At 62.1% G+C, this 57671-nt stretch carries 48 protein-coding genes and 1 pseudogene (1 of these 49 running past the window's edge); 27 read left to right on the top strand and 22 right to left on the bottom strand.

From position 1 onward, the window contains the following. On the top strand, window positions 1–795 hold the 3' portion of the coding sequence (gene fdhA / locus PQQ51_RS24765) for a formaldehyde dehydrogenase, glutathione-independent (protein WP_408499502.1). The gene continues 405 nt to the left of window position 1, outside the view; the window shows 795 of its 1200 coding nt (coding positions 406–1200); its start codon lies beyond the left edge, outside the window; the stop codon is at window positions 793–795. 110 nt (window positions 796–905) lie between these two features. On the opposite strand, the gene PQQ51_RS24760 is transcribed toward fdhA, so the two are convergent. After that, the gene (locus PQQ51_RS24760) at window positions 906–1904 is read right to left on the bottom strand and encodes a GlxA family transcriptional regulator (RefSeq protein WP_408499501.1); all 999 of its coding nucleotides are present in this window, start codon (window positions 1902–1904) and stop codon (window positions 906–908) included. A 435-nt stretch (window positions 1905–2339) separates the two neighbouring features. On the opposite strand from PQQ51_RS24760, the gene glyA reads away from it, so the two are divergent. From glyA to PQQ51_RS24695, 13 genes are all read left to right on the top strand, one after another. After that, on the top strand, window positions 2340–3614 hold the full coding sequence (glyA, locus tag PQQ51_RS24755; protein WP_408499500.1) for a serine hydroxymethyltransferase: 1275 nt from the start codon (window positions 2340–2342) through the stop codon (window positions 3612–3614). A gap of 18 nt (window positions 3615–3632) precedes the next feature. Next, window positions 3633–4604 carry a dipeptidase gene (locus tag PQQ51_RS24750; protein WP_408499499.1) on the top strand — a complete coding sequence of 324 codons (972 nt, stop codon included), beginning with the start codon at window positions 3633–3635 and terminating at the stop codon, window positions 4602–4604. A gap of 54 nt (window positions 4605–4658) precedes the next feature. After that, on the top strand, window positions 4659–5195 hold the full coding sequence (locus tag PQQ51_RS24745; RefSeq protein WP_408499498.1) for a DUF5943 domain-containing protein: 537 nt from the start codon (window positions 4659–4661) through the stop codon (window positions 5193–5195). A 36-nt stretch (window positions 5196–5231) separates the two neighbouring features. Continuing rightward, window positions 5232–7295: an oxidoreductase gene (locus PQQ51_RS24740; RefSeq protein WP_408499497.1), complete on the top strand. Its 2064-nt coding sequence runs from the start codon at window positions 5232–5234 to the stop codon at window positions 7293–7295. A gap of 2 nt (window positions 7296–7297) precedes the next feature. After that, window positions 7298–9211 carry a (Fe-S)-binding protein gene (locus PQQ51_RS24735; protein WP_408499496.1) on the top strand — a complete coding sequence of 638 codons (1914 nt, stop codon included), beginning with the start codon at window positions 7298–7300 and terminating at the stop codon, window positions 9209–9211. Window positions 9212–9215: 4 nt separating this feature from the next. Further along, window positions 9216–10385, top strand: a complete 1170-nt coding sequence (locus PQQ51_RS24730) for an electron transfer flavoprotein subunit alpha/FixB family protein (protein ID WP_408499495.1) — start codon at window positions 9216–9218, stop codon at window positions 10383–10385. Then, on the top strand, window positions 10382–11158 hold the full coding sequence (locus PQQ51_RS24725; RefSeq protein WP_408499494.1) for an electron transfer flavoprotein subunit beta/FixA family protein: 777 nt from the start codon (window positions 10382–10384) through the stop codon (window positions 11156–11158). Before PQQ51_RS24730 ends, PQQ51_RS24725 begins: the two co-directional genes overlap by 4 nt. Before the next feature lie 73 nt (window positions 11159–11231). Further along, complete coding sequence (locus tag PQQ51_RS24720) at window positions 11232–12542, top strand: aromatic ring-hydroxylating oxygenase subunit alpha (protein ID WP_408499493.1); 1311 nt, start codon at window positions 11232–11234, stop codon at window positions 12540–12542. A 32-nt stretch (window positions 12543–12574) separates the two neighbouring features. Further along, window positions 12575–13828, top strand: a complete 1254-nt coding sequence (locus PQQ51_RS24715; RefSeq protein WP_408499492.1) for an FAD-binding oxidoreductase — start codon at window positions 12575–12577, stop codon at window positions 13826–13828. Between the two features lie 130 nt (window positions 13829–13958). Next, window positions 13959–14816 carry a glycine betaine ABC transporter substrate-binding protein gene (locus PQQ51_RS24710; protein WP_408499491.1) on the top strand — a complete coding sequence of 286 codons (858 nt, stop codon included), beginning with the start codon at window positions 13959–13961 and terminating at the stop codon, window positions 14814–14816. Window positions 14817–15133: 317 nt separating this feature from the next. After that, entirely contained in the window at window positions 15134–16282 is a 1149-nt protein-coding gene (locus PQQ51_RS24705) for a porin (RefSeq protein ID WP_408499490.1), read from the top strand. Window positions 16283–16377: 95 nt separating this feature from the next. After that, the gene (locus PQQ51_RS24700; protein ID WP_408499489.1) at window positions 16378–16716 is read left to right on the top strand and encodes a YbjQ family protein; all 339 of its coding nucleotides are present in this window, start codon (window positions 16378–16380) and stop codon (window positions 16714–16716) included. Beyond that, window positions 16713–17222, top strand: a complete 510-nt coding sequence (locus PQQ51_RS24695) for a DUF1697 domain-containing protein (protein WP_408499488.1) — start codon at window positions 16713–16715, stop codon at window positions 17220–17222. The genes PQQ51_RS24700 and PQQ51_RS24695 overlap by 4 nt, the downstream gene beginning before the upstream one ends. Window positions 17223–17245: 23 nt before the next feature. On the opposite strand, the gene PQQ51_RS24690 is transcribed toward PQQ51_RS24695, so the two are convergent. Then, on the bottom strand, window positions 17246–18190 hold the full coding sequence (locus tag PQQ51_RS24690; protein WP_408499487.1) for a LysR family transcriptional regulator: 945 nt from the start codon (window positions 18188–18190) through the stop codon (window positions 17246–17248). A 282-nt stretch (window positions 18191–18472) separates the two neighbouring features. Here PQQ51_RS24690 and PQQ51_RS24685 point away from each other — a divergent pair, with 282 nt between their 5' ends. Further along, window positions 18473–18688: a hypothetical protein gene (locus tag PQQ51_RS24685; RefSeq protein ID WP_408499486.1), complete on the top strand. Its 216-nt coding sequence runs from the start codon at window positions 18473–18475 to the stop codon at window positions 18686–18688. Window positions 18689–18766: 78 nt separating this feature from the next. Here the strand turns inward: PQQ51_RS24685 and PQQ51_RS24680 are convergent, their stop codons facing one another. From PQQ51_RS24680 to PQQ51_RS24655, 6 genes are all read right to left on the bottom strand, one after another. Continuing rightward, window positions 18767–19450, bottom strand: coding sequence for an SDR family NAD(P)-dependent oxidoreductase (locus PQQ51_RS24680; RefSeq protein ID WP_408499485.1), 684 nt, complete (start codon window positions 19448–19450; stop codon window positions 18767–18769). A 9-nt stretch (window positions 19451–19459) separates the two neighbouring features. Beyond that, on the bottom strand, window positions 19460–20797 hold the full coding sequence (locus PQQ51_RS24675; protein WP_408499484.1) for an NAD(P)/FAD-dependent oxidoreductase: 1338 nt from the start codon (window positions 20795–20797) through the stop codon (window positions 19460–19462). Between the two features lie 26 nt (window positions 20798–20823). Then, window positions 20824–21612: an amino acid ABC transporter permease gene (locus PQQ51_RS24670; protein ID WP_408499483.1), complete on the bottom strand. Its 789-nt coding sequence runs from the start codon at window positions 21610–21612 to the stop codon at window positions 20824–20826. A 75-nt stretch (window positions 21613–21687) separates the two neighbouring features. Then, window positions 21688–22506 (bottom strand): substrate-binding periplasmic protein, encoded by an 819-nt coding sequence (locus PQQ51_RS24665; protein ID WP_408499482.1) that lies wholly within the window; start codon window positions 22504–22506, stop codon window positions 21688–21690. A 50-nt stretch (window positions 22507–22556) separates the two neighbouring features. Continuing rightward, window positions 22557–23297, bottom strand: a complete 741-nt coding sequence (locus PQQ51_RS24660) for an amino acid ABC transporter ATP-binding protein (protein ID WP_408499541.1) — start codon at window positions 23295–23297, stop codon at window positions 22557–22559. Window positions 23298–23326: 29 nt separating this feature from the next. Next, complete coding sequence (locus PQQ51_RS24655) at window positions 23327–24649, bottom strand: NAD(P)/FAD-dependent oxidoreductase (protein WP_408499481.1); 1323 nt, start codon at window positions 24647–24649, stop codon at window positions 23327–23329. A 138-nt stretch (window positions 24650–24787) separates the two neighbouring features. Between PQQ51_RS24655 and PQQ51_RS24650 the strand changes: the two genes are divergently transcribed. Further along, entirely contained in the window at window positions 24788–25687 is a 900-nt protein-coding gene (locus tag PQQ51_RS24650; protein ID WP_408499480.1) for a LysR substrate-binding domain-containing protein, read from the top strand. Between the two features lie 53 nt (window positions 25688–25740). On the opposite strand, the gene PQQ51_RS24645 is transcribed toward PQQ51_RS24650, so the two are convergent. From PQQ51_RS24645 to PQQ51_RS24635, 3 genes are read right to left on the bottom strand one after another with little or no spacing between them, the layout of a single operon-like run. Continuing rightward, window positions 25741–28788: an efflux RND transporter permease subunit gene (locus tag PQQ51_RS24645; protein WP_408499479.1), complete on the bottom strand. Its 3048-nt coding sequence runs from the start codon at window positions 28786–28788 to the stop codon at window positions 25741–25743. Further along, the gene (locus tag PQQ51_RS24640) at window positions 28785–29897 is read right to left on the bottom strand and encodes an efflux RND transporter periplasmic adaptor subunit (protein ID WP_408499478.1); all 1113 of its coding nucleotides are present in this window, start codon (window positions 29895–29897) and stop codon (window positions 28785–28787) included. The genes PQQ51_RS24645 and PQQ51_RS24640 overlap by 4 nt, the downstream gene beginning before the upstream one ends. Beyond that, complete coding sequence (locus PQQ51_RS24635) at window positions 29887–31317, bottom strand: TolC family protein (protein WP_408499477.1); 1431 nt, start codon at window positions 31315–31317, stop codon at window positions 29887–29889. The genes PQQ51_RS24640 and PQQ51_RS24635 overlap by 11 nt, the downstream gene beginning before the upstream one ends. Window positions 31318–31512: 195 nt before the next feature. On the opposite strand from PQQ51_RS24635, the gene PQQ51_RS24630 reads away from it, so the two are divergent. The 4 genes from PQQ51_RS24630 to PQQ51_RS24615 all read left to right on the top strand — a co-directional run bounded on the left by PQQ51_RS24630 (window position 31513) and on the right by PQQ51_RS24615 (window position 35830). After that, the gene (locus PQQ51_RS24630) at window positions 31513–32175 is read left to right on the top strand and encodes a response regulator (protein WP_408499476.1); all 663 of its coding nucleotides are present in this window, start codon (window positions 31513–31515) and stop codon (window positions 32173–32175) included. Further along, the gene (locus tag PQQ51_RS24625; RefSeq protein ID WP_408499475.1) at window positions 32172–33524 is read left to right on the top strand and encodes an ATP-binding protein; all 1353 of its coding nucleotides are present in this window, start codon (window positions 32172–32174) and stop codon (window positions 33522–33524) included. The genes PQQ51_RS24630 and PQQ51_RS24625 overlap by 4 nt, the downstream gene beginning before the upstream one ends. Before the next feature lie 75 nt (window positions 33525–33599). After that, window positions 33600–34277: a heavy metal response regulator transcription factor gene (locus tag PQQ51_RS24620; RefSeq protein WP_408499474.1), complete on the top strand. Its 678-nt coding sequence runs from the start codon at window positions 33600–33602 to the stop codon at window positions 34275–34277. Then, window positions 34277–35830: a heavy metal sensor histidine kinase gene (locus PQQ51_RS24615; RefSeq protein ID WP_408499473.1), complete on the top strand. Its 1554-nt coding sequence runs from the start codon at window positions 34277–34279 to the stop codon at window positions 35828–35830. Before PQQ51_RS24620 ends, PQQ51_RS24615 begins: the two co-directional genes overlap by 1 nt. On the opposite strand, the gene PQQ51_RS24610 is transcribed toward PQQ51_RS24615, so the two are convergent. From PQQ51_RS24610 to PQQ51_RS24600, 3 genes are read right to left on the bottom strand one after another with little or no spacing between them, the layout of a single operon-like run. Continuing rightward, entirely contained in the window at window positions 35808–37379 is a 1572-nt protein-coding gene (locus PQQ51_RS24610) for an efflux transporter outer membrane subunit (RefSeq protein ID WP_408499472.1), read from the bottom strand. The genes PQQ51_RS24615 and PQQ51_RS24610 overlap by 23 nt on opposite strands. Window positions 37380–37406: 27 nt before the next feature. Next, on the bottom strand, window positions 37407–38657 hold the full coding sequence (locus PQQ51_RS24605) for an efflux RND transporter periplasmic adaptor subunit (RefSeq protein ID WP_408499471.1): 1251 nt from the start codon (window positions 38655–38657) through the stop codon (window positions 37407–37409). Between the two features lie 19 nt (window positions 38658–38676). After that, window positions 38677–41904: an efflux RND transporter permease subunit gene (locus PQQ51_RS24600; protein WP_408499470.1), complete on the bottom strand. Its 3228-nt coding sequence runs from the start codon at window positions 41902–41904 to the stop codon at window positions 38677–38679. Window positions 41905–42235: 331 nt separating this feature from the next. On the opposite strand from PQQ51_RS24600, the gene PQQ51_RS24595 reads away from it, so the two are divergent. Then, a complete protein-coding gene (locus PQQ51_RS24595) occupies window positions 42236–42715 on the top strand; it encodes a Fur family transcriptional regulator (RefSeq protein WP_408499469.1) in 480 nt (159 codons plus the stop codon). Between the two features lie 44 nt (window positions 42716–42759). Here PQQ51_RS24595 and PQQ51_RS24590 read toward each other — a convergent pair whose 3' ends face one another. The 3 genes from PQQ51_RS24590 to PQQ51_RS24580 form a co-directional block, all read right to left on the bottom strand. Next, window positions 42760–43047: a DUF4148 domain-containing protein gene (locus PQQ51_RS24590; RefSeq protein ID WP_408499468.1), complete on the bottom strand. Its 288-nt coding sequence runs from the start codon at window positions 43045–43047 to the stop codon at window positions 42760–42762. Window positions 43048–43277: 230 nt separating this feature from the next. Beyond that, window positions 43278–45500, bottom strand: a complete 2223-nt coding sequence (locus PQQ51_RS24585) for a TonB-dependent receptor (protein ID WP_408499467.1) — start codon at window positions 45498–45500, stop codon at window positions 43278–43280. Between the two features lie 120 nt (window positions 45501–45620). After that, entirely contained in the window at window positions 45621–45884 is a 264-nt protein-coding gene (locus PQQ51_RS24580; protein ID WP_408499466.1) for a hypothetical protein, read from the bottom strand. Between the two features lie 175 nt (window positions 45885–46059). Here PQQ51_RS24580 and PQQ51_RS24575 point away from each other — a divergent pair, with 175 nt between their 5' ends. Beyond that, complete coding sequence (locus tag PQQ51_RS24575; protein WP_408499465.1) at window positions 46060–46428, top strand: endo alpha-1,4 polygalactosaminidase; 369 nt, start codon at window positions 46060–46062, stop codon at window positions 46426–46428. Window positions 46429–46631: 203 nt separating this feature from the next. Here the strand turns inward: PQQ51_RS24575 and PQQ51_RS24570 are convergent, their stop codons facing one another. Next, window positions 46632–47561, bottom strand: a complete 930-nt coding sequence (locus PQQ51_RS24570) for a LysR family transcriptional regulator (RefSeq protein WP_408499464.1) — start codon at window positions 47559–47561, stop codon at window positions 46632–46634. A gap of 201 nt (window positions 47562–47762) precedes the next feature. Here PQQ51_RS24570 and PQQ51_RS24565 point away from each other — a divergent pair, with 201 nt between their 5' ends. From PQQ51_RS24565 to PQQ51_RS24555, 3 genes are all read left to right on the top strand, one after another. Continuing rightward, the gene (locus PQQ51_RS24565; protein ID WP_408499463.1) at window positions 47763–48500 is read left to right on the top strand and encodes an SDR family oxidoreductase; all 738 of its coding nucleotides are present in this window, start codon (window positions 47763–47765) and stop codon (window positions 48498–48500) included. A gap of 141 nt (window positions 48501–48641) precedes the next feature. Further along, window positions 48642–49535, top strand: a complete 894-nt coding sequence (locus PQQ51_RS24560) for an MBL fold metallo-hydrolase (RefSeq protein ID WP_408499462.1) — start codon at window positions 48642–48644, stop codon at window positions 49533–49535. Window positions 49536–49554: 19 nt separating this feature from the next. Beyond that, window positions 49555–50574 (top strand): alpha/beta hydrolase, encoded by a 1020-nt coding sequence (locus PQQ51_RS24555; RefSeq protein WP_408499461.1) that lies wholly within the window; start codon window positions 49555–49557, stop codon window positions 50572–50574. A gap of 730 nt (window positions 50575–51304) precedes the next feature. Here the strand turns inward: PQQ51_RS24555 and PQQ51_RS24550 are convergent. From PQQ51_RS24550 to PQQ51_RS24540, 3 genes are all read right to left on the bottom strand, one after another. Next, the gene (locus tag PQQ51_RS24550) at window positions 51305–52240 is read right to left on the bottom strand and encodes an electron transfer flavoprotein subunit alpha/FixB family protein (protein WP_408499460.1); all 936 of its coding nucleotides are present in this window, start codon (window positions 52238–52240) and stop codon (window positions 51305–51307) included. Window positions 52241–52253: 13 nt separating this feature from the next. Further along, window positions 52254–53003: an electron transfer flavoprotein subunit beta/FixA family protein gene (locus tag PQQ51_RS24545; RefSeq protein ID WP_408499459.1), complete on the bottom strand. Its 750-nt coding sequence runs from the start codon at window positions 53001–53003 to the stop codon at window positions 52254–52256. 282 nt (window positions 53004–53285) lie between these two features. Continuing rightward, the gene (locus PQQ51_RS24540; RefSeq protein ID WP_408499458.1) at window positions 53286–54494 is read right to left on the bottom strand and encodes a CaiB/BaiF CoA transferase family protein; all 1209 of its coding nucleotides are present in this window, start codon (window positions 54492–54494) and stop codon (window positions 53286–53288) included. Between the two features lie 316 nt (window positions 54495–54810). Between PQQ51_RS24540 and PQQ51_RS24535 the strand changes: the two genes are divergently transcribed. Together PQQ51_RS24535 and PQQ51_RS24530 are read left to right on the top strand one after the other, a co-directional pair. Next, window positions 54811–56268 (top strand): MmgE/PrpD family protein, encoded by a 1458-nt coding sequence (locus PQQ51_RS24535; RefSeq protein ID WP_408499457.1) that lies wholly within the window; start codon window positions 54811–54813, stop codon window positions 56266–56268. A 39-nt stretch (window positions 56269–56307) separates the two neighbouring features. Beyond that, window positions 56308–57117: pseudogene (locus tag PQQ51_RS24530) on the top strand (MFS transporter); the annotation flags it as partial. 160 nt (window positions 57118–57277) lie between these two features. On the opposite strand, the gene PQQ51_RS24525 reads toward PQQ51_RS24530, so the two are convergent. After that, window positions 57278–57671, bottom strand: a 394-nt coding sequence (locus tag PQQ51_RS24525; RefSeq protein ID WP_408499456.1) for a BON domain-containing protein, incomplete at its 5' end; no start/stop codon positions are given.

Genomic DNA, 57671 nt, shown 5'->3' with positions numbered 1-57671 from the left:
CAGGCCGAATACGTGCTGGTGCCGTACGCCGACTTCAATCTGCTGAAATTCCCGGACCGCGCGCAGGCGATGTCGAAGATCCGCGATCTGACCTGCCTGTCCGACATTCTGCCGACCGGTTATCACGGTGCGGTGATGGCCGGCGTCAAACCGGGCGCGACCGTGTATATCGCCGGTGCGGGACCGGTCGGGATGGCGGCGGCCGCGTCGGCGCGCTTGCTGGGCGCGGCGTGCACGATCGTCGGCGATATGAACGAGGCGCGTCTTGCGCATGCGCGCAAGATGGGTTTCCAGACTATCGATCTGTCGAAAGACGCGACGCTCGGCGAACAGATCGAACAGATTCTCGGCAAACCGGAAGTGGATTGCGCGGTGGACTGCGTCGGCTTCGAAGCACACGGCCACGGCAGCAGCGGCGCGCAAGAGGAGGCGCCCGCCACCGTGCTCAATTCGCTGATGGAAATCACGCGGGCCGCGGGCGCAATCGGCATTCCGGGACTCTACGTGACCGACGATCCGGGTTCGACGGATGCGGCGGCGCGCAAGGGCAGTTTGAGCATCCGCTTCGGTCTCGGCTGGGCCAAGTCGCATTCGTTCCACACCGGGCAAACGCCGGTGATGAAGTACAACCACAACCTGATGCAGGCGATCTTGTGGGATCGTTTGCCGATCGCGGATATCGTCAATGTGACGGTGGTGTCGCTCGATGAAGCGCCCGAAGGTTATCGGCAATTCGATGGCGGCGCGCCGAAGAAGTTCGTGCTCGATCCGCATGGGTTGTTGAAGGCGGCTTGAGTAGGCGTGAAGTGACCTGACGCGGCTTGAAGTAAAACGACGGGACCGATTGGCTGATTGCCATCGGATCCCGCTGCTACTTGCGCTGTCAGACCACCACTAAGCCAGTATTACGCCGCCATCACCGGCGCGACCGCCGCGAGCGAAGGCGCCTGCTTGCGGCGTTCTCGCGTCGGCGCGGTGCCGAACGCGTCGCGATAACTCTTCGAGAAATGACAGGCCGACTGGAAGCCGCAGGCCATCGTGATATGCATGATCGACATATCGGTTTGCAGCAGCAACTCACGCGCACGGCGCAGACGCAGCGTCAGATAGTAGTGCGTCGGCGTCATCCCGAGATGCTCGCGGAACAGACGTTGCAATTGCCGCTGCGACATGCCGGCGAGTCGCGAAAGTTCTTCGCGCGACAACGGCTCCTCGATGTTGTTCTCCATCAGCGAGATCACTTCGAACAGCGACTTGTTGGCTGAACCGAGCCGCGCGACCAGCGGCATTTTCTGTTGCGCGCTCGTATCGCGCACATGTTCGACGATGAACTGCTCGGCGATCTGCGTAACCCGCGCGGTGCCGACGCGCGGTGCGATCAGGTTCAGCATCATGTCGAGCGGCGCGACGCCGCCCGTGCATGTAACGCGGTCGCGATCGATCACGAACAGTTCTTTCAGAAAACGCGTGTCGGGAAACTCTTCTTTCAGCGCCGACATGTTCTCCCAGTGAATCGCACACGCGTAGCCGGCCAGCAGACCGGCGCGCGCCAGCGCGTAGGTGCCGGTGCACAGGCTGCCGAGCACGCTGCCCATGCGGGCGAAGCGGCGTAGCGCGGAAAGATGGGCGGCGCTGGTAGCGCGTTGCACGTCGATGCCGCCGACCACGAACACGATATCCGGTTGGCCCACGCATTCGACCGGTCCGGTGTCGACGGAGAGTCCGTTGCTCGCTGTTACCGGTCCGCCTTCGGGACTCACGATCGACCAGCGGTAAAGCGTTTGTCCTGTCAGGTAGTTCGCCATCCGGAGGACTTCGATTGCGTTGGTGAACGCGATCATCGTGAAGTTCGGAACCGGCATGAATGCGAAGTGCGACAGCGACGCAGTGCGATCGGTGGACATGGGAGGAATGATTCCTTCGAATCTGTAATGTCGCGTCGCCGTGGGGAGCGGCGACTCCTGCAATTTTGAGGACTAGCGCAACTACCGTGCCATCAGGCTAAACCCTCGGTTGCGTGTCGAACGCGTTGGATAGCTAAACAAAAAGGCACCAGAACGGCGCTCCGAAGCGAAGCGACACGCACCCGAACAGCGCACGAAGTTCAGCCGCAGTGCAGCAAATCGCCAAAGGGCAAAGCGGTCGCCATCCGCCGACTTGTGGAAAAAGGTCGTGCATGGCGGAAAAGGTAAAGAACGCGTCTGAATTCGTAAATTGGCGTACGGGCCGAGAGTCAAGAATAGAACGCAATGCAGACGGTAGCGGCAAAGCCTCAGCGCCGCTCCTGGCCTTACCGGCAGCCCATGCAAAAGCCTCTTTCCTGAACTCACGGACCTTCCATGTCGAACCCGAATCCTTTCTTCGAAGAACCGCTGGCGAGTCGCGACGCGGCGGTGCGCAGCGCAATTTTGAAAGAGCTCGAGCGTCAGCAATCGCAAGTCGAGTTGATCGCGTCGGAAAACATCGTGTCGCGCGCAGTGCTCGAAGCGCAGGGCTCGGTGCTGACCAACAAATATGCGGAAGGATATCCGGGCAAGCGCTATTACGGCGGCTGCGAATATGCGGACGTGATCGAAACGCTCGCACTGGATCGCATCAAGCAACTATTCAACGCGAAATTTGCAAATGTGCAACCGCATTCCGGCGCGCAGGCCAATGGCGCAGTGATGCTCGCGCTGCTGAAGCCGGGCGATACGGTGCTCGGCATGTCGCTCGACGCGGGCGGCCATCTGACCCACGGCGCGAAGCCGGCGCTCTCCGGCAAATGGTTCAACGCGGTGCAATACGGGGTGAATCGCGACACGCTGCTGATCGATTACGAGCAGATCGAGGAACTTGCGCAGCAGCACAAGCCGGCTCTGCTGATTGCCGGTTTCTCGGCTTATCCGCGGGCGTTGGATTTCGCCCGGCTGCGCGCGATCGCCGATGGCGTGGGCGCGAAACTGATGGTGGACATGGCGCATATCGCCGGCGTGATTGCGGCGGGCCGTCACCAGAATCCTGTCGAGTATGCGCATGTGGTGACGTCCACTACTCATAAAACTTTGCGCGGCCCACGCGGCGGTTTTGTACTGACGAATGACGAAGACATCGCGAAGAAAATCAATTCGGCGGTATTTCCGGGCTTGCAAGGCGGTCCGCTGATGCATGTGATCGCCGGCAAGGCGGTTGCGTTCGGTGAGGCGCTGCAACCCGGTTTCAAGACTTATATCGACAATGTGCTCGCGAATGCAAAAGCACTGGGAGAAGTACTGAAAGCGGGCGGCGTCGACCTGGTGACGGGCGGCACCGACAACCATCTGCTGCTGGTCGATTTGCGTCCGAAAGGTCTCAAGGGCAATCAGGTCGAGCAGGCGCTGGAACGCGCCGGCATCACCTGCAACAAGAACGGCATTCCGTTCGACACCGAAAAGCCGACGGTCACTTCCGGCATTCGCCTCGGCACACCCGCCGGCACGACGCGCGGTTTCGGCCTCGGTGAATTCCGCGAAGTGGGCCGGTTGATCGTCGAGGTATTCGATGCGTTGCGCGATCACCCGGAAGGCGATCCCGCTACCGAACAACGCGTGCGCCGCGAGATTTTCGCGCTGTGCGAACGCTTTCCCATCTACTAGGCACGCCTGGAGCACACGATGAGTACTCTGCACGACAACAGCATCATCATCGACGGTTTGAACATTTCGAAGTTCGAGCGCTCGGTGTTCGAAGACATGAGGAAGGGCGGCGTGACCGCGGTGAACTGCACGGTGTCGGTGTGGGAAAGCTTCCAGAAGACCGTCGACAACATTGCCGAAATGAAGCAGCAGATCCGCGAATACGGCGAGATTCTGACGCTCGTGCGCACCACCGACGATATCTTCCGCGCGAAGAAAGAGAACAAGACCGGCATCATTTTCGGCTTCCAGAACGCGCATGCATTCGAGGACAACCTCGGCTATATCGAGGCATTCAAAGACCTCGGCGTGAACGTGGTGCAGCTTTGCTACAACACGCAGAACCTGGTCGGCACCGGTTGTTATGAACGCGACGGCGGCCTGTCCGGTTACGGCCGCGAAGTGATTCAGGAAATGAATCGCGTCGGCATCATGGTCGATCTGTCGCATGTGGGCGGCAAGACTTCATCGGAAGCAATTGCGGCATCAAAAAAGCCAGTGTGCTATTCGCATTGCTGCCCGTCGGGTCTGAAAGAGCATCCGCGCAACAAGAGCGACGAGCAACTGAAAGAGATCGCCGATGCGGGCGGTTTCGTCGGCGTGACGATGTTCGCGCCGTTCCTGAAGCGCGGTCCGGACGCCACCGTTGAAGACTATATCGAGGCGATCGAATACGTCGTGAATCTGATCGGCGAAGACCAGGTCGGCATCGGTACGGACTTCACGCAGGGCTACAGCACCGAGTTCTTCGACTGGATCACGCATGACAAGGGCCGTTATCGTCAGTTGACGAACTTCGGCAAGGTGGTGAATCCGGAAGGCATTCGCACGATCGGCGAGTTTCCGAATCTGACGGCCGCGATGGAACGTGCCGGCTGGAGCGAGACGCGTATCAGGAAGATCATGGGCGAAAACTGGGTACGGGTGTTCGGCGAAGTGTGGAAGGTTTGAGCCGCGTGCCTGAAGTCTGAAAAGAAACACCCTCATAAAAAACGGAGTCTCCCCATGCAACCCCAACTGCCGATCGACGTCGATCCGAACACTGGCGTCTGGACCACCGACGCGCTGCCGATGCTGTACGTGCCGCGCCACTTCTTCACCAACAACCACACGGCGGTCGAAGAAGCGCTCGGCATCGACACGTACGCCGAGATTCTCTACAAAGCCGGCTACAAGTCCGCGTATTTCTGGTGCGACAAGGAAGCGAAGCAGCACGGCATTGCTGGCATGGCCGTGTTCGAGCATTACCTGAACCGCCTGTCGCAACGCGGCTGGGGCCTCTTCACGATCACTGAAGCCGATCCCGCCAGTTCGCGCGCGCGCATCGAATTGCACAACTCGTCGTTTGTACTCGCGCAGCCGGGCAAGGAAGGCAAGCTTTGCTACATGTTCGCCGGCTGGTTCGCGGGCGCGATGGACTGGGTCAACGATACCGCTCCCGATGCGACTCGCAAGGGGCCGCCGTCGCAATCGAAGGAAGCGCGTTGCGCGGCGGAAGGCCACGACCACTGCGTATTCGAAGTGTCGCCGCTCGCGTCGTAACACAGCACACAGCAATCCATTCCGAGGTCGATCGCGATGCGTTACCCGAACCTGTTCAAGCCTCTCACGCTCAACAAGCTGACTCTGCGCAACCGTATCGTCAGTACCGCGCATGCGGAGGTCTATGCGGAACCGGGCGGCTTGCCCGGCGACCGTTATATCCGCTATTACGAGGAGAAGGCGAAGGGCGGCGTCGGCCTTGCGGTGTGCGGCGGGTCGAGCCCGGTGTCGATCGATAGTCCGCAAGGCTGGTGGAAGTCGGTGAATCTGTCGACCGACAGGATCATCGATCCGCTCGCGCGGCTTGCCGAAGCGATGCATCGGCACGGCGCGAAGATCATGATTCAGGCCACTCACATGGGCCGCCGTTCGGCGTTTCATGGCGAGCACTGGCCGCATCTGATGTCGCCCTCCGGTGTGCGAGAACCGGTGCATCGTGGCAATGCGAAGATCATCGAAGTAGAAGAGATTCGCCGGATCATTACCGATTTCGCCGCGGCGGCAAAGCGTGTGAAAGATGCGGGTATGGACGGGGTCGAAATCTCGGCCGCACACCAGCATCTGATCGATCAGTTCTGGAGCCCGCGCACCAACTTCCGGACCGACGAATGGGGCGGTTCACTGGAAAACCGCCTGCGTTTCGGCACAGAAGTGTTGAAAGCGGTGCGCGAAGCAGTAGGTCCGGACTTCTGCGTCGGGCTGCGCATGTGCGGCGACGAGTTCCATGAAGATGGTCTCGATCACGAGCAGTTGAAAGAAATCGCTCAGGCAATGAGCGAAACCGGTTTGATCGACTACCTCGGCGTGATCGGTTCGGGTGCGGATACGCACAACACGCTCGCCAACTGCATGCCGCCGATGGCGCTGCCGCCCGAGCCGTTCGTGCATCTCGCGGCCGGCATCAGGTCGGTGGTGAAGCTGCCGGTGATGCACGCGCAAAGCATTCGCGATGCAGGTCAGGCCGAACGTTTGCTCGCCAGCGGGATGGTCGATCTGGTCGGTATGACGCGTGCGCAGATCGCCGACCCGCATATGGTGGTCAAGATTCGCGACGGTCGCGAAGACGAGATCAAGCAATGCGTCGGCGCGAATTATTGTATCGACCGCCAGTACAACGGACTGGACGTGTTGTGCGTGCAGAACGCGGCGACCTCGCGTGAAGAAACCATGCCGCACGTGATCGCGAAAACGCGCGGGCCGAAGCGCAAAGTGGTCGTGGTCGGCGCGGGTCCCGCCGGACTCGAAGCGGCGCGCGTCGCGAAATCGCGTGGCCATGACGTCGTGCTGTTCGAGAAGAACGACCACGTGGGCGGCCAGATCATGATTGCCGCGAAGGCGCCGCAACGCGAACAGATGGCGGGCATCGTGCGCTGGTTCGACATGGAGACGAAGCGGCTCGGCGTGGATCGCCGCCTTGGCGTCGCCGCCGACGACAAAACGATCATGGCCGAGAAGCCGGACATCGTCGTGCTCGCGACCGGCGGTTCGTCGTTCACGTCGCAAGTGGCCGCGTGGGGTGTCGAAGAAGGGCTCGCGGTCAGTTCGTGGGACGTGCTGTCGGGCAAGGTCGAGCCGGGCAAGAACGTGCTGGTGTACGACGGCGTCAGCACGCATGCCGGTGCGGGTGTCGCCGATTTCATGTCGAGCCGCGGCTCGAACGTCGAGATCGTGACGCCCGACGTGAAAGTGGCCGACGACGTCGGCGGCACCACGTTCCCGATTTTCTATCGACGCCTGTACGCGCAAGGCGTGATCCACACGCCGAATTACTGGCTCGACAAGGTATACGAAGAAGACGGCAAGAAGATCGCCGTGATCCGCAACGAGTACACCGAAGAACAGGAAGAGCGTGCGGTCGATCAGGTGGTGATCGAGAACGGCAGCACGCCGAACGACGAACTGTACTGGAAGCTCAAGCCGGAGTCGCTGAATCGCGGGCAAGTGGACGTGCACAAGCTGTTCGCTTCGGAACCGCAGCCTTCATTGAGCGAAGAACTGGGCAACGGCCGCTTCCTGCTGTTTCGCGTCGGCGATTGCATTTCGATGCACAACATCCATGGCGCGATCTACGACGCGCTGCGCCTTTGCAAGGATTTCTGACGATGAGCCCCGTGTTTGTCATCACCGTCCTGCTGTGGTTGTCGGTGGCCGGCCTCGCGTTCGCGCTCGCCCGACGCGCCGCGTATTGGCGCGAAGGGCGCGCGACGGCTGCGGGCGCATACGGCTGGACCAATCTGCTCGCCATTCCCAAGCGCTATTTCGTGGATCTGCATCACGTGGTGGCGCGCGATCCGTACATCGCGAAGACCCATGTCGCGACTGCCGGCGGAGCGATCCTCGCGATGGCGCTGGTGTTCGTCAACTATGGTCTTGCGATCTACTCGCCGTGGCTCGACAAGCTGATCTTTCTGGCCGCACTCGTGATGCTGGTGGGCGCGGTGTTCGTATGGCGCCGCCGGCATGGCGCGAAAGCGGTGCCGGCACGGCTCTCGCGCGGCCCGTGGGATCATCTGCCGTTGCTGCTCGGATCGTTCGCGTTGGGTCTCGCGCTGTTCATCGCACTGCCTGCCGCGGCTATGTCCGGCGCACTCGCGATCATCGTCGCGTTGCTGATCGCCGCGGGCGCTTTCACGATGACGTTCGGCGCGGCGCGTGGCGGTCCGATGAAGCATGCGCTCGCCGGCTTGCTGCATCTCGCGTTTCATCCGCGTCAGGAGCGTTTTGCCGAGCGTCACGACAATGACGTTGTGCCGCCGACCGCGCTGAAAACACCGGTGCTCGACGCGAAAGAATACGGCGTCGGCAAGCCGGTGGAGTTTCGCTGGAACCAGTTGCTCAGTTTCGACGCCTGCGTGCAGTGCGGCAAGTGCGAAGCGGCATGCCCCGCGTTCGCGGCCGGTCAGCCGCTCAATCCGAAGAAACTGATTCAGGACCTCGTCACGGGGATGGTCGGCGGTACGGATGAAGCTTACGCGGGCAGTCCGACGCCTGGCATTCCGCTCGGCCAACACGGCGGCGCGCCGGGCAAGCCGCTGATCTCCAGTCTGATCGAAGCGGACACGCTGTGGTCCTGCACCACGTGCCGCGCGTGCGTGCAGGAGTGTCCGATGCTGATCGAGCACGTCGACGCGATTGTCGATATGCGGCGCAATCAGACGTTGGTCGAAGGCAGCGTGCCGGGTAAAGGCCCGATCACGCTCGCGAATCTCCGCGAGACCGGCAGCGTGAACGGTTATGACGTCGGCGCGCGTTACGACTGGGCCGTCGATCTGCAGGTGCAGGTCGCGCAGCCGGGACGTCCGGTAGACGTGCTGCTGATCGCCGGCGAAGGCGCGTTCGACATGCGCTATCAACGCACGTTGCGTGCTCTGGTCAAGGTGCTCAACCGCGCGGGTATCGATTACGCGGTGCTCGGCGGCGTTGAGACCGATACCGGCGACACGGCCCGGCGTCTCGGCGACGAAGCCACCTTCCAGCAGCTCGCGGGCAAACTGATCGGCACGCTTTCGCAGTACGCGTTCCGCAAGATCGTGACTGCCGATCCCCATGTGCTGCACAGCCTGCGCAACGAGTACCGCGCGCTCGGCGGCTTCTACGAAGTGCAGCATCACACGGCGCTGATCGAAGAACTGGTGGCGGGCGGCAAGCTCTCGCCGAAAGCGGTGGCCGCGTTTGCGGACCGCAAGATCACGTATCACGACCCGTGCTATCTGGGCCGCTATAACGGTGAAACGGAAGCGCCGCGACGTCTGTTGAAAAGCATCGGTATCAAGGTGGTGGAAATGGAGCGCAACGGCATGCGCGGACGTTGTTGCGGTGGCGGCGGCGGTGCGCCGCTGACCGATATCCCCGGCAAGACGCGCATTCCGGATATCCGTATCGACGACGCCCGCGGGATCGGCGCCGAGATCGTCGCGGTGGGTTGCCCGAATTGCACGGCGATGCTCGAAGGCGTGGTCGGTCCGCGTCCGGAAGTGCTCGACGTTGCCGAACTGGTTGCGGCGGCGCTGGAGTAATGCGATGAACACGTTCAAACGAATCGAACCGCGCCGGCCGTTCACGATCACGGCGGATGGATTGAAGCGCATCACGCTCGGCGTGACGGACTCGACCGGCGCGATGTCAATGTCGACGCACGGCGTGTCGCACCGCGAGCAGCCGAAGCCGCGCCGCACGACGGTTGCCGCTCAGCGCGCTTTACTGGTGGCCGCGCATGCGGACCGTGGCGCATTAGACGACCACGCGCGTCAGACGCTCGCCGCGGCAGCGCTGATCGCGGATGCACAAACCGAAGTCGTGCTGGTGGTGTTCGGCGAATTCACGGACAACGCTGCGCTTCTCGGTGCCGACAAGCTGATCGAACTGCCGATGTTCGATCGCCGCGCCTTTGCGCCGCTCGATGAACTCAACGCGCTCGCCGCCTGCGTCGCGGCTTATGCGCCTGTCCATGTCTTCCTGCCCGATAACGCGACGGGCGACGGCGATCTCGGCCGACGCTATGCGGCGGCTGTGAACGCGAGCGTCGCAACGCATGTGGTCGAGCTCGATGCGGCGCATGTAGCGTCTTATGTGAAGGCCAATAGCGTATTCGCAGTGCGTGCATTGCCGGAAGTCGTATTGCTCGCGCCGAATGCCGTCGATCCGACATTGCCGTTTGTCGGCGCGGGCGAGCAAGTGGTGTGGCGCTTCGACGGTGCGCCGGTCTCGTCACAAGGGGTCGTGCGTGATCTCGGCATCGAAGAGATCGACGCGGCTCAAGTCGCGCTGGAAGAGGCGGACTTCATCGTATCGGCGGGCAATGGCGTGAGCGACGTCGCTGCGTTCGAGCGTCTCGCGAGTACTTTGGGCGCAGCAATCGGCGCGAGCCGCGTTGCCGTCGACGACGGCAAGTTCGCTCGCGACAAGCAGATCGGCGCGACCGGCAAAACCGTCGAGGCGAGCGTGTATATCGCGTTCGGCATTTCCGGCGCGGTTCAGCATTTGCAAGGGATCAAGGATTGCCGCCACGTGATCGCGGTGAACCTGGATGCCAGCGCGCCGATCGCGAAGCGCGCGAACCTGACCGTGATCGCCGACACGCAGGAAACTATCGCGGCGCTGAACGAAGCGGCGGCCGCGGCGCGTAGCGCGCGCGGCACCGGCGCGGCGTTGCTGAATTCCGCGGCTCTTGCCGAAGGAGCGCTCGTATGAAGATAGCCGTTCTGGTTTCCGTCGGACGCCATCCGGTGAGCGGCACGGCGCGCTACAGCCGCAACGATGCCGCCGCGTTGACGATAGCGCTCGCGCTTGCGAAAACGCACAGCGCGACGCTCGACGTGCTGCACGCGGGCGATCCGTCGAACCCCGCGCTCAACGAATATCTCGCACTCGGCGCGCGCAGCGTGGAAGTGCTTCATATCCCGTCGACGCCCGAATTACAGGCCGATGCAGCCGCGCCGCTCGCCGCTCGTCTGAAGGGCTACGACCTGGTGTTGACCGGCACGCGCGCGGAAGGCGCGTTTGACAGCGGCATGTTGCCGTACCGCGTGGCGAATGCGTTGAACGTGCCGCTGGTGGGCGCGGCGGTGGATCTGACGCTACGCGACGGCTGCGCGGAAGTCCGGCAATTCATGCCGAAGGGTCTGCGCCGCCGCGTCGAGGTCAAGTTGCCCGCGCTGATCGCGGTGCATCCGCTCGCGAACACCACGCCGAGCTATGCGTACGCAAGATTGCGCGAAGGCACGATCCGCGCGGTCGTCACGCAGGCCGCGGGCAATCCCGACGACCTCGCGTGGACGAGCCGCCCGGCGAGCGCGAAACCCGTGCGCCTTGCGGCCGCCGAGAAGCGCTCTGGCCACGCTCGCATGCTGTCTGCGACCACGACTGAGAGCCGCGGTGGCAGCGTCGTAATTGAAGGGAGTTCCGTCGAAAAAGCACAAGTGATTCTGGCGTATTTGCGCGAGCATCAACTCGTGGATTACTGATTTCCGGTTCGGGCCAGCACGCGACCAGGAGGGCCTGGCGCGACGCCAGACGTGACATGCAACGGAGCACACCATGAAAGTTTCGGCAGACGTTCGCGCGATGATCGAACGCCGCAAAAAGAATTACACACTGGAAGCGCCGTTCTATACGAGCGAGGATATTTTCGCGCTCGATATGGAGGCGATTTTCCGCAAGCACTGGATTCAGGTCGCCGTCGAGCCGGACGTGCCCGAACCGGGCGATTACATCACCGTCGAACTCGGCCACGATTCGATCCTGATCGTGCGCGACGACGACATGCAGGTACGGGCGTTTCATAACGTCTGCCGCCATCGCGGCGCGCGTCTGTGCAATACGGACAAAGGCTCGCTCGGCAATATCGTCTGCCCGTATCACAGCTGGACGTACAACCTGAACGGCGATCTGATGTTCGCCGAACATATGGGCGATCAGTTCGACCGCTGCAAACACAGTCTGAAATCCGTGCATGTGGAGAATCTGGCGGGCCTCATTTTCATCTGTCTGGCTGAAACGCCGCCTGCCGATTTCGCGGTGGTGCGAGAAGCGATGGAGCCGTATCTGCTGCCGCATGCTCTGACCAACTGCAAGATCGCGGCCTCGATCGACATCATCGAGGAAGGCAACTGGAAGCTGACGATGGAGAACAATCGCGAGTGCTATCACTGCGTCGCGAACCATCCCGAGCTGACGATTTCGCTGTATGAATACGGCTTCGGCTATCAACGCACGCCGGCCAACGAAGAAGGGATGGCTGCGTTCGAATCGACCGTTGCACGCCGTACCGCGCAGTGGGAAGCGATGAAGTTGCCGTCCGCGGAGATCGAGCGTCTGGCCGATCTGGTGACGGGTTTTCGCACGCAGCGCTTACCGCTCGATCGCGACGGCGAATCGCAAACGCTCGATGCGAAGGTGGCGTCGAAAAAATTGCTCGGCGGCTTCGAGCAGGCCGATCTCGGCGGTTTGTCGTTCTGGACGCAGCCGAATTCGTGGCATCACTTCATGAGCGACCATATCGTCAGTTTCTCGGTGATTCCGCTGTCGGCCGGTAAAACGCTGGTCCGCACGAAATGGCTGGTACATCAAGACGCTCGCGAAGGGATCGATTACGACGTCAATAATCTGACGGCCGTCTGGCGCGCAACGAATGATCAGGACCGCGCGCTCGTCGAATACTCGCAACGCGGCGCGAACAGCAGCGCTTATGAGCCGGGCCCGTATTCGCCGTTCACCGAAGGGCTCGTCGAGAAGTTCTGCGAATGGTACATCGGCCGTATTGCCGACTATGGCAATGCGCCTCAAATCAACGATGCCGATGACACGCCGGTTTCGCACGGCGAGAAAGTCGTGTCATTCAAGCGCTGAGCGCGATACCGCAACCAGGAGCGGAGAAAACAATGATGCGCGATCAGGCGACGTTTGAAGTCAGCCCCGAGTCGGATTCACATCGCGCTTCAAGCCGCGTGACGCGGCCGCGATTCTGGGAAGCGTTGCCGGCACGCTGGGACAGCGACGCCGACGAAACGCTGGTGTGCTGCCAGGTTCGTCAGGAAACGCACGATGTGAAGAGCTTTTTCTTTCGTGCGCCGTCCGAGCGGGCTTTCGTGTTCGAGCCGGGGCAGTTCATTACGCTCGAACTCGAGATCGACGGCGAATCGGTGAATCGCTGCTATACGATCTCGTCGCCGCCGACGCGTCCGCATACGATTGCCATTACGGTGAAGCGCGTGCCGGGCGGCAAGGTGTCGAACTGGCTGCACGACAATCTGCACGCGGGCATGCAGGTGCGCGTGCTTGGACCGTCCGGCGAGTTCACGTGCGCGCGGCATCCGGCGCGCAAGTTTCTGTTTCTGTCGGCAGGGTCGGGTATTACGCCGCTGATGTCGATGAGCCGCGCGCATCATGAACTCGGCGAAGATAGCGACATCGTATTCGTGCATAGCGCGCGAACGCCTGACGACATTATCTTTGCGCGTGAACTCGATCTGATCGCTTCGAACCAGTCCCATTTCCGCACCGCGTTTGTGTGCGAACGGGTCGGCGCGCGCACCAATTGGCCGGGCGTCACGGGTTTTCTGACGCTGCCTTTGCTGAAGCTGATTGCACCGGATTTTCTCGACCGGGAAATTTTCACGTGCGGGCCGGGGCCTTATATGCAGGCCGTACGCAATCTGCTGGAGGAAGGCGGCTTCGACCGCAGCCATTATCACGAGGAAAGCTTCTCGTTCGAAACGGTCAGCGAAGTGCATGCGCAATTGACTACTGCGCATGTGGCGCAGGCGTTGCAGCGCTCGGAGAGCTTTGTCGAAGCGCGCGAGCAGGCAATCGGATTCGCACCTGAACCTGTAGCGGATAAGATTCCAGTTCCGCTTCCTGTCGATACGGAAACGAAGTTCAAAGTCAGTTTCGCGCGCAGCAATCGCGAGATCGAATGCGGCGGCGGCCAGCATGTACTCGACGCGGCGAAGAAAGCCGGGGTACGTCTGCCGGCTTCCTGCACGCAGGGCATGTGCGGTACCTGCAAGGTCAAGCTCGTGTCCGGCGAGGTCGCGATGAAACACGCGGGCGGGATTCGTCAACGCGAAATCGATCAGGGGATGGTCTTGTTGTGTTGCAGCAAGCCGCTCTCGGATCTTGTCGTCGATAAGTAAGACGAGAGCCACGCGCGCGAGGTCGCGCTCGGACAATTGCATGTCGTAAAACAACGCTACCCGGCATTTCTGGCTGGCGATTCTAAATGCTCAATGGGTTGTTTCTTGACGGCGAACGGGAGAACTGGCGATGAGACTGATCAAAAAGATACTGGTATTGAGCGCGATGAGCGCAGCGCTCACGGCAGGCAGCGTGGGAGTATCGGCCGATACGAAACCGACCATCAAGATCGGCTACGTGGAAGGCTGGGACGATAGCGTCGCGACTTCGAATGTGGCCGCGCGCGTGATCGAAAAGCGCCTTGGGTATCAGGTCCAGCTCGTGCCGGTGGCGGCGGGCGTGATGTGGCAGGGCGTGGCGCGCGGCGATCTCGACGCGACGCTGTCCGCGTGGCTGCCGGTTACGCACGGCGCGTACTGGAACAACTTCAAGGAGAAGGTGGTCGACCTCGGCCCGAACTTCAATGACGCCAAGATCGGCCTGATCGTGCCGGAAAACTCGGATGTCACCACCGTCGGCGATCTCGAAGCGAAGAAAGCGGAATTCGGTTCGCGCATCGTCGGGATCGATGCCGGCGCGGGCGTGATGCAGAAGACCGGCGAGGCGATCAAAGCCTACGGTCTCGACTATCAACTGATGCCGAGTTCAGGTAGCGCGATGACAGCGGAGCTGGCGCGTTCGGAAGCGGCGAGCAAGCCGATCATCGTGACGGGCTGGAAACCGCACTGGATGTTTGCAAAGTACAAACTCAAATTTCTCGACGATCCGAAGAAAGTGTTCGGCGAATCGGAGCACGTGGATAGCGTCGTGAATCCGGATCTGGCGAAGAAGGCGCCGCCGGTCGTTGCGTTCCTGAAGAGGTTTCAGTGGAAGCCAGGCGAGATCGACAGCGTGATGCTGGCGACGCAAAACGGCGAAAAGCCGACAGCCGCAGCCGACGCGTGGATCAGTGCGCATGGCGACCGGGTGGATAGCTGGGTGAAGTAATGTGCCTTTGTGGTTGATCGGGTTGCGAAAATGAATAAAACCGGCAATCCTAACTATGAGGTCGCACCGCGACAGATTCATGTCGCTTCCGGTCGAATCCCCGTAAATCTGGACCCTTATTCTTGACCCGTCGATGCAGGCACGCCTAAGGGTTTGCCGGCATCGAAGCGAGCGTCAGTCTGTTGCAGTCGGTTTCAATCAGTCCCAACCGGTTTCGAACTGCCCGTCATGCGAGAAGCGCTGTGCATTGCAAAACAAGCACGGCAGGGACCGCTTTATCCAACGAAATAAGCAGGCAAAGAGCAGGGGAAAAGCAGATGAAGAAGAGCAATGCCGTCAGCCTTTCGGGACTCGCCCTCGCGGCAAGCGCAGCATTCGCGCCGGCGGCGGTCCACGCGCAAAGCAGTGTCACCCTGTACGGGATACTCGACGCCGGCATCACCTATGTGAATAACGCAGGCGGCGCACATCAATTCAAGTTCGACGACGGTATTTCATACGGCAACCGGATCGGCTTCAAGGGCGTCGAGGATCTCGGCGGCGGCTTGCAGACGGTGTTCGTACTCGAGTCGGGCTTTCACCTGGGTAATGGTCAGTATGCGTTCGGTGGCGCCGAGTTCGGCCGCCAGGCTTACGTCGGTATCAAGAATTCGTGGGGGACGCTCTCGCTCGGCAACCAGCTCGACATGACCGAAGAGTTCGTCTTTCTGTACAACATCTCCGCGTGGGCGAGCGGTTATGCGATTCACCAGGGCGACTTCGACCGTATGAACGGCGACCGTTTGCCGAACTCGATCAAGTTCCTCTCCAGCGATTTTGCCGGCTTCACGTTCGGCGGTATGTACTCGTTCGGCAATACGGCCGGCGACTTCCATCAGAAAAGCGCATGGAGCGTGGGCGCGCATTACGATCACGGTCCGTTCAATATGGGCGCGGCGTATACGCAGTTGAACAACCCGTTTGGGATCTATGCTTTCGATCCGTACGCGATGATCGGCACGCATACTTTCCTCGGTCAGCCGACGGTTTCGGTCAATCCGACCACCGGCGCGGTGACCGATCTGTACAGTTCGTCGTCGTTTCCGGTCGACAAGCAGGGCGCTTTCGCGGTCGGCGCCGCGTACACGATCGGCAAGCTGATGCTGACCGGCGATTTCACGTATACGACGATCAAGGGCTTCGGCCAGACTTCCCATATGCAGGTGTATGAAGGCGGAGCGTCGTACAACTTCACGCCGGCACTCGCACTGTATGGCGGCTATCAGCACACGAGCTTCGAGGGCAATCACTGGAATCAGGGATCGCTCGGGCTGCATTATCTTTTGTCGAAGCGCACGGATGTTTATATTTCCGGCGACTATCTGCGGGCCTCGGACGGTGTGAATGCGGTGATTGGCTATAGCTTCACGCCTTCGTCGTCGAATACGCAGACGGACGTGCGGATTGGGATGAAGCACGCGTTCTAGCGTTCGACGCCGGGGGTTCGGCGCTCGCGATATCATCGGTGTCTGCGTCAGGGGCGGTTTGGCCCCTGACGCGCTTACACAATGCCGAGGTATCGATGATAGATCGCAGCATGGTAACGACCGCGTTCGACATTCCGGGCTATCGCACAGAGCGTTCGCTGGGTGTGGCGCGGGGCATTATCGTTCGATCCCGATCGGTCGTGGGATCGATTGGTGCGTCCTTGCAAACCTTGTTCGGCGGCAATATCACGCTGTATACGTCGCTTTGCGAAAGGGCTCGGGAAGACGCGTTCGAGCGCATGATGCGCGAGGCCGATACGCTGGGCGCGAACGCGATTGTCGGCATGCGTTACGACGCGACTGAAATTGCCGCGGGGATCACCGAGGTACTGTGCTACGGCACCGCCGTGCGTGCAGTGAGAGAGGCGGTATGAGCGCTTATGCTGCTTTCTTGAGGGCCGTCAACGTCGGCGGCACCGGCAAGCTGCCGATGGCCGAACTTCGCGCCATGTGCGAATCGATTGGCTTTTCCAATGTGCGCACCTATATCGCGAGCGGCAATGTCGTGTTCGACAGCAAACTGGCTGAAGCGAAGGTCAAGGCAAAACTCGAGCGCAGTCTCGAAGCGTATGCCGGCAAGCGCGTCGGCGTTCTTGTCCGTACCGGTGCCGAATTGGCTGCGGTACTGAGCGCAAATCCCTTCAAGGACGCTGCGCCGAATCGAACGGTGGCGATTTTTCTCGATGCGCCGCCGGCGGCTGATGTCCTGTCGGACGTGAGCGGTCAGCAGGCGGAGGAACTTGCTGTAGGTAAACGCGAGATTTATGTGCACTACAGGCAAGGGATCGCGCACTCGAAGCTCAAGATTCCCGGCGCGACTGAGGGAACGGCACGCAATATGAATACCATCGCGAAACTGGTGGAGTGGACGAAAGGGTAGTTGTGCGGCTCGACACCAAAAAATTAATGACCACCATGCGTATTTCGCGCGGCATGTGTCTGTTTCGCTTCGTCGAGTGCGAGATCGACACAGAACTGCCGAACCGTTTCCAGCATCGGAGACTCCGTGCGTCCTTCCAGCGTGATGAATGCATACTGCGCGTCGGCTTCGAGCGGCAGATCGAGCCGCACGATCGAGATATCGCCGCTGTCCAACCATGCGCGCGCCGTTGCAAGCACACCGAGGAAGACTGCATCGGTTGTCAGCACGGCCTCGATCAAGGCCGCCACGGAGTCCGACGATGCGCGCAGGAAGCGCGCCGGATAGGCGACCGGCCCGAAGCGTTCGATCAGCGCGCGCGAGACTTCGTCGCTCAACATGGTTGAAAGAACCGGATACCGCGCGATTTCGGCGAATTCCACGCGACGGCGTTTCGACAACGGGTGACCGCGCCGGCACATGAAACCGGACTGTACGCCGCCGAGCAACTGGATGTGCAGATCCTCCTGCGGATGAATGGCGCGTGAATGCACGAGCAGCGCGTCGAACGTGCGTTCCCGTAAAGCCGCCAGTTGTGCGTCGGGGCTGCCTGTCGACAGATGAACGCCGACGCCTGGATACTGACGCAGCATGTACGACAGCAACGGTCCTGCGAACATCGCGTTGGGCGCTGATCCCAGGCCGAGGCGGATCGTGCCGCCGTCGCCCTGCATGAGCAACTGCGCGGTGTGTTTCAGATCCGCCGCCTCCGACACGATCCTGCGCGCACGCTCCGCCACCACCACGCCGAATGGCGTGAGCTCATTGCGCTTGCCGATGCGATCGATCAAGCGCGTGCCGAGTTCCTGTTCGAGCATCTGAATGCTACGGCTCAACGCCGGCTGCGTGAGATGAAGCGCTTCCGACGCCCGGCTGAAAGAGCCCGTTTCGACCAGGGCGAGAAAATGTTCGAGGTGATGCAGGTTCATCGTGAATTCCTGTCCCGGGAGTGAATTCCGCGCAGTATTGCCGCAATTGTTATATCAGCAAATGTAATGCTGATCAAAAAAACAATGCGTTGGACATATGAATTCCGAATTTCCTCGTGGCAGTCAGCCCGTCAAGGGGAGGGGGCGGCCGGCCCGCGTGCCGTGAAATTTATTACGTTTTTTATATCATCACGGGCAATCGTTTCGCGGTCGTAATGCTGTCCTCCGTATAGTTTGTGGCTGGCATTAGCCACAAAAATCATCGGAATGGCTGGAGGATGTATGGCATTCAAACAAACGAAGGGAAGCGTGACTGTCGAGGCTTGTGTGTTTCCCGCGCCGGGCGGCATGTTCAAAGGCGCGCTACGCGTGACGACGACACGTCGCGGCAAGGAGATTCAGCAAGTCACCGGACGTGGCTGCGGCCGGCCGATGTCGATTTCCGCGCAAGCGCTGGAGCTGGCCGAAATCGAAGCTCGCCGCGTGCTTGGCGTCTGATCTGTCAGGACGCCTTCCTGCATCCGATATCCGCTCAGGCGTAGTCGCGCATCGGTAGTAGCACCTCTGTTTGGGTTGCTAGAAGAGATCCTCGTGCCGGCAATTGACGAGGATTTCCGCGACGCTCGCCGAGTTCGGCAGTTCGATCGTGTTCGCGACAATGCGTGCGAGGTCTTCCGGTTGGGTCATGTCGTCGGGCGCCAGGTCGGCGATTCCCACGGCCATGTCCGTGTTCACGAACCCAGGGCAGATCGCGGTTGCACGAATGCCGTCGTCCCAGCCCGCGCGCCTGACCGCGTGATTGAGCGCGATCACCGCATGCTTCGACATCTGATAGCCGGCGTTGAGATTCTTCACGCGCTTGCCCGACAACGACGCGATCTGCACCACGCGCGCGTCGCCGGCGCGGCGCAAATGAGGCAACGCCGCTTGAATCAGCCGGAACGGCGCCTTCACGTTGATGTCGAGCGTTTCTTCGAGCATCTCGTCGGTGCCGTCTTCGAGACCGATGAATTTGCAGATGCCCGCATTGCTGATCAACACATCGATGCGGCCGAACGCCTCGACAGTCGCCGCCACCCAGCGGCGTCCCGCCTGCGGATCACGCGCTTCGTAAGCGCAGACGAACGCGTCGAACGGGTTCGCGAGCAATGCCGGATCGCGTACCCCCAACGACAAACGATAGCCGCGCCGCGCCAGTTCTCTCGCGATCGCAAGGCCGATGCCGCGACTCGCGCCGGAAATCATCGCCACCTTTTGCATGGCTGCTCCCTAGAAGCCCGCGTCGATCACGATTTTCGTGCCGTCGCTGAAGCGGTTCAGACGAAATGCGTGCGGATTCACGAGCGGCGTGTCGTTGGTGACGAGGTCCGCCATCAGTTGGCCGGCCGCCGGGCCGATGCCGAAACCGTGGCCCGAAAAACCCGTGCCGATAAAGAGTCCCGGCACGGTGTCCACGCCGGAGATCACGGGAATGGCGTCCGGCGTGACATCCATATAGCCTGCCCAACGCTGCGCGATACGCGCGCCGGCCAGGTGCGGAAACACCTTGATGAACTCGTGCAGGCCGCCGTCTACATAGGCGGCGATCGGCTCGGGATCGAGCGTGCGGGCCTGTTCGAAAACGGTGGGCCGATCGAGTGCCCAATGACGCGGACGACGCAATTCATCGAAAAAGCGCGCGCCGATGCCGATCCGCAGCGAACCCAACTGGCTCTTCAACGCCTCGATGTATTTGAAGAACAGGCGGAAACTGTCGGGCGTCAGATCGCTGTAGGTGCGAAAACCGTATGCCACGGTATAACCACCGTCCGCGCGCTTACGAAACGCGAAACGCTTATTGCTGGCGCTGCATGTGGGACCGCCCGCGATCGGTTCCGTACGCAGGACCGATGCACGCACAAGCAGTTGCGGCAGATCGACATCGAGATTGCCGCAGAACAGCCGCGACCACGCGCCGCCCGCCACCACCACGCTCTGACAACGAATCGTGCCATGCTCGGTGACGACCGCGCTGACCCGTCCGCCGCTGGTTTCGATGCCGCGCGCGGCACAGGGCGTGAGAATCTTGACGCCGCGTTTGCGCAACGCATTGGCGATGGCAGGCGCAGCCTTTTGCGGCTCGGCGCGGCCGTCGCCGGGCGTATATAAACCGCCCTTGAATGCTCGGGTCGCGCCGGGCAGCAACGCGGCGACCTCTTTCGAATCCACCAGACGCGTATCGAACGCATGGCCCGCCACGCCCCGAGCGTTTTCCAGCCAGGTGCGATGATCTTCCATGACCTTGTCGTCTTCGGTCATGTACAGGATGCCGCACTGGTTGAAGCCGGTTTCGATGCCGAGCGTTGCATCGATCTTGCGCCACAGCTTCAGGCTTTCGATGCTCAGTTCGAACTCGCGCATGTCGCGGTGCGTGACGCGAACCCATCCCCAGTTGCGGCTGGACTGCTCGCCCGCGATATGGCCTTTCTCGCAGAGCGCCACGCGCAAGCCCTTATTGCTGAGAGACAGCGCCGTGCTTACGCCGATAATCCCGCCGCCGATCACGACGACATCCACTTCTGCGGGTACGCTCGTGTCGTCGGCGACGGTGTCGACTAGTGGTCCCATATTGTCTGGTGCTCTGCGGATAGCGGTTATTGAGGTTGTTTGGCAATGCTTGCGTTAGCTGTTTCGGCATCGGCTGCCTGCGCCTTTCGCTGTTTGCGGCCCGTGCCGCCTTGACGGGGATTCGCGAAGCGATTGGTCCAGCGGTCGATGTGATTGATCGTGTGCGTCAACGGCACGGTAATCAGCAGATAGACTGCGCCGGCAGCCACCAGCGGCGACAGATTGGCGACGTTCACCGAGGTGTTCTGCCCGATCGTGAACAGATCGCGCTGCGACGTGAGCAGCCCGAGAAAGTAGACGAGGCTCGAATCCTTCACGATCGAAATGAACTGATTGGCGAGCGCCGGCAGAATGCGCCGGATGCCCTGCGGCACGATGACGTGACGCATGCTGCTCCAATACGTCATCCCTAAGGCCTGACACGCGGAGAGTTGGCCGCGCCCGACGCTTTGAATCCCCGAGCGGAAAATCTCCGCGATATAGGCCGACGAAATCAGGCCCAGCGCGACGATGGCGAGCGGGTAGGGATTGGGCCCGAAGATCGCCAGACCCACCGGCGCCAGACCCTGGCCCACCAGCAGAATGACCAGCGCGGCGGGCAGCCCGCGAAACACGTCGATGAACACCTGCGCGGGCAGCATCAGCCAACGCGTATGCGACACCGCCATCAACGCGAGCACCATGCCCGCGACAATTCCGAACAGCGTCGAGAACACCGACAGCACCAGCGTATTGACGAGGCCGGTACACAGCAACGACGGCAGCGAGCCGATCAGCAAGGGCCAGTCGAGAAAGTTCTGCAGGAATGCATTCATGACGCGCTCCAGTCTATGCGTCGGCGGCAAACGCGTTGCCGCCTCGTCCACTCAACGTCCGGTTGAATCGTACGCTCAACTGCCGCTCTTCATGGTGTACGGCGGCAGGCTGGTCGGCGTCGGATAGCCCGGATGGAATTTCTGGTAGAGCTTGAGCCACGTACCGTCGGCGACCAGTTCGTTGAGCGTCCTGTTCAACGCGGCTTCGAGCTTCGTGTTGCCTTTGCGGACCGGAAAGCCGGCCGGCAGATTCACCGCGGAAATATCCAGCTTGTCGGCAATGTTCATTTGTGGGTATTTGCTCTGCAGACCCGCCACGAGGGTTTTGTCGACGAAATAGCCGTCGATGTACTTCGAGCGTAGCGACAGGAAGCCCGCGTTCAGATTCGGAAAGCGCACGATCTGCGCGCCGGGCAGATAGCTGTCCGAGTACGTGTCTTCGATGGTGCCCTGTATCACGCCGATCCGTTTGCCCTTCACCGACGCCAGATCGCTCGAGATCGGGCTGTCGGGCAAGGTCGCGACGCTGAGCAGGCCGGTCAGGTAGCCCTCGGAGAAGTCGACCATCTTCAGGCGGTCCTTGGTGATCGAGATCGATCCGGCGGCCAGATCGATCTGCTGATTCGCCACGCTCGGCAGCAGGCCGCTAAAGTCTTGCGCGCGGAAATCGGTGCTCAGGCCGAGTTTGCCGGCAATCGCGCGCAGCAGTTCGACGTCGAAGCCGGTCATCGTGCCGTTGTCGATGTACGAATACGGCTTGTTGTTCGCATCCACGCCGGCAACCAGTTTGCCGGGAGTCAAGGTGCCCACGTCTTCGGCAAACGCGGGGGCGGCGGCTGCGAGCGATAGCGGAACGACTATCGCAACGAGACTCAGGAATTGGCGAAAGCGCATGATGTTTGCTCCGACGAAGAGACCACGGGTGAAAGAGGAGGGCGGGGAAATCAGTGCAAGATCCTGGAGAGAAAATCGCGTGCACGCGCCGAGCGCGGACGGTCGAAGAATGCGTCCTTCGTGCCGTCCTCGACGATGACGCCTTGATCCATGAACACCACGCGATCGGCCACGCGCCTCGCGAAACCCATTTCGTGGGTGACGCAAAGCATCGTCATGCCTTCCTGCGCGAGTTCGGTCATCACGTCGAGCACTTCGTTCACCATTTCCGGATCGAGCGCGGAAGTGGGCTCGTCGAACAGCATCGCGACCGGGTCCATCGAAAGCGCTCGCGCAATGGCGACGCGTTGTTGCTGGCCGCCCGAAAGTTGCGACGGAAACTTGTCCTCGTGAGCGCGCATGCCCACGCGTTGTAAAAGCATGCGTGCCTTGTCGGCGGCTTCATCACGGCTTCTCCTCAACACGCGGGTTTGCGCGAGCATCAGGTTCTGGCGGACGGTGAGATGTGGAAACAGTTCGAACTGCTGGAACACCATGCCGACGCGCGTTCTCAGCTCGGCGAGCGCGGTCTTTTTCAGCGTGGACGATTGACCGGCCACGGCGATGCCCGCCGCCACGATCGCGCCTTGCTGAACGGGTTCGAGTCCATTGACGGTCTTGATCAGCGTCGATTTGCCGGAGCCGGACGGTCCGCAGATCACCACGACTTCCCCCGCCTCGATGCGTGCCGAGCAATCGCTCAGCACCTGATGGTTGCCATACCATTTCGACACGTTCTGCAGCGAAATCATCAGCGGCTCCGGGTTGACAGTGACGTGCTTCATGACAGCGCGGCACGTGCGCGGCCGTCCCACAGATCGTCGAGTTGATAAAGTGCGGTGCCGACCGGCACGGCCCAGCGGCTCGCGATGCCCGCCGCGCTGACTGGGAATGCGCCTTCGCCGAATGCGCCCGGCGCGGCGTCGACGCCGAGCAGATGCCGCGCGACGCGCTGCCCGAGATAGCTCATCAGCGCGACGCCATTGCCATTGCAACCCAGCGCGTGGTAAATGCCGTCGTGCACGCCGATATGCGCAAGCCGGTCGCCGGTCATCGCCACGTAGCCCTTCCATGCGTGCGTGATGCGCACGTCGCGCAGGGCAGGCCAAAGCTCGATCATCTTCGCGTACAGAATGCGCGCGGCTTCGCGTTCGCTCACTTCGCGAATGGCCGGCCGCGAGCCGAAGATCATGCGCGTGCCGTCCGGCGAGGGCCGCGTGTAAAACAGATTGCGTTTCGAGTCGCTGATCATTCTGCGGCCAGGGTTGAGCGCGGCCATCAGTCCGGCGGGTAGCGGCTCGGTCGCGATCTGGTAACTCGCCACCGGCAGCACGCGGCGCGCGAGGAACGGCAGCAGCGGACCGGTGTAACCGTTGGTGGCGATCAGCACCTGTTTCGCGTCGATGCGGCCGCGAGCAGTGTGCACATGAAAGCCCGCAGCGTGCCGCTCGATTCGCTCCACTGCGGCGTGCGAATGCAGACTCGCGCCGCGTCGCCGTGCAAGCTGTCGCAGCGCGCGATGATATTTGGCCGTATGCAGGCCGCCGTATTCGTCGACAAGAATGCCGCCGTAGTAATAATCCGAGCCGATCAGCGCACGCTGGTCTGCACGAGGAATCACGTGCACCGTGACGCCGGTTTTTTCGTGCAGCAGATCGCCCTGTTTGCGCAGATGCTCGAAATGCCCTTGCGTGAAGGCGCCGAAGAAGCGGCCGGTGATCTGCAGATCGGCGTCGAGCGCTTCGTCGGCGATGATCTGTTGCAGGTACTCGAAACTCGCCATCGATTCGCGCATCAGGCGGCTCAGCCGGTCAGGGGAGACGCCGCGAATCGCGTTGGTCAGCGCGAGCTTTTGCCCGCTCGACACCATCCCGCCGCTACGCGTGCTGCCGCCCGCGCCGATTTCCGCGGCATCGAGCACGGCGGCGCTCGCGCCTTGGCGGGCAGCTTCCGCGGCCGCCGACAGACCGCAGTAACCGCTGCCGACGATCGCCAGATCGACCCGCTCGGGCAACGGCTCGCGCGCCGTTTCGGGCGGCGCCGCGTCCCACCAGTAGGGGGCGAGCTTGAAATCGTCGTGAAAAAGGAGTGCGTCGGGTCGCATGGAATCTCGCGGGTGACTGTTGCGACCCAGTGTAGATTTGCGTCGTTTATCCGGTCAAATACGGACAAAAACGCCTGCCATTCATTTTTGATATGGCATGCTGAACGGCATGTTGTCGTAACCGGCAGGGTGGACAAGGTGAATCAGCGGCAAATCGAGGCATTCAGGCTGGTGATGTTGCGCGGATCGATGACGGCTGCGGCCGAGGAACTCGGCACGTCGCAGCCCAGCATTAGCCGTCTGATTGCCGAGCTGGAGGAGTCGACCGGCCTCGCGTTGTTCACCCGTAACGGCGGCCGGATACAGGCCACGGATTCGGGCAGCGCGTTCTATCGCGAGGTGGATCGGAGCTTCGTCGGGCTGGAGAAACTCGTGCACTCGGCCCGCGAGATTCGCCAGCTCGGCACCGGACGTTTGCGGCTCGTGGCTGCGCCGGTGCTCGCGTTGTCGTTCGTGCCGACGGTGCTCGAGCGCTTTCTCGCGGCGTATCCGCGCACTGCGGTGTCGCTGGAAATGCGCAGTGAAGGGACGATCCAGCGCTGGGCGTCGGCGGCCTCCTGCGATATCGGTTTCGCCACCACCACGCCGGATGCGTTCGGCGTCACCAGCGCCGAGCTCTATCGGCTACCGGGCGTCTGCGCGCTGCCCGCCGCGCATCCGCTTGCCGCGCGCAAGCAGATCCGCGCGCGCGATTTGCGCGATCAGAGTTTGATCCTGCCGTCCTATGCCGACGACACGCGTTCGTCGCTCGACCGTGTACTGCGCCAGGCAGAAGCGAATCAGGTGCCGACGATCGAAACGCCCTATGGTGCGACGATTTGCGCGATGGTGTCGCGCGGCTTGGGGATCGGCATTGTCAACCCGCTTGCCACGCTGGACGCGAACCCGGAGCGAATCGTGTTCCGGCCGTTTTCACCCGATGTGATGTTTCGCGGGTTTACCGTTTGCCCGCAATTGCAGCACACCAATCCGATTATCGAGGCTTTTCTGGCATTGGCGACCGAAACGATGCGAGAGGTAATCGAACGATGTCGCTAGCCGGGTGAGGCGGACTTTCGGCAGACATGAAAGTCCGCTGCGGATTGTTCGGGTTAAATAGCCCGCTTCATCAACAGTTTAAGCAGAACCGGCAGCAGAACGAGCACCAACGGCAACTGCACGACCAGACCGGAAATGATGGCCACCGCAAGCGGCTGCTGCATCGCAGACCCTTGTCCAAGCGCAAAAGCCAACGGCAACAACGCTAGGATCGCTGCAATCGTAGTCATCGCGATGGGCCTCAACCGGTTACGTCCGGCGGCAAGCAGCGCTTCTTCGAACGCCATCCCGTCATCCCGCACGAGCCCCTGTAGCTCCGACACGTAGAAAATCGCCACCTCGGTCACGATGCCGATAATCATCGTCATCCCCATCATCGCGGAGATGTTCAGTTCGATCCCGGTGATCCACAAGCCGATGAATACTGCGCCGGCAGCGAGCAAAGGCATCGCCATCACCGCCAATGCGACGCGAAAGCGCTCGTAGAGAAACAGCAGCAAGCCGAACACCAACGCAATCGCCGCACCGAACACCGTCAGCAATCCCTTGAAGGCGATCTGCTGCTGTTGATACAAGCCGCCCAGTTCGTAGTACACGCCGGTAGGCAACAGGCTCCTGTCGCTCATGGCCTTCTGCACGTCGGCGATCGTCGAGCCTAGATCGCGGCCGTCGATGCGTGCGGTCACGGCCACCATGCGCTTGAGATTGTCGCGGCTGATTTCGGGCTGGCCGGTCACCGCCACCCGATCGGCGACGCGGTTCAATGCGAACAGATGCCCGTCCGGCGCGCGAATCTGCAATTGCCCCAGTTGCGTATCGGTCAGTTGCGCCGCGCCCGCCACCCGCACACGCACGCCGACCGTTTTCGGCCCGCTCTGGAATTGCGTGGCGACGCTGCCTTCCACCATGTCGGTCACGGCCTGCGCGATCGATTGAGGGTCCATGCCTTCGGCCGCTGCAGCCTCGGGGCGGATAGGCAATTCGAGCGCGTCGCCGGCCGGATTGATGCCGTCGTTGACGTCCACTACGCCCTGAATCTTGCCGATTCGCGCGGCGACCTTGCGGGCGGTGGTGTCGAGCGTGTTCTGGTCGTCGGAATAGATCTTGATCTGCACGGGCTGCGGCACGGCGGTCAGGTCGCCGATCAGGTCCTCCATCAATTGCGCGAGTTCGATGCTCACGCCCGGTACCTGCGTTTCGACCTTCGAGCGGATTTCCTCCATCACGGTGTCGATCGGTTCGCGCTTACCCCATTTCAGGCGCACGAAGAAGTCGCCTTTGTTGGGTTCGTTCAGGTCGCCGCCAAGGCCGGCGCCGGTGCGGCGCGAGTAGGTCGCGACGTTCGGATTCGCGCGTACGATCGCCTCGATCTGTTTCATCAGCCGGTTGGTTTCCGTCACCGAGGTACCCGGTTCGGTGTGATAGTCGAGTACGAAGCCGCCTTCGTCCATCCCCGGCATGAAGCCGCTGCCCACCCGCGTGAAGGCAAATGCGGCAACCAGGATCAGCGGCACGATGCCCAGCAATACGAGCACGGGGCGCGCCGCAACGCGCTCCACCAGCACGCGGTAGCGCCGGTTCATCCACGCGGCGAAACGGGTTTCCTTGTGTTCCTCGGCATCTGCCGGCTTCAGCCAGCGGTCGCACAGAATCGGCACCGCGAGCCACGTCACGAGAAACGAAATGAACAACGCGCTAGCCATCGTGACCGACAGCGCCTTGAAGAACGCGCCGGTGACGCCGGACAGAAACGCGAGCGGCACGAAAATGATCAGCGTCGCCGCCGACGAACCCGCGAGCGGCCGTGTGAATTCGAGCGCTGCGGCCATCACGCGGCCATGAAACGCGCGTGCGCCGCCTTCGCGCATGCGCCGCACGATGTGCTCGATCATCACGATGGCGTCGTCGATCACGAGGCCGACAGCAGCCGCCATGCCGCCGAGCGTCATGATGTTGAAGCCCATGCCGAACACGTCGAGCAGCAGGATGGTCGCGGCCATCACCACCGGCACCAGCGCGACGGCGATGGCAGTGATCTTCCAGTTGCGCAGAAAAGCGAACAGCGTGAAAGCGGCCAGCACTATGCCGATCATGATCGCGTCACGCACGCTGGTGGCGGACGCGATCACCAGTTCGCTCTGGTCGTACCAGTTCGACAATTGGACGCCGGCCGGCATTTGCGGCTGGAATTCGGCGAGCTTCGTGCGAATCGCGTTGGCCATCGCCACGCTGTTCGCGCCCGGCTGCTGATAGACGTTGAGCAGCACGGCGTCCTGACCGTCGGCGGTCACGCGCATCCATTGCGGCACGACGCCCGCGCGCACTGTCGCAATCTCGCCGAGACGGATTTGCGCCGCGCCGCTCGCCGACACCACGACGTTGCGCAATTCGTCGAGCCGTGTGATGGGGGTGTTGGCGATCACGAGATACAGCTTGTCGTGGTCCTCGATGCGGCCGTTAGCCATCAGCACGTTGCTCGCGCCGATCGCCTTCGACACGTCCGCGAGCGAGAGCTTGTACGCGGCGAGACGCTGCGGATCGATCGCGACCTCGAGCTCGTCCTGAGCGCCGCCCGTCACGTCGACGCGCGCCACGCCTTCCACCGACGAAAGCAGCGGCCGCATCTGGAATTGCGCGAGATCGCGCAGTGCCGACAGCGATTGCCGCTTCGACGTGAGACTGTAGGCCAGCACCGGAAACACGGTGGGGTCCATGCGCCGCACCTGCATCGACGTGCTTTGCGGCAGCGTCGCGAGAATCTCGCTGATCGCGGATTGCGCCTGCAACGTGGCTTGCGCCATGTCGGTGCCCCAGTCGAAATTGATCGAGATTTCCGCGGCGCCCCGGCTCGTTTTCGATTCGACGTCGCGCACGTTCGGCACGCGCCGCAACGCTTCCTCGACCGGCATCGTAACGAGCGTGGCCATCTGTTCGGCGGGGCGGTCGCCTGCATCGAGCGAGACCACCGCGCGCGGAAACGCGACGTTCGGGAACAGCGAGATCGGCAGACGGAACGCGGTCAGCGCGCCCGCGATCGCCAGCAGCGCGATCACGAACAGCAGCGAACGGCGATGCTTCTGCATCCATTGACCGAAATTCATCGCGGCGCGCCTCCGCTGACCTGCACCGCCATGCCGTCCTTCAATTCGTAGTTGCCGCTGACGACGAGCCCTTGCGCGGCATCGATCGGGCCTTCTACGCCATAGCGGTCGCCGTTTTCGACCTGCATGACCACGGCGATGCGACGCGCCTTGTTCTGCCGCGTGATCTGGAATACATAGGCGCCTTGGTCGTCTTTCAGAACAGCGGCGCGCGGCACGATCCAATGCATGCCGTCGCGCGTTGCGATGTCGGCCGCCACGCGTGTGCCGGGAATAAACGCGCTCTGGCCGAGCGGCACGTTCGCGCCGACGTTCACCAACTGGCTCTGCTGATCGACCGCTGCGCCGACCAGCACCACGCGGCCTTCCACCGCCGCCTTCGCGAGCGAAGTGGACAGGCCGCGCAGCGTGACGGTGTCTCCGGCGTGAATCGCGACGGCCTCGGACGGCTCGACACCGAGCACGACATTGGCGCGGGCGTCACGCCCATTGCCGCCCGCCAGTTGCAGGATCGGGGCGCCCGGCTGCACCTGATCGCCCTGAGCCGCCGACACTTGCAGCACGACGCCGTCGAGCGGCGCGACGATGGTCTTGTTGCCGTTCGTCACGCCGTCCTCGTTTTGCGCGGCCAGCGCCTGCCGGGCGTCGTCGACGGCTTTCTTCGCGGTGGCGAGTTGCGATTGTGTGGCGAGCCCTTGGTCGAATAGCGATTGCGTGCGCGCCAGTTCGCCTTGCGCGAGCGTGAGCGCGCTCTTCGCCTGCGTCGCCGCGAGCACGGCGGCGGGATCGGCCTGCACGACGAAGAGCGGTGTGCCGCGCGTCACGCTTTGGCCGGCCTGCACACGCATCTGCACGATTCGCGCGACGTACCGCAGATTCACGGTAGTGAGATTCGACGCGGACGCCGCGACGATACCGTACGTCCGCACCGGCTGCGCGATCGAGCCGCGCTGCACGCGCACGGTTTGCACGGCGACGACGGTTTTGTCGGCGGTATCGGTGGCCGCCGGTGCGGCGTGTATCGGCGCGGCGCACATCGCCGCCAGCGAAAACGCAACAACAAGGGCCGTGACGCGGGGTTGCCGCGCCGCAATGTGATCATTTCGCATGAGTGTCGATGAAGTTCTGAGCGGGAGAGAAGGCGTCGGGAATCGCACTGCCGAGCAGCGCCTGCAAACCGACGCGTTGTTCGGCAAGCGACTCGCGCAGTGTGGCGACGTCGATGCGTTTGACGAGCGATGCGCTTTGCGCGTCGGTATACGCGCCGAGTGCGAGGTTATGTTCAGCGTAAGCCGAGGCCGCATGTTGCGCGGCGACGTCGACATCGGGCAGCGCAGCCTCGGCCTGCTGCAATTGCCGCGCGAGGATCGCATTGTCCGCGCGCAAATGCGCGACGTCCGCATAAGCCTGATTGACGCGCGACTGGTATTCGTCGCGCAGCCGTTGACGGGTCGCTTTTTCGATCGCGACGTTGCCCTGGTTGCGGTTGAAAATCGGCAGGCTGAGATTGACCTGGAAGCCGCTGGTGTAGATATTCGACGTGTCTCGCGCGCGTACGAAGCCGACGGAAAGACTCGGAAACTGACTGAGAATCGCGGCACGGTACTTCTGCTCCTGCGCTTCGTAGCCGGCTTGCAACGCGATCAGATCGGGGCGGCGTTGGGCGAGCTTTGCCAGTGCCGAGTCGAGGATGGCGTCGCTGGGTTCGGGCGAATCGGCTTCGTCGGCGGCAGGCGCTTGCAGTGGCAATTGCACGTCCGGAGACAAACCCAGTAGCGCATTCAGATCATGATGGGTCTGTTCGGCGGCGCGTTGAGCGTCGGTGTACTGCTTGCGCGCGTCGCTATATGCGGTGAGCGCGGCGCTCAGCGTATCGTCGGTCAGATTGCCGTCGCGGCGCGCTTCGGCCATCCGCTCGTAACGCGTGCGCGAAAGTTCGAGTTGATCTTGCAGCAGCGGCAGCGTGTCCTGCTGGAAACGCGTCTTGATGAACAGTTGGCGCGCCTGCGCGACGGTCTGCCATTCCTGCCAGAGCAAGCCGAGATCGGTCTTCGCGACGGTGGCGTCGGCGGACTGCTGGTTGGCGCTGCGCAGCACGATCGCCATCACGTCGATACTCAAACCATAATTAAATGCGCGCGTGGTGCCCGATTGGCCTGGATAATCGCTCGATACGCTGAGTTGCGGGTCGGGCAGCAAGCCCGCGGAGTATGCCTGGGCGCGCGCGATACCGAGGTCGTCGCGCGTCAGCTTGAGCTCGGGATTGTTCGCCACCGCGAGCATCGCGACCTCGTCGATGTCGAGGCCGTCGGCGGGGTCGAAGCGGTGTGCGGCCAGTTCGGGCAGCGGCATGCTCGCCGTATCGATACGGATGCGTTCGAGCGAGCGCGCCGAGGTCGAGGTATCCTGCGGCGCGAGCGGCTCGCGGTGATACCACGTGCAGCCGGCGAGCAGCACCGCGCAGACCGGTACGAGCAGGCGCTGGCGCAGCGCGATAGGGGCCGCAACAGCGGCGTGAAAAGCGGGCAAAATCCGGCTCCTGAGCGAAGAGGGTGCGCGAGCCGCGAAGGGCGGACGCGAATCAGGTGCCGATTCTGCTAAGCGGATGCTTAGGGAATGCTTAACTTCCAATTAAGCATTCCCTCGGCGTCGCTTCAGCTTTGCCTAAGGAAACGTTAAGCTTGCCCGGCGGACAATGCCGGCAAACTGAACAGAGGAGGCGCCATGCGGTTGTTGCTGGTCGAAGACGACGACATGATCGCGGAGACCGTGCTCGGCGCGATGCGTCGCGCCGGCTATGCTGTCGACTGGGCCGAGGACGGCCGTGCCGCGGAGTTGTCGCTCGATAACGGCGTCTATGATCTCGTGCTGCTCGATCTGGGCTTGCCGAAGAAAGACGGCATCGCCGTGCTCAACGCGTACCGCAAGAACGGCGGCGCGGCGCCCGTCATCATCCTGACCGCGCGCGACGCCATTGACGAGCGCATTCGCGGCCTCGACACGGGCGCTGACGATTATCTGATCAAACCCTTCGACCTCGACGAACTGGCCGCGCGCGTGCGCGCATTGTTGCGGCGGCGCACCGGCCAGAAGCAGCCGGTGTACGCGCACGGCGAACTCACGCTCGACCCGGCGGCGCACGAAGTCACCAAAGACGGCGTGCCGCTGCCGCTGGTGCCGCGCGAATTCGCGTTGCTACAGGCGCTGATCGAAGAGCCCACGCGTGTGTTCACCAAGGCCGAACTCGAAGAGAAGCTGTACGGTTGGGGCGAGGAAGTCGGCAGCAACACGATCGAAGTGCACGTTCACAGCCTGCGCCGCAAGATCGGCGCGGAGCAGGTGGTGACCGTTCGTGGCGTGGGGTACCGGTTGAAGAGGTGTGGATGACGTCGATTCGCCGCTGGCTGCTCGGCTGGCTGATTTTCGGCCTGGCGGCCGCCTCGATCGTCGCCGCGTACGGCATTTTTCACACGGCTCGCCTCGAAGCGAGCGAACTGTTCGACTATGAATTGCGCACTGTCGCGCTCTCGTTGCCGTCGAATCTCGCGGGCGCCGGCGAGGGTGAACATCGGAGTCCCGATCTCGGCGATCTGGCCGACGACCGCATCGTCATCGAAATCTGGGACCATGCCGGCAAGCTGATCTATCACTCGATGCAGGCACCGCTGTTGTCGCGCCAGTCGCCGGGCTTCAGTACGGTGGAACGCGGCGAACTGCATTGGCGCGCGTTCGGGCTGCAGAAGCCCGAACGCTATATCCAGGTCGCGCAGCCTGTTTCCGTCAGAGAAGACCTTGCGCTGCACCTGGCCGTGCATACGCTATGGCCGCTCGCCGTACTGGTGCCAGTGACGATCATCCTCGTGCTGCTGGTGGTCGCGCGCGGGCTCGCGCCGATCGGCGGCATTTCGCGGGCGCTGTCCACGCGCTCGATCCACTCGCTCGAACCCTTGCGGCTGGACGGCGACGTACCGGTCGAACTCAAGCCGCTCGTCGAAGCACTCAACGATCTGCTGCATCGTCTCGGCGAAGCCTCGCAGACGCAGCGCGTCTTTATCGCCGACGCCGCGCATGAACTGCGCTCGCCGCTCGCGGCGCTGAAATTGCAGTTGCAGGCGGCCTCCCGCGACGGCTCGCTGAAGGGGGAAGGGCAAACGCTGGAGCGGGTCGAGGGGCGCGTGAACCGTATCATCCACCTCGTACAGCAATTGTTGACGCTGGCACATGAGGACGCGCATCCGATGACGTCGATGGCGCCGACGAGCTTGCGGCGGATCGGCGAGCAGGTGGTGGGAGACCTTTCGCTGCTCGCGGAAACGAAGGCGATCGATCTCGGGCTCGAATGCGAAGGCGCGCGCGGCGACCCGGATGCCTACACGGTGCTGGCCGAACCGCATGCGATGAGCGTCCTGCTCGGCAATCTGGTCGACAACGCGATTCGCCATACACCGCACGGCGGGCGTGTCGACGTTATTCTGCGGCGTTCAGGCGAGCATGTCGGCTTCGACGTGGTGGACACCGGCGCGGGCATTCCGGAAGCCGAGATCGCGCGGGTTTTCGACCGTTTCTATCGCGGCGAGGACGCGCAGGGTGAGGGCAGTGGGCTGGGGCTCGCAATCGTCGCGCGCATTGCCGAGCGGCATCAGCTCGAACTGTCGCTGTGCAATAACGAAGGCCGTCCGGGCTTGAGGGCTTCGGTGTTCGGGCTCTCCGCCTGCGAGAGCGCCGTTCACGTGTGACATTACCGGATCGTAATCACGACGCACCGCGCTTGCCGGTATGATTTGCAGGTCAATGCAACGCGGAGCGTCAAAATGCGGATCCTGGTGATCGAGGACGAGCTGAAAACATCGGCCTACCTGAGAAAAGGCCTCGAAGAATCGGGCTACGCGGTCGACGTTGCGAACGATGGTCCGCAAGGGTTGATTCTCGCGCAGGAGGAAGAGTACGACGTGATCGTGCTCGACGTGATGCTGCCGGGCATGGACGGCTGGACGATCCTCAAGACGCTGCGCGGCAGCCGTACCACACCCGTGCTGTTTCTCACCGCGCGCGACGACATCGACGACCGGGTTCGCGGTCTCGAACTCGGCGCGGACGACTACCTTGTCAAGCCCTTCGCGTTCGTCGAGCTGCTCGCGCGGGTGCGCACGCTGGCGCGCCGTGGGCCGCCGCGCGAAAGCGAACTCATCAAGGTCGGCGATCTGGAAATGGACGTCAATCGCCGGCGCGTGAAGCGTGCCGGTACGCGCATCGATCTCACGCCGCGCGAGTTCTCGTTGCTGCAACTGCTGGCGCGCCGCCAGGGCGAAGTGCTGAGCCGCACGCAGATCGCATCCTATGTGTGGGACATGAATTTCGACAGCGACACCAATGTCGTCGAAGTGGCGATCCGCCGGCTGCGCACCAAGATCGACGACAACTTTCCGGTCAAACTGATTCACACCGTGCGCGGCGTCGGCTACGTGCTCGAAGTGAAGGACGCGGGTTGATGCGCGGCCGCTCGCTCGCCGCGACGCTCGCCGTCGCGTTCGGCGTGACCACGCTGGCGGTGTTCGTGATGGTCGGCAGTTATCTCTATCTCGCGCTCGAGCGGCAGATCAAGACCCAGGATAACCTGGACATCGTGCTGGCCGCTCGCCATGCGCGTCGGCTCGGCCAGGAACTGGACGCGGCGCCGGGCATCCGCGAGCACGGCGACCGGCTCATCAGCACCGTGCTCGGCAACGAGGCGATGTCGATGGAAGTGTTTGGCCCGGACGGCAAACGGGTGATCGAACACAATGCCGCCGAAGTGTTCGCGTCGTCGTCCGCTGTAGTCGAGAGCGCCGAACGCGCGGAACCCGTGGAGAACATTGCTTCAGGCAACGCCGCCGACGAGGCGAGCGAAGCCCGCGAAAGCAGCGCGCCGGCCGGCGTCGCCGCGCTTTCGGAACTGCCGCGGCTGGGACGCGTTCCGGAGGCGGCGCGCATCACCGAAACGGCGATCGGCGAATGGACTGGCCGCAACGGCGCGCCCATTCGCGGCATTCTGGCCGACGTGCGGTTGCGCGACGGCACCACGGCCAGCGTACTGATCGCGCGCAACATGAGCGACCGCTGGCGCCTGCTGGACCGTTACCGCGACGAACTCAACCTCGCGGGCGCGGCCGGCGTGCTGCTTGCGATTCTGCTGAGTTACCTGCTGATCCGCGCGGCGCTCAAACCTTTGCGCGATATCGCCGCGAGCGCGAGCCTGGTCACGGTCAACCGCCTGAATACGCGCATCTCAGTGACGCGCGTGCCGAGCGAACTCACCGCGTTGGTGAGCGCATTGAACGCGATGCTGGAGCGCGTCGAATCGGGATTTCAGCGGCTATCGCGTTTCACCGCCGATCTGGCGCACGATATGCGCACGCCGCTCGGCAACATGCGCGGCGCGGCCGAAGTGGCGCTCGCCCGGCCGCGTGCGGTGGACGAATACGAGGCGCTGATCGAGTCGAATCTGGAAGAGTGCGATCGCCTGTCGCGCATGATCGAAAACGTGCTATTTCTCGCACGCGCCGAACATCCACAGTTCGTCAAACACATGCGTGAATTCGATGCCGCTCAGGAATTGACGCATATCGCGGACTACTTCGAAGGCATCGCCGAAGACGCGCAGGTCGCGATCCGCGTGAGCGGCGCCGCGTCGCTCACCGCCGACCTGGAATTGTTCAGGCGCGCCGTGAGCAATCTGCTCGCCAACGCGATCCGCTACACGTCGCGCGGCGGCGAGATCTCGCTGGATGCCGGCGCGAGCGGCGATGAAGTGAGGGTCACGGTGTCGAACGAGGGGCAGCCGATCGCCGCCGAACATCTCGAACGCATCTTCGACCGTTTCTACCGCATCGACCCGTCGCGCAGCGCGTTGCCCTCGGCGGGTTTGTCGCAAGGTTCGACCGGTTCGACGGGGCTCGGCCTCGCCATCGTGCGCACGATCATGGATTTGCACGGCGGCGCGGTGCGCGCCGAAAGCGACGCGCAGAGCACGCGCTTTATTCTCACGTTCCGGCGCGCCGCGTAACAGGTGCGGCGGCGTCCGGCTGTGTTGCTTCCCGCCCTTGTGTTGCGGCCGCGGTTGTGGCGTCAGTTCCGGCGTCATGCCATGTGCCCCCCAGCGCCTTCATCAACAACACGCTCGCTTCCAGTCTGCGCGCCGCGATCTGCTCCGCCGTGCGCTCGTTCGTCAGCGCGATGGTCTGCGCGGTCACTACATCGAGATAGCTGACCGCGCCCGCGTTGAAGCGGTTCGTCGTGAGGCGCAGCGCCAGTTCGGCGGCGCGGCTTGCGCGCTGCTGGCTGACGGCTTCGTCGGCGAGCGAGTTCAGCGCGGACAGGTTGTCCTCGACCTGCTGGAACGCCACTAGCACCGACTGCCGATAATCCGCAACCGCGCCGTCGTATTGCGCGGTCGCGCCGTGCAGCGTTGCGGTGCGCTTGCCGCCGTCGAACAGGGTGCCGACGAGTTGCGGCCCAATCGACCAGAACAGGCTCGGCGCGGTGAGCCACGGCGCGAAGAAGCTACTTTCCAGCCCGGCGCTCGCGGACAGCACGAGGTCCGGGAAAAACGCCGCGTGCGCGACGCCGATTTGCGCGTTGGCAGCCGCCACGCGCCGTTCGGCGGCGGCGATATCGGGCCGCCGCTCGAGCAATTGCGACGGCAGGCCGACGGGAATAGCCGGTGGCGCAATTGCCGGGCCGTCCGGCGGCAGACTGAAGCTCGACGCCGGTTCGCCCACCAGCGTCGCGATGGCGTGCTGCATCTGCGCTCGGCTCACGTCGATGTCGGTGTCCTGCGTGCGCGTCGCTTCGAGTTGCGTGGTGGCCTGCGCGACTGCCGAGGCGTCGATCGCGCCGTCCTTCAGTTGCTGTTGCAGCAGCTTCAGCGCAGCGGCGTAGGCGTTCACGCTGTCGTCGAGCAGCTTTTTCTGCGTGTCGAGTGAACGCAGAGAGAAGTAGTCGACGGCGAGATCGGCGCTCATCGACAGACGTACCGCTTCGAGATCCGCGGCGCTCGCGTCGGCATCGGCCTGCGCGCCCGTCGCGCTGTCGCGCACGCGGCCGAACAGATCGGGCTCCCAGCTCGCCGAGACGCCTGCCGAATAGTCGGGCACGGTCTTGCCCGCGAGCGACTTGCCTTCGACGTTCTGCGAGGTCCGTGAGCGGTTCTGCGCGGCGCCGACGCTGATGGTCGGGAAGAATCCGGCGCGCTGATAGTCGACTAGCGAACGCGCCGCTTGCACTTGCGCAACGGCCTTGCGCACGGTCTGGTTCGACACGTCGATGCGCGTTTCGAGCTGGTCGAGCACAGGATCGCCGAAGACGGTCCACCACGGGCCGCGCGGCGCGGCATCGGCGGGCGCGGCCTGCGCCCAGCCCGGCGTCGCGCCCGCGAACCGGCTGGGCACGGCGGCCGTGGGGCGCTGGTAGGCGGGCAGGGTCGAGCAGGCGGCGAGCGCGCCGACCAGGGCGGCAACCGATGAGCGGCGCAAAAGCTGGCGCAAAAGCGGACCCAAAAGCGAACAGATGATTGGAAGCCGGCGCGAGAGCAACGGCGAACGAAAACGGGACATGGGCAAGTTCCTCACGATCACGGGCATTCAGCCACGAGCGGCCGGCACGATCTGCACGGCCTGTCCGGCGGTGAGCGAATCGCCGGGGGTATCGATCACGCGATCGGTGGCGGCGAGCCCGGTGGTGATCTCGACGTGCGTGCCGAAATCGCGGCCGATCTGCACGGTCTTCAGCGCCGTGCGGCCGTTGCCGTCCACCACCGCGACCGTCACGCCGCTGGCACGGAACAGCAGCGCACTGACCGGCAGATCGAGTGCCGGCGTCGCTGATTGCAAAGCCAGATGCACCTGCGTATAGGCGCCGGGCAGCAGCGCGCCGTCGCCGTTGTCCACATCGACTTCGACACGCATCGTACGGCTCGCCGGATCGATCGAGCCCGTGCTGCGCGCGACCCGCGCGGCAATGTGCCGGCCGGGATATTGCTGCGCCGTGAGATACACGCCGGTGTCCGGCATCACGTACGGCGCGTCGTTCTGCGGCACGTCGACGAACACGCGCAGCACGCCGGTCTGCTGGATATGAAACAACTCGCCCGACATGCCGCCGGTGCCGGGCGTGCCGCCCGCCGTCACCAGCGCGCCGACGTCGACGTTGCGCGCGGTGATCACGCCGTCGAACGGCGCAGTGATCTTTTCGTACGACACGAGTTCGGCCAGATGGGCGACGTTTGCCTGCGCCGACGCCAGCATCGCGCGGCGCGCTTCCATGTCGTTGGTCTTTGCGTCGGCGTCCTGTTGTGCAACCGACTGCGTTTTCAGCATCTCCTGCCAGCGCTGCGCGGTGGTTTTCGCATAGTCGTAATTGGCCTGGGCGGTGGCTTCGTCGGCGCGGGCCTGGCGCAGTTGCGCGTCGAGTTCCGGCGCGTCGATGATGGCGAGCGTCTGGCCGCTTTTGACGTGCGCGCCGATATCGCTCGTCCAGTGCGCCAGATAGCCGCTCGTGCGTGCGTAGATCGAGGCTTCCGCGAACGGCGTCACCGCGCCCGGCAGCAGCAGTTCGTTCACCGCCGGCGCGGCGCGCGGCGTAATCACGGCGACGCTCAGCGCGCTTTGCGCCTGAGTCTGCTGCGTGAGCGCGGCGCTCGCGTAGAGACGCGGCACGATGCCCGCGAGCAACAGCGCGGCGGCCACGCCGGCCAGCGCCAGCGGCCAGCGGTGTCGGCGCGGCATTGGAGTTTGGCCGGCAGCGGGCTCGGCCTGTTGCGCGGCGGTTTCCGCAGCGCGCGTGGACTGCCCGGTGCGTTCGTCGAGTTCGGGCGGCAAAGTGGAGTCGTTCATCGGAAGGCTCTCGTCGGAATCAGTGGGTGCGGGCGGCAACGCCGGCTTCCTGTTGGCTTTGGCGGGCGGCGCGACGCTTGTCGAGCCGCGCATGCACCATGCCGTAGACAACCGGCACGAACAGCAGCGTGGAGACGGTGCCGATTGCAAGACCGCCGATCACCGCGCGGCCGAGCGGCGCATTCTGTTCGCCGCCGTCGCCGAGACCGAGCGCCATCGGCAGCATGCCGATCAGCATTGCGAGCGCGGTCATCAGAACCGGACGGAAGCGGCTGAAACCTGCTTCGAGCGCGGCCTGCAAGGGCGGCTGGCCGGCGTGATGAAGCTCGCGCGCGGTGTTGATCACGAGAATGCTGTTGGCGGTGGCAATGCCGATGCACAGAATGGTGCCGGTCAGAGCCGGTACGCTCAGCCGGGTGCCGGTGCTGAACAGCATCCACGCGATGCCCGCGAGCGATCCGGGCAAGCCGCTGATGATAATCATCGGGTCGAGCCACGACTGAAAATTGACGACCATGAGTAGATAGACGAGGGCGATCGCGAACACCATGCCGCTCGCGAGGCCGGTGAACGAGTCGTTCATCGCCTGCACCTGGCCGCGCACGACGATTGACGCGCCCGGCGGCAACTGTGGCCGTATCTGATCGACGAGATGATTCACGTCGGCGGCAACGCCACCGAGATCGCGGCCCTGCGCCGACGCGAAAATATCGAGCACCGGCTGCACGTTGTAGTGCGATACGACGGCCTGCTGCGTGCCGCGCGACAGCGTGCCGAGCGCGCCGAGCAGGTTTTGCGGCGCGGGACGGTCGCCATTGGCCGCGGCCGTGGTCGCGTTGCCGCTCGACGCCACCGGAATATTCGCGAGCGATTGCAGCGAGTCGATGTCGTACTGCGGCGTCATGGCGACGAGCGGATAGCTAACGCCGTTCTTAGGATCGAGCCAGAAATTCGGCGTGGTCTGCGAACTGCCGGAGAGCGCGATCAGCAGATTCTGCGACACCTCGCGTTGCTGCAAGCCGGCCTGGATCGCGCGAGTGCGGTCCACGTTCACGTTGATCGCGGGTGCGTCTCCCGGCTGCTGGATGCGCGCGTCGACGAGACCGCGCACGCTGCGCAGTTGCGCGAGCAGTTTGTCGGCGACCACGCGGTTGGCGTCGAGCTTGTTGCCGACAATCTGGATATCGATCGGCGCGGGCAGGCCGAAGTTCAGAATCTGACTGACGATATCGGCGGGCAGGAACGCGAAACTCACGTTCGGAAAATCCTTGGTGAGCGTGTTGCGCAGCGTCGCGACGTACGCAGCCGTAGGCTTGTGTTTCGAGGCAAGCGTGATCATCACGTCGGCGTCTTCGGGGCCGATCGGGTCCGAGGAATCGTAGGTCAGGTTGATGCCGCTTACCGGCACGCCGATGTTGTCGAGCATCGCCGCCAGTTCCTGTTGCGGGATCACACTGCGCACGCGGGCCTCGACTTCGTCGGTGAGGCGCGCGGTGTCTTCGATTCGCGTGCCGGTGGGCGCACGCAGATGCAGGCGGATTTCGCCCGTGTCGACCGCAGGGAAGAAATCGCGGCCGGCGAACGGCACCAGCGCGAGCGAGCCGACGCACAACAGCAGGAAAATCGCGACGAAGCGGCGCGGACTCGCGATCGCCGCGGCCAGCACACCGCGATAACTTTCGCGCAGCCGTTCGAAGCGTTGTTCGAAGGCCGCCTGAAACCGCACGAGTCGCGCGATCGGTCCGTTGCCCATGACTGGCGCTTTGCTGCGCGCGCGCATCAGATACATGGCGAGTGTCGGGACCAGCGTGCGAGAGAAGAAGTACGAGGCGATCATCGCGAACACCACCGCTTCGGCGAGCGGCACGAACAGATAGCGCGCCACGCCCGAGAGCAGAAACATCGGCACGAACACGATGCAGATGGAGAGCGTCGACACGAAAGTCGGCACCGCGATCTCGCCCGAACCGTTCAGGATCGCATCGTGCAAAGGCTCGCCGTTCTCCAGGTGATGCGTGATGTTTTCGATCGCGACGGTGGCGTCGTCGACGAGAATGCCCACGGCGAGCGCGAGTCCGCCGAGCGTCATGATGTTGATGGTCTGGCCGAGCGCCGCGAGCGCGATCAGCGAAGTCAATACCGCGAGCGGAATCGACACCGCGATGATGAGCGTCGCGCGCCAGCTGCCGAGAAACAACAGGATCATCAGCGCGGTCAGGCAGGCGGCGATCAGCGCTTCGCGCGCCACACCCACCACCGCCGATTTGACGAACACCGACTGATCGGACAGCGCCGTAATGTGCAGCGCGTCCGGCAAACCAGCGGCGATATGCGGCAGCATCGCCTTGACCTGCTGGATGATGGTGAGTGTCGAGGTGCTGCCGGATTTTTCGATGGTGAGGAGCGCCGCGCGCTTGCCGTCGCTGCGCACGATGTTGGTTTGCGGTGCATAGCCGTCGCGCACGTGGGCCACGTCGCGCACGTACACCACGCCGCCGGCCACGGTTTTGACCGGCAGATCGTTCAGCGCGGCGACGGTGTCGGTACTGCCGTTCATCTGCACGTTGTATTCCTTTGTGCCGATCTTCGCGGTGCCGCCCGGCAGGATCAGATTCTGCGCGTTGACGGCGTTGACCACGTCGAGCGGCGCGAGGCCTTTTGCCTGCAACGCGCGCGGATCGATATCGATCATGATCTGACGGACCTTGCCGCCGAACGGCAGCGGCACGGACGCGCCTTGCACCGTCGCCAGTTGCGTGCGGATCTGGCTGTTGCCGAGGTCGTAGAGTTGCTGTTCGGATAGCGTGTTGCTGGAGAGCCCCAGTTGCAGGATCGGTACCGTCGACGCGTTGTACGTGATGATGTTCGGCGGCAGCGTGCCCGGCGGCAACACGCGCAGAATCGACGCGGAGTTTGACGCGGCTTCGGCGATCGCGCGGTTGATGTCGGCGCCCGGATGGAAAAAGATTTTCACCACGGATACGCCGTTCAGCGATTGCGACTCGATGTGCTCGATATCGTCCACGTCGGAGGTCAGCGCGCGCTCGTAGTTCGACGTGATGCGGCTCGCCATGTCCTGCGCGGAAAAACCGTTATACGACCAGACGATGCTGACCACCGGAATGTCGATGTTCGGAAAGATGTCGGTCGGCGTGCGCAGTATCGCTAGCGGGCCGACGATGAGGATCAGCACGGCGAGAACCACGAATGTGTAAGGCCGGCGCAGCGCGAGCTTAACGATCCACATGGCGGATTCCTGAAAAGAGGCAGACGGAAGCGCCCGTCGAGTTCATGGCGACGGACGGCGCATGGCATGCGCTTCGTATGTCAGGAGTGTGATGGGAGAGGGCTTACCGTCCCCGGTCCGGTAGATTACAAGTCTGTTATCTGCGCAAGCGGGGGAGGCGAACGTCAGGCAGCGCTCGCAGCCGGTTTTCGCCGCCGGCCGCGCCCGGCACACGGCGTGCGCGGCCGGCGCTAAAACGGCGAACTTCCTTAAGGTTCTCTTAAGGAGCCATCGCCGATAGTGCCCGATTGCCGTCCGACTCCCTCGCAGCCGATCACCGGATCAAAACCGCGTGCGCGCGGCCGATGCGAGGTGGCCGGATCATCGATTCTCTGCCGCGACACAGCCTATGCATACTCACACGATCCTGGAGCGGGTCGGCTTGCGACCGACTTATCCCCGCATACTGGCGCTCGATTTCTTCCGTGCGAATCCTCACGACCACTTCAGTGCTGAGCAGATCTACCGGCTTCTCAATGGGGACGAGCGCAATATCAGTCTGGCCACGGTATATCGTCTACTCGCACAACTCGTAGACGTGACGCTGCTGTCGAGTGCGGTATTCGGCGAAAGTCGCATGGTCTACGAATTGAATAAAGGCAAGCCGCACGATCACATCGTCTGCACCGAATGCGGCCAGATCGAAGAGTTCTTCGATCCCGAGATCGAGGCGCGCCAGAAAGCAATTGCGGAGACGCATGATTTCGCGCTGACGGCACGGCAATTCGTTCTGTTCGGCGTTTGCCCCGCATGCAGAAAAGCGGGCGCGTAATTGAAGATTGTCCAATCGCGCGGTGCGTTCATGCGTTCACGAGATCAGTGCGACGCCGGCGGTACGCCACTTTGCGCGGCTTGCGCAGTGTTCGTGCTGCCATCGCTAGCCCCCGCGTGCTGGATCGCATAAATTTCGCGATTACGCGCGATCGCTTGTGCGGACGGCGGATAGTCGGCCTTCGGCGTCGGCACAAGGCCGTCGGCGAGCGCTTCGGCGAGTTGCGCCCGCACGTCGGCGCGCGTGAGCGCCTGCGACGAAGACTGGGCGAAAGCATTCGCTCCGAACGACAGACTCAGGACGGTACAAGCAAAAGCAGCGAGCAGTTTCATGATGATTCTCCGACGGGTTGGAATGAATGACAGGTGCCACAGTCACCATTCTTGTCATTCCGGTTGTCGGCGTGCTGACTCTGCAATTACGGTTCTGTTAACTGCGCATGGCTCGAAGAGCGACGGTATTCTTCACGAAAAAAACGCTCGCGGCATTCCTGCCCCGCGACTGCCCAGCGAGCGTTTTTCAGTCGTCGAAAATCAGCTTCAATCAGTCAGCTCGCGGAGCTTCACTCATAGAAATTGAGCGTCAGCATCGCCGAGCGGCCCGGTGCCCACGTCGCGTAGATCGGGTAGGCCGACGAGAAATACTTCTTGTCGAAGATGTTCTGCACGTTCAATTGCAGATCGACGGTCTTCGATACGCGGTAGGTTGCCATCGCGTCGAAGCGCGCATAGCCCGGCGTCCATTTGCGCGTCGTGGCCGAGACCGACGCATAGGTCAGACTCGAAATCGTCGCACCGCCGCCGATCGACAGCTTCGGCAATACGTTGTAGTAGGTCCACAGCGTGAAGTTGTGCTTGGGCACCATCACCATCGGCAGGCCGGATGCCGTCGGGTTCGCGGCACCCGCGTCGATCGTGATCGCGTCGAGGTACGAGTAGCCCGCGAACACGCTCCACTTGCTGGTCAGATTCCCGGCCGCGCCGAGTTCGACGCCGCGCACGCGCTGTTCGCCGGCGTTGACGGTGCCGCCCAGACCGTTGCTCACGCGCGCATTGGTTTTGTCGGTCTGGAACAGCGCCGACGTCAGCGAGAGCCGTTGATCCAGCACGTCCCACTTGGCGCCGACTTCGATGTTGCGCGCGCGCTCCGGCGAGAGATCCTGATTGGTCGCGGTGAGCTGGTCGTTGCCGCCGCCGATGCCCGCGTTGGCGCCCGGCGGATTCGCCGACGTGCCGTACGACGCATACAGGCTGACCGTCTGCACCGGCTTGAAAACGAGGCCGAACTGGTAGCTGAACAGATTCGAGTTATTGGTCAGGTCGCGCGCGCCAGCCTGGATCGCGGTCACGTCGTAGCGATCGAAACGCAGCCCCGCGTTGAAGATCCATTGCTCGGCGAGCTTTACGCTATCGAACAGGTAGGCCGACGCGATGTTCGTCTGCGTGTGCGTGGCCGCACCGGGGAAGCTCTTGTCGCCGTTCAGCAGCACGCTGCCGGTCCACGGGTTGTCTGGATTCCAGCCGCCGTACAGCGTCGTACAGTTGTACGCGACGGAGCAGGGGCCGCCCGAGCGGATATTGTTGCCCGCGCTGTCGCTCACCAGATAGCCTTCGTACAGGCTCTTTTCGTGATTGAATTCGACGCCGCCGGTCAGCGTGTGCTGCATGCCGAGCAGCGTGGCCTTGCCGGTGAGTTCGGTCTGATTGGCGACGCTGTTGGTCGCGTATTTGCCGCTCTTCGCCTGCAGGCTGATGACGTTCGTGTTGGCGTTCTGGAACTGCGGATTGGTGGCGATGTAGTCGAGCGTGGAGCGGCCGAACATGGTGGTGTTCTTCAGCTTCCAGTCGTTCGCGAAACGATGCTCGATGCGCACTTCGCCGGTGTCGGTCTGACCGCGCCGGTAGTCACGATTGTTCAGGCCGAAGAACTGGCCGCGATCGGCATTGGCGGGCGTGCCACCTGTCGAACGGAACGGCACGCTGAAGTCCGGCATGTCGTAGCTATTCAGGTGGTAGTAGCTCAGCGTGACCGTGGTCGGGCTGTTCAGCCCAAACGCCACCGACGGCGCGACACCCCAGCGCTTGCTGTAGATGTCCGTGCGACCCGCCTGGTCCGCGTCGTGGCCGAGCACGTTCAAACGTACGGCGGCGTCGTCGCCGAACTTGTGATTCGCGTCCAGTGTGATGCGTTTGTAGCTGTCCGTGCCGACGCCCACGCTGCCGTTCACGAAATTTTCGTTCTTCGGCGTCTTGGTGACGATGTCGATACTGCCGCCCACCGCGCCGCGGCCCGCGTAGACCGAATCCGGGCCCTTGATCACGTTGATCTGTTCGATATCGAAGGTCTCGCGGTTCTGCACGCCGTCGTCGCGCATGCCGTCGACGAAAATCGAGTTGCGCGATTCGAAGCCGCGAATCACCGGGCGATCCGCCGACGGATTGGCTGCCGCGTCGCCGCCGAGAAAGGTGATGCCGGGGACTGTCTTCAAGGCGTCGGCGAAAGTCGTCGCATTGGTCTGCTTGATCAGTTCTGCGGGGATCACGGTCACGGAGCGGGGAGTATCGAGCAACGGCGCCGTGAATTTATACGAAGGGACCGTTTTGGCTTGCATGTCGGAAGACGATGTCACGACCACGGCGGGGAGGGTAGCGGAGCTCGAGGTCTGAGCTGCGTTGGTGTTTGCGTCCGTTTGGGCGAAGGCGGTGGCCGGAATCAGGAAACTCGAGCAATACACGGCTGCTACGGACGCGAGCGAACGCGGCCGCGTCTTAAAGAGGGCGGACATAAGGTGTCAGGGCGAAGTACGAAAATGCGGATCCCGTATCCCGGAAGACCGTTAGAGGGAGGCCTTTCCGCGATTCCGAGCTGGGAGTTACAGATGCTTAAATGTAAATGCGTACCGTTCTCATTTGCGTTGTTGTGGATTGTAATGAGTAGAAATGGAGATGTAAACAAATATTGAAAATCGGGAGTCGGTGATAGATCGAGGCGCGTGGTTGAGGCGATCTGGCAAGCGGTGTCGTGTCATCAGTTGGTTGATCTGATGCACGCTTAGCTGCAGCCGTTCGGCCGCCAGGACGGTCGTCAGGCGATGCTGGACGACCGATTCGATGATCTTCACGCGCTCAAGCTCGTGCATGCTGATCGTGATGAATCCACGTCCGTTCATGGTGCGGCTCCAGGCTGGCTGTGATGCCGCAGCATGCGCTACAGCCGCCGGCCCGGAGCCGGGAACCGGACATTTCTAATGAGCCAGAGAGGATCAACGCAAAGTTGATATGAAATCGCCTACCGCCAAAGCCTTATGCCAGCGCGATCGAGACGGAATTACATGCAAACTTTAGGTGCAGATTGGCGCGGCGTTTGAGCTACGTCCGTGGGCAACCCACCTAAAGTTTGACAACGTCCGCTCGATCATGAGAGCGCGCCTGCATCTTGCTGTGTCGAAAAAATGCGACGGCGTTGAGCCGGACAACGTTGACGGCTATGCGAACCACACCGGCTTTCCGCTTATGAATCAGGACCAGTACAACTACAACACGTTTCTGGCCAGCGAAGCACACCTTCGGAATCTCGCGGTTGCTCTGAAGAACGATGTGGACCAGCTAAGTCTGCTTCAGCCGTCGTTCGATTTTGCCGTCAATGAACAATGCCACGAGTTGGGCGAGTTGGGGGGGATACGGTATTTACGTCAAACAACAAGCCCGTGTTGAATGCGGAATACGCGACGGAATATCGTACGGCGGCCGGGCAGAGTACGCTCTGCACCGCGGCACGCACAGCCAACATCCGCAGCCTCGTGCTGGCGCAGGAACTCGACGACAGTTATCGGTTCAGTTGCGACTGATTCCGAATCGCAACCGACGGTTTCTCACTCATACGTGCTTCCCTGGAGCCATAGCATAGGCGTGGCATCTTACGCGTAGCTACTTCGCTCGGTTACCTGCTTTCTCGTTCTTAGAAAACAATTGCGAAACCACGCCGCTGCTTTGTCCTCCTGGGCTCTGGGATGCCAGGCCATCGCGAGACGAAACGGCGGCATGTCGAACGGCAATTCGACCAGATCTACCAAAGCGCTATATCGCTGTAGCAACTGCCTCGGCAACGTGGCTACGCCGTCCGTCTGCGACAGGATTAGAGCCACCTGGTTGTAGTTCGGGACCGTAGCTACCACATTTCGGCGCCGCTCAAGTGTCGCAAGCAAATCGTCGACTGGGGTGCAGAAATCAGCTCGCGCAGACACCACGACGTGCGACAGACTGCAATATTCTTCGAGGTCAGGCGCATGCAGGCCTCGTGGATGCGAACGCCGCTGCGCCAGAGCGAAGTCGTCGCTGAGCAGAAATCTGGACTTGAGGGTCGGTGGCATCTTCGTGATGTCACCCAGGACAAGGTCAACTTCACCTTTGGCCATGCGCTCTACCAGATTGCCATCGGAAGCCGGAATGACCGCCATGCGTAAACCGGGGTTTCGCTGTCGCATCACTTCCACCATGACATCCAGACCGAGAATGGTGAAGACGCTGTCGTTAGCAGCCGCGACGAACGTTCTGGACGATAAGGTCGGGCTGAACTCGCGCACCTCCGCCACGGCCTCACGCAGTTGCGAAAGCGCCTGTGCCAGCCGAGGCCGTAGTTCCAGCGCGCGCTCTGTCGGAGCCATACCGCGCCCGGTTTCGGAGGGAACTAACAACGGATCCTGGAACAATTCTCTCAATCGCGACAGATGACCGGACACGGTCGACTGGCTGACGTGCATCCTGCGCGCCGCCCTGGTCACATTCAGATCGGTGAGCAACGCATCCAGCGATATCAGCAACGGCAGGTCCGACCGCTTTATGTCCATATTTTCGATACCTCCTATCGGAACAAACGACTCACAGTTGGGGCAGTTCGCCCTTTACTCTTCAAGCAGGGAACCGACGAAGAAACCCGCTCGAATCTCTTTCTCCATGGATTGTCCGCGGTCTGAGCCGGCACCTGCCGATACAGCCTGTCGGCAGGCCAGGCCATAGCGCATTTTTTAACGATTAAATACAGAACCACTATGACGAATATCACGAAGAAAATTGCCGTGATCACCGGCGCTAACAAAGGCATCGGCTTTGAAACCGCACGACAGCTCGCTCGCGAAGGATTTCATGTCATTGTCACCGGTCGCAACCTGCAGGCTGCGCAACAAGCTGCGGGTGAGCTTACGGAAAACGGCTTGAGTGCGGAAGCGCTTTCTCTGGATGTCACGAACGAAGCGTCGATTGTCGCCGCGGTTGCCGCGGTAGAACGACGCCATTCTAGACTCGACGTACTGGTCAACAACGCGGGCGTCATGCTCGACGCGTTCGACAAGACCCCATCGCAGCAGCCGCATGAAGTCTGGCACAAAACCTTCGACACCAACCTGTTCGGCGTGGTTGAAGTCACGAATGCGTTCCTGCCACTTCTGAAGCAGTCGAGCGCCGGTCGCATCGTAAATGTATCGAGCATTCTCGGTTCAATGGCTGCCAATGTCGATCCCTCGTCGACGTTCTACAGCTTCAAGATCCCCGCGTACAACGTCTCAAAGACTGCGCTCAACGCGTGGACGGTCCATCTCGCCTACGAACTGCGCGACACCGCTATCAAGGTGAATGCCGCCCATCCTGGCTTCGTCAAGACCGACCTGCACGGCGTCGACGCACCGTTGTCACCTGCAGAAGGTGCGCGCACGAGTGTTCAGCTCGCCATGTTGCCGGATGACGGCCCCACGGGATCTTTTTTTCATGAAGGAACCGTTCAGCCCTGGTAATCAATGTCGTCAAAAACCTCCTGCAAAGACGGGAGTCTGTCATCGGAATCTGGACGGACGAACGTAGCAGGATGGATTTTTCGACGAGCATTCCCGCCTCATCCGTTTCATCAGCTTTGGCGCTCCAAATTAAACGCGACGATGCTTCATACAAACAAAACCTATCAGATAGGTGACGTGACCGTCACCAAAATCGAAGAAATGCGGTTGAACGTGGCGCCACCGTCCTTTCTTTACCCCGATTGGGAGGCGGAAGAATTGGATCCCAATCTGCATTGGCTTACGCCGAGCAACATGGATGCCGCAACGGGCAACCTGATTCAGAGTGTCCACACCTGGCTCGTCCGCACCCGGCGACACACGATCCTGATCGATACCGGTTCCGGTAACGACAAGGAACGGCCGCAGAACACGATCTTCCATCGCCTTCAAACGCCTTATCTGAAACGCCTGGCGGCGGCGGGTGTGCAACCTGAGGACGTCGACTTCGTTCTACATACGCATTTGCACGTGGATCACGTCGGATGGAACACGCGACTCGACGGCGGCCGCTGGGTGCCGACCTTTATGAACGCGCGGCACGTCTTCTCGCACGCTGAAGAGGACTACTACAGCAGCCCCGCGAGCCACAACCAGGTCAACGTGCCAAGTCTGGGCGTCTACGAAGATAGCGTCGCCCCCATCATCGAGGCCGGCCACGCGGAGCGCATCAGTAACGACGGCGGGGCTTACCTCGACAACTTCGTGTTCCACCCTTCGAAAGGGCACAGCATTGGCCACATGTCGATCGAATTACGCTCTGCGGGACAGGAAGCACTGTTTAGCGGGGACGTCATGCATCATCCGTTGCAGGTCGTGCGCCCGGACTGGAACTCGGTTTTTTGCGAGTGGCAGAACGAAGCGAAGACGTCTCGCCGATGGGCGCTCGAGCACGCGGCGGATCGCAAGATGCTCTTTTTTACCCCTCACTTCGCCGAAACCTCCGTCGGCTACGTGACACGGCGTGGCGACCGCTTCGAGTGGCGCTACGAATGAACCTCGAGGAATGAGACACATGACAAAAACTTACGCTCTGAACGGCATCGAACTCGTCTTCGAGGAGTTGCGCGTGCCAACCGGCGAGGCCGGCATTGAGCTATATGTGCGCAACAAGCGCCCCGCCAACCTGGTCCGCGGTTCTTCGGCTCGCACCATAGTGATGGTGCACGGAGCGACCTTCTCGTCGGGCAGTCTCTATGACGTTCCGTTTAACGGCATGTCGTTCCTCGACTTCCTCGCAGCGGCAGGATACGACGTTTATGCACTCGACGTGCGCGGCTATGGTCGGTCCACCAAACCACCCGAAATGGAATCGCCGGCAGACCTGTCTCCTCCCTTGGTGGCGACCGATACCGGGGTATCCGACTTCGGGATCGTGATCGATTACGTGCTGGCACGGTGCGGAATCGGACGCGTTTGCGTATTCGGCATGTCATGGGGAGGCACGGTGGCGGCCGCGTACACGAGCCGCCATCCGGACAAGGTCGAAAAGCTGGCATTGCTCGCGCCCCAGTGGTTGAGCGATAAACCTATTCCGATCGATACGGGTGGCCCTCTCGATGCCTACCGATTGGTGCCGGTGCGCGAAATCAGGGCGCGCTGGCTGAGCACCGTTCCGGAGCAGGGTCGCGCAACGCTGATACCGGAAGGCTGGTTCGATCAGTGGGCTGACTTCACGTTGGCCGAGGATCCGTGGAGTAGCAGCCGTACACCCGACCGGCTGCGTGCGAGCAACGGACCGATCCAGGACATCCGTGACTACTGGCGCGCCGGCCGCAGGTATTACGAGCCGGCGGATATTCGGGTTCCCGTGCTGTTGGTGCACGCAGAGTGGGATGTCGACGTGCCGATAGATCTTGCGCAGGCGCTGTTCCTCGAACTAACAAGCACACCGTATCGCAAATGGGTAGAAATTGGCGAAGGCACGCACCTCGTGCTGCTTGAAAAAAATCGGCTTCTTGCGTTCGATGCGATTCGCGAATTTCTCGACAGGAACTTCGAGCCAGAGAAAGCGGCGTCTGCCTGGCAGCAGTAGTCCAGTAGACATCAGAGCAGAGGGAGTCACTCTTCCCCGCAATCTTCCGCTCATTTCAGCGGCGCAGCTGGGTTCGTGAGTCGTTGTTGTTGACGTACTATCTTCGTACGGCCTTTGACCTCGAACCCTCAAAGGTTTCCGGTTCAGTTAACAAGTGGATAGCTGATATAGAACTCGCTGGCGATTTTCCAGCTTCCGCCGATCTGGAGTAGATGTATTACCTTCCAGCCGTAGCTTCCGTCTCCTGCGGCATCTGCAGTGGTACATTAGAAGGGAAGGAATTCAAAGTGATCTCTCCAGCGGTCATAGGCCCGATAGAAAATGCAGGCAAAGCGCAGCTTTGTCGTGGCACTCAGACGACAGCAAATCCAACTGCTGGAAGGCACCCTTGACAAGCAGGTTTCGTGAGGTAATCACGATCGTCCATGTTTGATCACGATATGGTTAGTACGACAACTAATATTCAACCGAACGAGACTCTCATTGTTGGACTGTGACGTGGTGCGGGATGAAGTGGCTCGCGCGGATGGGCACCTTAATCGGGAGCAGGGCGCGTAGGCTTCATCGTCATTCCCTTGCGTGACTTTAACCAATAGCGCTTTCATGAACGAATCGGGCGCGCAACTGGCATGTGGGGCATACCAGTTCATCAGAGCGACCGCGACATCGACTGTGATGCCAATGCTCGTCGCGGCCCCCAAGTGCACTGGATCAGATGCGCTGATGGTGCTTACTGCAATTCGCCCGCCAGTTCGGGCACAACCGTGAACAGATCACCCACCAGACCATAATCGGCGACGCTGAAAATCGGTGCCTCCGGGTCCTTGTTGATCGCGACGATCACCTTCGAGTCCTTCATCCCGGCCAGATGCTGGATCGCACCCGAAATGCCGACGGCCACGTACAGTTGCGGAGCGACGATCTTGCCGGTCTGGCCGACCTGATAGTCGTTCGGCACGAAGCCCGCGTCGACGGCCGCGCGCGATGCGCCCAGCGCTGCGTTCAGCTTGTCGGCCAGCGGCTCCAGAACCTTGGTGTAGTTCTCGCCGTTGCCCAGACCGCGGCCACCCGAGACGATGATCTTCGCCGAGGTCAGTTCCGGACGGTCCAGCTTCGTCACTTCACGGCTCACGAATGCAGAGAGGCCGCTGTCTGCCGCCGCCTCGATCTTCTCGACCGTCGCGCTGCCTCCTTCTGCCGCGACTGCGTCGAAACCGGTCGAGCGCACCGTGATGACCTTGATCGGATCGTGCGATTGAACCGTTGCGATCGCGTTGCCGGCATAGATCGGACGCTCGAACGTGTCGGCGCTGTCCACTGCCGTGATGTCGCTGATCTGCGCGACGTCCAGCTTCGCGGCGATGCGCGGCGCGATGTTCTTGCCGTACGCAGTGGCCGGCGCGAGGATATGCGTGTAGTCCTTCGCGATGTTCAGCACCGTCGCTTCGACGTTTTCCGCGAGACCCGCTTCGAGTTGCGGCGCGTCGGCCAGCAGCACCTTGCTAACGCCTGCGATTTTCGCCGCCGCATCCGCCGCCGCCTGCGCGTTGTGCCCGGCCACCAGCACGTGAATGTCGCCGCCGATCTTCTGCGCCGCTGCAATCGTGTTCAGCGTCGCGGCCTTGATCGACGCGTTGTCGTGTTCTGCTATTACCAGATTCGTCATTTGCCCTGTCTCCTTACAACACCTTGGCTTCGGTCTTCAGCTTCTCGACCAGCGTCTTCACGTCCGGCACCTTCACACCAGCGGAGCGCTTCGGCGGCTCGACAACCTTCAAGGTCTTCAGGCGCGGCGTCACGTCAACGCCCAGGTCTTCCGGCTTGACGACTTCCAGCGGCTTCTTCTTCGCCTTCATGATGTTCGGTAGCGTCACGTAGCGCGGCTCGTTCAGGCGCAGATCGGTGGTGACCACGGCCGGCAGCGTGAGCGACAGCGTTTCGGCACCGCCATCCACTTCGCGCGAAACGGTGGCCTTGCCGTCAGCCAGGACTACCTTCGATGCGAACGTCGCTTGCGGCAGATTCGCCAGCGCAGCCAGCATCTGACCGGTCTGGTTCGAATCGTCGTCGATCGCCTGTTTGCCGAGGATGATCAGTTGCGGCTGTTCCTTGTCGACCAGCGCCTTCAGCAGCTTGGCGACCGCCAGCGGTTGCAGTTCTTCGGCAGACTCGATCAGGATCGCGCGATCCGCGCCGATTGCAAGCGCCGTGCGCAGCGTTTCCTGCGATTGCGTCACACCGGCCGATACGGCGATCACTTCGGTCGCCACGCCCGCTTCGCGCAGACGCACCGCTTCTTCAACCGCGATTTCGTCGAACGGATTCATCGACATCTTCACGTTCGCGATGTCGACGCCCGTGCCGTCCGATTTCACCCGGACCTTCACGTTGTAGTCGACCACTCTTTTGACTGGCACCAGGATTTTCATGCAGATCTCCTTGAATTGATAGTCGACGCCTGCACGAACTGTGCGGCGTCAGGGATACGGATCAGTTGATCGTCACGCCGGCTTGCTTCAGAAGCGGCATAGATTTCTCGAGGTTCCGGCCCGACGTTCCGGCTGACTTCACGTCTTCATCGACGACGGGTCCGAGCGCTTTCTGCGCTTTCTCGCCAGGGACGAGCTTTGGAATGATTGAGACGTTGGCACCGAACAGACCACCGTCGCGTAGATTTGGACCGTACCGTAGCAGCGAGACGCAAGACAGCGTCAAACGACACCGTCGGCCTTCAACCGCGCGAGCCGTTCGTCCGACAACCCGAGCAGCGACTGAAGAACGTCCTTCGTGCCTTCCCCGAGTTGCGGCGGTGCGCTTCGTACCGGCAAGCGCGTACCGTCGAAGCGATAGGGCGGAGCGAGGACAGGCGTGCTGCCGACTTCCGGATGCGGCTGTGTCGTCACGAGCCCGGCATTCTTTGCACGCTTCGAGGAGAGCGCCTCGTGAAGGCCGAGTACTTCGCCACATGGAATGCAGGCCTGAGTCATGCGCGCAAGCAATACTTGGCGTGGTCGCCGAGCAATCTCGCGGTTGAGTTCGGGTATGAGAACCTCGCGATTCGCCGCGCGACCGATGTTCGTCTGGAACCGCTCGTCTTCGGCGAGATCGGGGCGTTCGATTACCTCGCGACAGAAACGCATGAACTGGCCGTTGTTGCCGACGGTGATGACCAGCGGTCCATCGGCCGCGCCGAATACGCCGTAGGGCACGATCGACGGATGCGCGTTGCCGTAGCGCGGCGGGTCCTCGCCCATGAGCAGTGCTTCCAGGCCGTAGTAAGCGGTGATCATCAGGCCGCAATCGAACAGCGCCATTTCGATGTGGTGTCCTTTACCGGTCTTCTGGCGCTCGAACAGCGCTGCGAGTACCGCCTGGGCGGAATACATCCCGGTGAACAGGTCGACGGCGGCAATGCCGAACTTCAAAGGCGGCTGATCGGCTTCACCGTTTAGCGCCATCAACCCGGCCTCGCCCTGAATCACGAGATCGTAGCCGGGACGCGCAGCTTCCGGCCCAGTGCGGTCGTAGCCGGAAATCGAGCAGTAGATCAGGTCCTCGTGCTCCTGCTTCAGTTGCTCGTATCCGAGGCCCAGCTTCTCCATGCCGCCGAACTTGAAGTTCTGGATCACGACATCGCTCCTTTGCGCCAGCTCGCGCGCGATCTGCTGACCGTCGGCGGTTTGCAGGTCGAGACTCACCGAGCGCTTGTTGCGGTTGACGCTGTTGAAATAGGCAGTCTCGGTCGAGCCGACTCGCAAGCCCCAATCACGGGTATCGTCGCCGCGTTTCGGGTGCTCGACCTTGATGACTTCGGCGCCGAGGTCGCCCAGTACCATGCCGCACCACGGTCCGGCAAGTACACGGGAGAGATCGAGCACACGAACGCCGGCGAGCGGCAGCGAGGAAATCAGGTTCGACATGGCGAGTCCAGATTGACAGGGTGATGGGGTTAGTGGCGAGGAGGTCACTTCTAATGTGACTGTGTAGTCACCCAGCGACGCAGGGCGAAGAAGTCGGCCTGATGAATATCCGCCGCAGACACCGGTTCACGGTCCTGCCGCCATCGCGTCTGGCCAAGTGATTAACGTAAACCCTTCTCTCATTTTTAAGTTTGTCATCATAATAATATAACAACAAATAAATGAATGCTAGATTTGGCTCCCCGCAGAAGCTGGTTTTGCCCATGTCACGTAAACGAACGTCATCGATGTCCCCTATCTTCAGGAAGTGTCACGCATGGCCTCTTCAATTGAATCGTCTTACACCACCTCCGCTCATTCAGGCCCCACGGACCCGAACGGTCCGACAGGGAAATTGGCGACATGGCTTGCATCTGTACAGCTCGACAACATCCCCGAACGGGCGCTAGAGCGCGGCAAATACCTGACGCTTGACGGGTTGGGGTGCGCGCTCGTAGGCGCGCAATTGCCCTGGTCGAGAAAGGCGGTGGAACTGGTAAGCGCGCTCGAAGGTGGTGGGAACGCGAGCCTGATCGGGTGGGGAAAAAGCGTCAGCGCGCCTGCGGCGGCGCTGCTTAACGGCACCTTCGTACAGGGTTTCGAACTCGACGACTTTCATCCGTTGGCGCCGCTGCATGCCGCATCGGTTGTGCTGCCGTCGCTCTTTGCCAGTGCAAGCTTGCTTGGTCCGGTCACCGGCGAACGGTTCCTGCTTGCCGCGATGTGCGGCTATGAAGTGGGACCTCGCGTTGGCCTTGCATTGCACGGCTCGCAGATGTTGTCGCGCGGTTGGCACTCGGGCGCGGTCTTCGGCACGCATGCAAGCGCTGCGGCAGCCGGTAAGCTGCACGGTCTGAGCGCTGCTGCGTTCGAAGATGCGCTTGGGCTAGCCGGCACGCAATCCGGCGGACTGATGGCGGCGCAATTCGAAGCTATGTCCAAGCGCATGCATCACGGCTTCGCGTCACGGGGCGGCCTCTATGCCGCGGCGCTGGCGGCGGGCGGATATACCGGCATCAAACGGGTCTTCGAGCGCGAATATGGCGGTTTCCTCTCGACGTTCGGCGAGGGTCACGATCCGGACGCGTCGCAGATATCGGCCAACCTTGGCGCGAAGTGGGAGACCGAGGCATATGTGATCAAGCGTTACTCCGCAATGGGCGCGCTGCTTGGTCCGATTAGCGCAGTGCTTGAGATCCAGCAGCAGCGCGCCACGACTGCAACCGACATACTGAAGATCGAGCTTGATTGCGCAAGCGCGTCGTTCCACCACGGCGGCTGGCAGGCGCACAAGCCGCTGACCCCGATCGGCGCGCAAATGAACATGGCCTACGCGGTCTCAATTGCAGCCCTCGACGGCGCCGCGCTGATGAAGCAGTTCAGCCCCGAGCGCGTCAACGCCGCCGATGTATGGGAATTCATGAAGAAGGTCACGGTCCGGCACGAAGAGGCATTCGACGGGGATGGCCCGCTTGCCCGCGGAGCCGTGCGGATCCGTACTACGTTTACTGACGGCAGCCATGAAGAACAACTGCTGCGACATCCGCGAGGCCGTCCACTGGACCACGTGTCGAACGAAGTCATTGTCGATAAGTTCCGTGCGCTGACAGACGGCGTGATCGACAAGCCGCGCCAGCGGCGCATCGAGGAACTTGTGGTGGGTATGGAGCGGCTCGATGACATCGCCGAACTGATCGAAGTGCTTGCACCACCCGTAACGGACGCGCTTGCATAGAACCGACGTGGATAGCTAAAAATACAGATGGAGGAGCCAATGTCATCGACACACAATTCGATCGGATCGCCCGTCGGTGCGACCGATATAGACCAGATACGCGTAATCGAGGCGAATGAAACCACTGGCATGATCGGCGCTCGGCTTGACCGCTTGCCAGTGTCGCGATCCGTCTGGATGCTGGTGCTGCTGATCTCACTCGGTGGTTTCTTTGAATTCTACGAATTGTTTTCGACCGCCTACATTGCTCCGGGCATTATCCGATCGGGTGTTCTGACGGCTACCACAACGAACTTCCTGAGCATGAGCGGCATAGCGAGCTTCATTGCAGCGGCGTTCACAGGATTGCTCGTCGGCACGCTGTTCTTCGGGGCAATCGCGGACAAATTCGGGCGGCGTTCGGTATTCACGTTTGCGTTGCTCTGGTACACCGTGTCTGCGGCGATCATGGCGTTCCAGACGACAGCACTCGGATTGAACTTCTGGCGCTTCATGGTCGGGATCGGCTTGGGGGTCGAGCTGGTGACCATCGACAGTTATTTGAGCGAGATCGTCCCTAAACATATTCGCGGACGTGCGTTTGCTTTTAACCAGTTCATCACCTACCTGGCGGTGCCGGTTATCGCATGCCTCGCCTGGCAGCTTGTGCCTCTTGCACCGTTCGGTCTCGATGGGTGGCGCTGGGTCGTACTCATCGGTTCAGTGGGAGCCGTCGCGATCTGGGTGATTCGCAGGCGTATTCCCGAAAGTCCGCGCTGGCTCGCGGCGCACGGCGAATCGAAGAAGGCTGAGCTGATTGTGGCAGAGCTCGAGCGGCGGCCCGAGCGGGAAACCGGCAAGCCTTTGCCGACGCTGGAAGCGGTCACTTGAATCGCTAGCGACCTGAGTAGTCAGATCCAGGTCGCCGCAATGGTGACCTGGGTCTATAACGACGCATTTGCAATGTGCGGGCTGGCCATCCGCGCCGAGCGAACCGGACGGCGTAAATCTGAACGAGGCGTCGCTTACGTCAGTATGACTGGTCCTGCAGGCGAAGCGTATCGCGCACCGACTTTACGCCACCGACCCGCCGCGCCGTTTCCACTGCGAGAGGAATCTGCGCCATATCGGTGACTGTGCCAGATAACGTCACGTTACCATCCGATGCCTTGACGAATATACCGCTCGGGTCGAGGTGAGACGTATGTGCCAGCGCTTTGAGCACCTGCTTCGACAACGTGCGATTGGCCGCGCGCGCCGCTTTCGCGGACGGTGCTGATGCCCCTACGTCCGGTGTCCGCATGGAAGCGTTGCTGGTTGCATTGCTGACGGGCTGCGCATACGCCGCAAGGGCGGCTATGGCCAGCGCTACCGCCGGCGGGATCTTGATCAGGTTCAACAGGTTCATGAAGGTTCCTTTCGAG

Source organism: Paraburkholderia xenovorans (assembly GCF_046030735.1).
Taxonomy (GTDB): Bacteria; Pseudomonadota; Gammaproteobacteria; order Burkholderiales; family Burkholderiaceae; genus Paraburkholderia; species Paraburkholderia xenovorans_A.
Note: the sequence above shows the minus strand (reverse complement) of the source record. Positions and strands in the feature narration are given on the sequence as shown.

Coding starts and splice junctions, on each gene's coding strand:
- PQQ51_RS24760 (WP_408499501.1), bottom strand. CDS start 1,904: ATGTCCACCGATCGCACTGCGTCGCTGTCGCACTTCGCATTCATGCCG.
- glyA (WP_408499500.1), top strand. CDS start 2,340: ATGTCGAACCCGAATCCTTTCTTCGAAGAACCGCTGGCGAGTCGCGAC.
- PQQ51_RS24750 (WP_408499499.1), top strand. CDS start 3,633: ATGAGTACTCTGCACGACAACAGCATCATCATCGACGGTTTGAACATT.
- PQQ51_RS24745 (WP_408499498.1), top strand. CDS start 4,659: ATGCAACCCCAACTGCCGATCGACGTCGATCCGAACACTGGCGTCTGG.
- PQQ51_RS24740 (WP_408499497.1), top strand. CDS start 5,232: ATGCGTTACCCGAACCTGTTCAAGCCTCTCACGCTCAACAAGCTGACT.
- PQQ51_RS24735 (WP_408499496.1), top strand. CDS start 7,298: ATGAGCCCCGTGTTTGTCATCACCGTCCTGCTGTGGTTGTCGGTGGCC.
- PQQ51_RS24730 (WP_408499495.1), top strand. CDS start 9,216: ATGAACACGTTCAAACGAATCGAACCGCGCCGGCCGTTCACGATCACG.
- PQQ51_RS24725 (WP_408499494.1), top strand. CDS start 10,382: ATGAAGATAGCCGTTCTGGTTTCCGTCGGACGCCATCCGGTGAGCGGC.
- PQQ51_RS24720 (WP_408499493.1), top strand. CDS start 11,232: ATGAAAGTTTCGGCAGACGTTCGCGCGATGATCGAACGCCGCAAAAAG.
- PQQ51_RS24715 (WP_408499492.1), top strand. CDS start 12,575: ATGATGCGCGATCAGGCGACGTTTGAAGTCAGCCCCGAGTCGGATTCA.
- PQQ51_RS24710 (WP_408499491.1), top strand. CDS start 13,959: ATGAGACTGATCAAAAAGATACTGGTATTGAGCGCGATGAGCGCAGCG.
- PQQ51_RS24705 (WP_408499490.1), top strand. CDS start 15,134: ATGAAGAAGAGCAATGCCGTCAGCCTTTCGGGACTCGCCCTCGCGGCA.
- PQQ51_RS24700 (WP_408499489.1), top strand. CDS start 16,378: ATGATAGATCGCAGCATGGTAACGACCGCGTTCGACATTCCGGGCTAT.
- PQQ51_RS24695 (WP_408499488.1), top strand. CDS start 16,713: ATGAGCGCTTATGCTGCTTTCTTGAGGGCCGTCAACGTCGGCGGCACC.
- PQQ51_RS24690 (WP_408499487.1), bottom strand. CDS start 18,190: ATGAACCTGCATCACCTCGAACATTTTCTCGCCCTGGTCGAAACGGGC.
- PQQ51_RS24685 (WP_408499486.1), top strand. CDS start 18,473: ATGGCATTCAAACAAACGAAGGGAAGCGTGACTGTCGAGGCTTGTGTG.
- PQQ51_RS24680 (WP_408499485.1), bottom strand. CDS start 19,450: ATGCAAAAGGTGGCGATGATTTCCGGCGCGAGTCGCGGCATCGGCCTT.
- PQQ51_RS24675 (WP_408499484.1), bottom strand. CDS start 20,797: ATGGGACCACTAGTCGACACCGTCGCCGACGACACGAGCGTACCCGCA.
- PQQ51_RS24670 (WP_408499483.1), bottom strand. CDS start 21,612: ATGAATGCATTCCTGCAGAACTTTCTCGACTGGCCCTTGCTGATCGGC.
- PQQ51_RS24665 (WP_408499482.1), bottom strand. CDS start 22,506: ATGCGCTTTCGCCAATTCCTGAGTCTCGTTGCGATAGTCGTTCCGCTA.
- PQQ51_RS24660 (WP_408499541.1), bottom strand. CDS start 23,297: ATGATTTCGCTGCAGAACGTGTCGAAATGGTATGGCAACCATCAGGTG.
- PQQ51_RS24655 (WP_408499481.1), bottom strand. CDS start 24,649: ATGCGACCCGACGCACTCCTTTTTCACGACGATTTCAAGCTCGCCCCC.
- PQQ51_RS24645 (WP_408499479.1), bottom strand. CDS start 28,788: ATGAATTTCGGTCAATGGATGCAGAAGCATCGCCGTTCGCTGCTGTTC.
- PQQ51_RS24640 (WP_408499478.1), bottom strand. CDS start 29,897: ATGCGAAATGATCACATTGCGGCGCGGCAACCCCGCGTCACGGCCCTT.
- PQQ51_RS24630 (WP_408499476.1), top strand. CDS start 31,513: ATGCGGTTGTTGCTGGTCGAAGACGACGACATGATCGCGGAGACCGTG.
- PQQ51_RS24625 (WP_408499475.1), top strand. CDS start 32,172: ATGACGTCGATTCGCCGCTGGCTGCTCGGCTGGCTGATTTTCGGCCTG.
- PQQ51_RS24620 (WP_408499474.1), top strand. CDS start 33,600: ATGCGGATCCTGGTGATCGAGGACGAGCTGAAAACATCGGCCTACCTG.
- PQQ51_RS24615 (WP_408499473.1), top strand. CDS start 34,277: ATGCGCGGCCGCTCGCTCGCCGCGACGCTCGCCGTCGCGTTCGGCGTG.
- PQQ51_RS24610 (WP_408499472.1), bottom strand. CDS start 37,379: ATGTCCCGTTTTCGTTCGCCGTTGCTCTCGCGCCGGCTTCCAATCATC.
- PQQ51_RS24605 (WP_408499471.1), bottom strand. CDS start 38,657: ATGAACGACTCCACTTTGCCGCCCGAACTCGACGAACGCACCGGGCAG.
- PQQ51_RS24600 (WP_408499470.1), bottom strand. CDS start 41,904: ATGTGGATCGTTAAGCTCGCGCTGCGCCGGCCTTACACATTCGTGGTT.
- PQQ51_RS24590 (WP_408499468.1), bottom strand. CDS start 43,047: ATGAAACTGCTCGCTGCTTTTGCTTGTACCGTCCTGAGTCTGTCGTTC.
- PQQ51_RS24585 (WP_408499467.1), bottom strand. CDS start 45,500: ATGTCCGCCCTCTTTAAGACGCGGCCGCGTTCGCTCGCGTCCGTAGCA.
- PQQ51_RS24580 (WP_408499466.1), bottom strand. CDS start 45,884: ATGAACGGACGTGGATTCATCACGATCAGCATGCACGAGCTTGAGCGC.
- PQQ51_RS24570 (WP_408499464.1), bottom strand. CDS start 47,561: ATGGACATAAAGCGGTCGGACCTGCCGTTGCTGATATCGCTGGATGCG.
- PQQ51_RS24565 (WP_408499463.1), top strand. CDS start 47,763: ATGACGAATATCACGAAGAAAATTGCCGTGATCACCGGCGCTAACAAA.
- PQQ51_RS24560 (WP_408499462.1), top strand. CDS start 48,642: ATGCTTCATACAAACAAAACCTATCAGATAGGTGACGTGACCGTCACC.
- PQQ51_RS24555 (WP_408499461.1), top strand. CDS start 49,555: ATGACAAAAACTTACGCTCTGAACGGCATCGAACTCGTCTTCGAGGAG.
- PQQ51_RS24550 (WP_408499460.1), bottom strand. CDS start 52,240: ATGACGAATCTGGTAATAGCAGAACACGACAACGCGTCGATCAAGGCC.
- PQQ51_RS24545 (WP_408499459.1), bottom strand. CDS start 53,003: ATGAAAATCCTGGTGCCAGTCAAAAGAGTGGTCGACTACAACGTGAAG.
- PQQ51_RS24540 (WP_408499458.1), bottom strand. CDS start 54,494: ATGTCGAACCTGATTTCCTCGCTGCCGCTCGCCGGCGTTCGTGTGCTC.
- PQQ51_RS24535 (WP_408499457.1), top strand. CDS start 54,811: ATGGCCTCTTCAATTGAATCGTCTTACACCACCTCCGCTCATTCAGGC.